Origin of the sequence: Cellulomonas sp. C5510 (assembly GCF_019797765.1) — a bacterium.
Lineage (GTDB): Bacteria > Actinomycetota > Actinomycetes > Actinomycetales > Cellulomonadaceae > Cellulomonas.
Genome location: NZ_CP081862.1, coordinates 1552448 through 1605073, shown reverse-complemented (window position 1 = coordinate 1605073; position 52626 = coordinate 1552448). Strand labels below are relative to the sequence as shown.

The 52626-nt window shown below is 71.4% G+C and carries 80 protein-coding genes (2 of these 80 only partly in view); 69 read left to right on the top strand and 11 right to left on the bottom strand.

From position 1 onward, the window contains the following. The 5 genes in view from K5O09_RS07495 to K5O09_RS07475 are tightly spaced (at most 12 nt apart) and all read right to left on the bottom strand, a layout consistent with a single transcriptional unit that may run on beyond the window. Positions 1-229, bottom strand: partial view of a hypothetical protein gene (locus K5O09_RS07495; protein ID WP_222172141.1) — the 5' portion only. The gene continues 200 nt to the left of window position 1, outside the view; only the first 229 of its 429 coding nucleotides appear in the window; its start codon is at positions 227-229; its stop codon lies beyond the left edge, outside the window. Beyond that, positions 226-642 (bottom strand): hypothetical protein, encoded by a 417-nt coding sequence (locus K5O09_RS07490; protein WP_222172140.1) that lies wholly within the window; start codon positions 640-642, stop codon positions 226-228. Before K5O09_RS07490 ends, K5O09_RS07495 begins: the two co-directional genes overlap by 4 nt. Before the next feature lie 12 nt (positions 643-654). Then, complete coding sequence (locus K5O09_RS07485; protein WP_222172139.1) at positions 655-891, bottom strand: DUF3263 domain-containing protein; 237 nt, start codon at positions 889-891, stop codon at positions 655-657. Then, positions 888-1322 carry an ImmA/IrrE family metallo-endopeptidase gene (locus tag K5O09_RS07480; protein ID WP_370635540.1) on the bottom strand — a complete coding sequence of 145 codons (435 nt, stop codon included), beginning with the start codon at positions 1320-1322 and terminating at the stop codon, positions 888-890. Before K5O09_RS07480 ends, K5O09_RS07485 begins: the two co-directional genes overlap by 4 nt. Then, entirely contained in the window at positions 1323-1703 is a 381-nt protein-coding gene (locus K5O09_RS07475; RefSeq protein WP_222172137.1) for a helix-turn-helix transcriptional regulator, read from the bottom strand. A gap of 213 nt (positions 1704-1916) precedes the next feature. On the opposite strand from K5O09_RS07475, the gene K5O09_RS07470 reads away from it, so the two are divergent. The 16 genes from K5O09_RS07470 (at position 1917) to K5O09_RS07395 (ending at position 9458) form a co-directional block, all read left to right on the top strand. Next, a complete protein-coding gene (locus K5O09_RS07470; protein ID WP_222172136.1) occupies positions 1917-2171 on the top strand; it encodes a helix-turn-helix domain-containing protein in 255 nt (84 codons plus the stop codon). Between the two features lie 124 nt (positions 2172-2295). Continuing rightward, positions 2296-3075, top strand: coding sequence for a phage antirepressor (locus K5O09_RS07465; RefSeq protein WP_255596188.1), 780 nt, complete (start codon positions 2296-2298; stop codon positions 3073-3075). Further along, positions 3072-3263 carry a helix-turn-helix domain-containing protein gene (locus K5O09_RS07460; protein WP_222172135.1) on the top strand — a complete coding sequence of 64 codons (192 nt, stop codon included), beginning with the start codon at positions 3072-3074 and terminating at the stop codon, positions 3261-3263. Before K5O09_RS07465 ends, K5O09_RS07460 begins: the two co-directional genes overlap by 4 nt. Positions 3264-3294: 31 nt before the next feature. Further along, on the top strand, positions 3295-3645 hold the full coding sequence (locus tag K5O09_RS07455) for a hypothetical protein (RefSeq protein ID WP_222172134.1): 351 nt from the start codon (positions 3295-3297) through the stop codon (positions 3643-3645). Continuing rightward, a complete protein-coding gene (locus tag K5O09_RS07450; RefSeq protein ID WP_222172133.1) occupies positions 3642-3857 on the top strand; it encodes a hypothetical protein in 216 nt (71 codons plus the stop codon). Before K5O09_RS07455 ends, K5O09_RS07450 begins: the two co-directional genes overlap by 4 nt. Further along, complete coding sequence (locus tag K5O09_RS07445; RefSeq protein ID WP_222172132.1) at positions 3854-4042, top strand: hypothetical protein; 189 nt, start codon at positions 3854-3856, stop codon at positions 4040-4042. The genes K5O09_RS07450 and K5O09_RS07445 overlap by 4 nt, the downstream gene beginning before the upstream one ends. Further along, entirely contained in the window at positions 4039-4197 is a 159-nt protein-coding gene (locus K5O09_RS07440) for a hypothetical protein (protein ID WP_222172131.1), read from the top strand. The genes K5O09_RS07445 and K5O09_RS07440 overlap by 4 nt, the downstream gene beginning before the upstream one ends. Continuing rightward, the gene (locus K5O09_RS07435) at positions 4194-4391 is read left to right on the top strand and encodes a hypothetical protein (protein WP_222172130.1); all 198 of its coding nucleotides are present in this window, start codon (positions 4194-4196) and stop codon (positions 4389-4391) included. The genes K5O09_RS07440 and K5O09_RS07435 overlap by 4 nt, the downstream gene beginning before the upstream one ends. Further along, on the top strand, positions 4388-4693 hold the full coding sequence (locus tag K5O09_RS07430; RefSeq protein WP_222172129.1) for a hypothetical protein: 306 nt from the start codon (positions 4388-4390) through the stop codon (positions 4691-4693). The genes K5O09_RS07435 and K5O09_RS07430 overlap by 4 nt, the downstream gene beginning before the upstream one ends. After that, entirely contained in the window at positions 4690-5919 is a 1230-nt protein-coding gene (locus tag K5O09_RS07425; RefSeq protein ID WP_222172128.1) for an AAA family ATPase, read from the top strand. The genes K5O09_RS07430 and K5O09_RS07425 overlap by 4 nt, the downstream gene beginning before the upstream one ends. Then, positions 5916-6857 (top strand): YqaJ viral recombinase family protein, encoded by a 942-nt coding sequence (locus tag K5O09_RS07420; protein ID WP_222172127.1) that lies wholly within the window; start codon positions 5916-5918, stop codon positions 6855-6857. Before K5O09_RS07425 ends, K5O09_RS07420 begins: the two co-directional genes overlap by 4 nt. Beyond that, on the top strand, positions 6854-7756 hold the full coding sequence (locus tag K5O09_RS07415) for a recombinase RecT (protein ID WP_222172126.1): 903 nt from the start codon (positions 6854-6856) through the stop codon (positions 7754-7756). Before K5O09_RS07420 ends, K5O09_RS07415 begins: the two co-directional genes overlap by 4 nt. Continuing rightward, a complete protein-coding gene (locus K5O09_RS07410; RefSeq protein WP_255596186.1) occupies positions 7753-8106 on the top strand; it encodes a hypothetical protein in 354 nt (117 codons plus the stop codon). The genes K5O09_RS07415 and K5O09_RS07410 overlap by 4 nt, the downstream gene beginning before the upstream one ends. Beyond that, positions 8103-8603, top strand: coding sequence for an HNH endonuclease (locus K5O09_RS07405; protein ID WP_222172125.1), 501 nt, complete (start codon positions 8103-8105; stop codon positions 8601-8603). The genes K5O09_RS07410 and K5O09_RS07405 overlap by 4 nt, the downstream gene beginning before the upstream one ends. Next, a complete protein-coding gene (locus K5O09_RS07400; protein ID WP_222172124.1) occupies positions 8600-8800 on the top strand; it encodes a hypothetical protein in 201 nt (66 codons plus the stop codon). The genes K5O09_RS07405 and K5O09_RS07400 overlap by 4 nt, the downstream gene beginning before the upstream one ends. Before the next feature lie 82 nt (positions 8801-8882). Next, positions 8883-9458 carry a hypothetical protein gene (locus K5O09_RS07395; RefSeq protein ID WP_222172123.1) on the top strand — a complete coding sequence of 192 codons (576 nt, stop codon included), beginning with the start codon at positions 8883-8885 and terminating at the stop codon, positions 9456-9458. 151 nt (positions 9459-9609) lie between these two features. Here the strand turns inward: K5O09_RS07395 and K5O09_RS07390 are convergent, their stop codons facing one another. The 3 genes from K5O09_RS07390 to K5O09_RS07380 are packed head-to-tail and all read right to left on the bottom strand — an operon-like array spanning position 9610 to position 11757. Then, positions 9610-10188: a hypothetical protein gene (locus K5O09_RS07390; RefSeq protein ID WP_222172122.1), complete on the bottom strand. Its 579-nt coding sequence runs from the start codon at positions 10186-10188 to the stop codon at positions 9610-9612. 56 nt (positions 10189-10244) lie between these two features. Further along, positions 10245-10817 (bottom strand): hypothetical protein, encoded by a 573-nt coding sequence (locus tag K5O09_RS07385; protein ID WP_222172121.1) that lies wholly within the window; start codon positions 10815-10817, stop codon positions 10245-10247. A 1-nt stretch (position 10818) separates the two neighbouring features. Continuing rightward, complete coding sequence (locus tag K5O09_RS07380; RefSeq protein ID WP_222172120.1) at positions 10819-11757, bottom strand: YDG/SRA domain-containing protein; 939 nt, start codon at positions 11755-11757, stop codon at positions 10819-10821. A 26-nt stretch (positions 11758-11783) separates the two neighbouring features. Between K5O09_RS07380 and K5O09_RS07375 the strand changes: the two genes are divergently transcribed. The 24 genes from K5O09_RS07375 to K5O09_RS07260 all read left to right on the top strand — a co-directional run bounded on the left by K5O09_RS07375 (position 11784) and on the right by K5O09_RS07260 (position 29071). Next, positions 11784-12731: a site-specific DNA-methyltransferase gene (locus K5O09_RS07375; protein ID WP_222172119.1), complete on the top strand. Its 948-nt coding sequence runs from the start codon at positions 11784-11786 to the stop codon at positions 12729-12731. Continuing rightward, on the top strand, positions 12728-13057 hold the full coding sequence (locus tag K5O09_RS19525; protein ID WP_222172118.1) for a WhiB family transcriptional regulator: 330 nt from the start codon (positions 12728-12730) through the stop codon (positions 13055-13057). Before K5O09_RS07375 ends, K5O09_RS19525 begins: the two co-directional genes overlap by 4 nt. Continuing rightward, complete coding sequence (locus tag K5O09_RS07365) at positions 13054-13530, top strand: WhiB family transcriptional regulator (protein ID WP_222172117.1); 477 nt, start codon at positions 13054-13056, stop codon at positions 13528-13530. The genes K5O09_RS19525 and K5O09_RS07365 overlap by 4 nt, the downstream gene beginning before the upstream one ends. Positions 13531-13537: 7 nt before the next feature. Beyond that, positions 13538-14557, top strand: a complete 1020-nt coding sequence (locus K5O09_RS07360; protein ID WP_222172116.1) for a ParB N-terminal domain-containing protein — start codon at positions 13538-13540, stop codon at positions 14555-14557. Continuing rightward, the gene (locus K5O09_RS07355; protein WP_222172115.1) at positions 14557-15510 is read left to right on the top strand and encodes a hypothetical protein; all 954 of its coding nucleotides are present in this window, start codon (positions 14557-14559) and stop codon (positions 15508-15510) included. Before K5O09_RS07360 ends, K5O09_RS07355 begins: the two co-directional genes overlap by 1 nt. A 1-nt stretch (position 15511) precedes the next feature. Further along, entirely contained in the window at positions 15512-15853 is a 342-nt protein-coding gene (locus K5O09_RS07350; protein WP_222172114.1) for a hypothetical protein, read from the top strand. Positions 15854-15855: 2 nt separating this feature from the next. Further along, on the top strand, positions 15856-16317 hold the full coding sequence (locus tag K5O09_RS07345; protein ID WP_222172651.1) for a single-stranded DNA-binding protein: 462 nt from the start codon (positions 15856-15858) through the stop codon (positions 16315-16317). Between the two features lie 7 nt (positions 16318-16324). Further along, on the top strand, positions 16325-16873 hold the full coding sequence (locus K5O09_RS07340) for a hypothetical protein (protein WP_222172113.1): 549 nt from the start codon (positions 16325-16327) through the stop codon (positions 16871-16873). Beyond that, complete coding sequence (locus K5O09_RS07335) at positions 16870-17265, top strand: hypothetical protein (protein ID WP_222172112.1); 396 nt, start codon at positions 16870-16872, stop codon at positions 17263-17265. The genes K5O09_RS07340 and K5O09_RS07335 overlap by 4 nt, the downstream gene beginning before the upstream one ends. Then, positions 17262-17897: a hypothetical protein gene (locus K5O09_RS07330; protein WP_222172111.1), complete on the top strand. Its 636-nt coding sequence runs from the start codon at positions 17262-17264 to the stop codon at positions 17895-17897. The genes K5O09_RS07335 and K5O09_RS07330 overlap by 4 nt, the downstream gene beginning before the upstream one ends. After that, complete coding sequence (locus K5O09_RS07325) at positions 17890-18282, top strand: hypothetical protein (RefSeq protein WP_222172110.1); 393 nt, start codon at positions 17890-17892, stop codon at positions 18280-18282. Before K5O09_RS07330 ends, K5O09_RS07325 begins: the two co-directional genes overlap by 8 nt. Continuing rightward, positions 18279-19301 carry a site-specific DNA-methyltransferase gene (locus K5O09_RS07320; protein ID WP_222172109.1) on the top strand — a complete coding sequence of 341 codons (1023 nt, stop codon included), beginning with the start codon at positions 18279-18281 and terminating at the stop codon, positions 19299-19301. The genes K5O09_RS07325 and K5O09_RS07320 overlap by 4 nt, the downstream gene beginning before the upstream one ends. Then, positions 19294-19656, top strand: coding sequence for a hypothetical protein (locus tag K5O09_RS07315; RefSeq protein ID WP_222172108.1), 363 nt, complete (start codon positions 19294-19296; stop codon positions 19654-19656). The genes K5O09_RS07320 and K5O09_RS07315 overlap by 8 nt, the downstream gene beginning before the upstream one ends. Before the next feature lie 183 nt (positions 19657-19839). Continuing rightward, positions 19840-21123, top strand: a complete 1284-nt coding sequence (locus tag K5O09_RS07310) for a DnaB-like helicase C-terminal domain-containing protein (RefSeq protein ID WP_222172107.1) — start codon at positions 19840-19842, stop codon at positions 21121-21123. Between the two features lie 33 nt (positions 21124-21156). Then, positions 21157-21333: a hypothetical protein gene (locus K5O09_RS07305; RefSeq protein WP_222172106.1), complete on the top strand. Its 177-nt coding sequence runs from the start codon at positions 21157-21159 to the stop codon at positions 21331-21333. Next, positions 21333-21797 (top strand): hypothetical protein, encoded by a 465-nt coding sequence (locus K5O09_RS07300; RefSeq protein WP_255596185.1) that lies wholly within the window; start codon positions 21333-21335, stop codon positions 21795-21797. Before K5O09_RS07305 ends, K5O09_RS07300 begins: the two co-directional genes overlap by 1 nt. Further along, positions 21794-22291, top strand: a complete 498-nt coding sequence (locus K5O09_RS07295; protein ID WP_222172104.1) for a hypothetical protein — start codon at positions 21794-21796, stop codon at positions 22289-22291. Before K5O09_RS07300 ends, K5O09_RS07295 begins: the two co-directional genes overlap by 4 nt. Beyond that, positions 22291-22902: a hypothetical protein gene (locus tag K5O09_RS07290; protein ID WP_222172103.1), complete on the top strand. Its 612-nt coding sequence runs from the start codon at positions 22291-22293 to the stop codon at positions 22900-22902. The genes K5O09_RS07295 and K5O09_RS07290 overlap by 1 nt, the downstream gene beginning before the upstream one ends. Beyond that, complete coding sequence (locus tag K5O09_RS07285) at positions 22899-23255, top strand: hypothetical protein (RefSeq protein WP_222172102.1); 357 nt, start codon at positions 22899-22901, stop codon at positions 23253-23255. The genes K5O09_RS07290 and K5O09_RS07285 overlap by 4 nt, the downstream gene beginning before the upstream one ends. Next, a complete protein-coding gene (locus K5O09_RS07280) occupies positions 23252-25012 on the top strand; it encodes a DEAD/DEAH box helicase (protein WP_222172101.1) in 1761 nt (586 codons plus the stop codon). Before K5O09_RS07285 ends, K5O09_RS07280 begins: the two co-directional genes overlap by 4 nt. A 333-nt stretch (positions 25013-25345) precedes the next feature. After that, the gene (locus K5O09_RS07275; protein ID WP_222172100.1) at positions 25346-25570 is read left to right on the top strand and encodes a hypothetical protein; all 225 of its coding nucleotides are present in this window, start codon (positions 25346-25348) and stop codon (positions 25568-25570) included. A gap of 220 nt (positions 25571-25790) precedes the next feature. Next, complete coding sequence (locus K5O09_RS07270) at positions 25791-26381, top strand: hypothetical protein (RefSeq protein WP_222172099.1); 591 nt, start codon at positions 25791-25793, stop codon at positions 26379-26381. A 76-nt stretch (positions 26382-26457) separates the two neighbouring features. Then, positions 26458-27165 (top strand): HGGxSTG domain-containing protein, encoded by a 708-nt coding sequence (locus K5O09_RS07265; protein WP_370635574.1) that lies wholly within the window; start codon positions 26458-26460, stop codon positions 27163-27165. A 466-nt stretch (positions 27166-27631) separates the two neighbouring features. Continuing rightward, positions 27632-29071, top strand: coding sequence for a terminase large subunit domain-containing protein (locus K5O09_RS07260; RefSeq protein WP_222172097.1), 1440 nt, complete (start codon positions 27632-27634; stop codon positions 29069-29071). On the opposite strand, the gene K5O09_RS07255 is transcribed toward K5O09_RS07260, so the two are convergent. Further along, positions 29068-29829 carry a hypothetical protein gene (locus K5O09_RS07255; RefSeq protein ID WP_222172096.1) on the bottom strand — a complete coding sequence of 254 codons (762 nt, stop codon included), beginning with the start codon at positions 29827-29829 and terminating at the stop codon, positions 29068-29070. The two genes, K5O09_RS07260 and K5O09_RS07255, sit on opposite strands and share 4 nt — an antisense overlap. A gap of 110 nt (positions 29830-29939) precedes the next feature. Between K5O09_RS07255 and K5O09_RS07250 the strand changes: the two genes are divergently transcribed. The 3 genes from K5O09_RS07250 to K5O09_RS07240 are packed head-to-tail and all read left to right on the top strand — an operon-like array spanning position 29940 to position 32184. Further along, on the top strand, positions 29940-31568 hold the full coding sequence (locus K5O09_RS07250; RefSeq protein ID WP_222172095.1) for a hypothetical protein: 1629 nt from the start codon (positions 29940-29942) through the stop codon (positions 31566-31568). Between the two features lie 8 nt (positions 31569-31576). Beyond that, positions 31577-31780, top strand: coding sequence for a hypothetical protein (locus tag K5O09_RS07245; RefSeq protein WP_222172094.1), 204 nt, complete (start codon positions 31577-31579; stop codon positions 31778-31780). Next, positions 31777-32184 carry a hypothetical protein gene (locus K5O09_RS07240; protein WP_222172093.1) on the top strand — a complete coding sequence of 136 codons (408 nt, stop codon included), beginning with the start codon at positions 31777-31779 and terminating at the stop codon, positions 32182-32184. Before K5O09_RS07245 ends, K5O09_RS07240 begins: the two co-directional genes overlap by 4 nt. On the opposite strand, the gene K5O09_RS07235 is transcribed toward K5O09_RS07240, so the two are convergent. After that, on the bottom strand, positions 32181-32495 hold the full coding sequence (locus tag K5O09_RS07235; RefSeq protein ID WP_222172092.1) for a hypothetical protein: 315 nt from the start codon (positions 32493-32495) through the stop codon (positions 32181-32183). The two genes, K5O09_RS07240 and K5O09_RS07235, sit on opposite strands and share 4 nt — an antisense overlap. A gap of 83 nt (positions 32496-32578) precedes the next feature. Between K5O09_RS07235 and K5O09_RS07230 the strand changes: the two genes are divergently transcribed. The 8 genes from K5O09_RS07230 (at position 32579) to K5O09_RS07195 (ending at position 37924) form a co-directional block, all read left to right on the top strand. Then, complete coding sequence (locus tag K5O09_RS07230) at positions 32579-33181, top strand: hypothetical protein (protein WP_222172091.1); 603 nt, start codon at positions 32579-32581, stop codon at positions 33179-33181. 277 nt (positions 33182-33458) lie between these two features. After that, positions 33459-33848 carry a head decoration protein gene (locus K5O09_RS07225; protein WP_222172090.1) on the top strand — a complete coding sequence of 130 codons (390 nt, stop codon included), beginning with the start codon at positions 33459-33461 and terminating at the stop codon, positions 33846-33848. Between the two features lie 13 nt (positions 33849-33861). Then, a complete protein-coding gene (locus K5O09_RS07220; RefSeq protein ID WP_222172089.1) occupies positions 33862-34884 on the top strand; it encodes a major capsid protein in 1023 nt (340 codons plus the stop codon). 77 nt (positions 34885-34961) lie between these two features. Next, a complete protein-coding gene (locus K5O09_RS07215) occupies positions 34962-35420 on the top strand; it encodes a hypothetical protein (RefSeq protein WP_222172088.1) in 459 nt (152 codons plus the stop codon). Next, entirely contained in the window at positions 35420-35818 is a 399-nt protein-coding gene (locus K5O09_RS07210; protein WP_222172087.1) for a hypothetical protein, read from the top strand. The genes K5O09_RS07215 and K5O09_RS07210 overlap by 1 nt, the downstream gene beginning before the upstream one ends. A gap of 449 nt (positions 35819-36267) precedes the next feature. Continuing rightward, positions 36268-36765 carry a hypothetical protein gene (locus K5O09_RS07205; RefSeq protein ID WP_222172086.1) on the top strand — a complete coding sequence of 166 codons (498 nt, stop codon included), beginning with the start codon at positions 36268-36270 and terminating at the stop codon, positions 36763-36765. A gap of 98 nt (positions 36766-36863) precedes the next feature. Beyond that, positions 36864-37748, top strand: a complete 885-nt coding sequence (locus tag K5O09_RS07200) for a hypothetical protein (RefSeq protein WP_222172085.1) — start codon at positions 36864-36866, stop codon at positions 37746-37748. Next, on the top strand, positions 37748-37924 hold the full coding sequence (locus K5O09_RS07195; RefSeq protein WP_222172084.1) for a hypothetical protein: 177 nt from the start codon (positions 37748-37750) through the stop codon (positions 37922-37924). The genes K5O09_RS07200 and K5O09_RS07195 overlap by 1 nt, the downstream gene beginning before the upstream one ends. On the opposite strand, the gene K5O09_RS07190 is transcribed toward K5O09_RS07195, so the two are convergent. Next, a complete protein-coding gene (locus K5O09_RS07190) occupies positions 37921-38349 on the bottom strand; it encodes a hypothetical protein (RefSeq protein WP_222172083.1) in 429 nt (142 codons plus the stop codon). The genes K5O09_RS07195 and K5O09_RS07190 overlap by 4 nt on opposite strands. A 6-nt stretch (positions 38350-38355) precedes the next feature. Here K5O09_RS07190 and K5O09_RS07185 point away from each other — a divergent pair, with 6 nt between their 5' ends. From K5O09_RS07185 to K5O09_RS07100, 18 genes are all read left to right on the top strand, one after another. Continuing rightward, positions 38356-38736: a hypothetical protein gene (locus K5O09_RS07185; protein WP_222172082.1), complete on the top strand. Its 381-nt coding sequence runs from the start codon at positions 38356-38358 to the stop codon at positions 38734-38736. Next, positions 38733-39722 (top strand): phage minor capsid protein, encoded by a 990-nt coding sequence (locus tag K5O09_RS07180; RefSeq protein WP_222172081.1) that lies wholly within the window; start codon positions 38733-38735, stop codon positions 39720-39722. Before K5O09_RS07185 ends, K5O09_RS07180 begins: the two co-directional genes overlap by 4 nt. 10 nt (positions 39723-39732) lie before the next feature. Beyond that, positions 39733-40095, top strand: a complete 363-nt coding sequence (locus K5O09_RS07175) for a hypothetical protein (RefSeq protein WP_222172080.1) — start codon at positions 39733-39735, stop codon at positions 40093-40095. Beyond that, positions 40088-40474 (top strand): hypothetical protein, encoded by a 387-nt coding sequence (locus K5O09_RS07170; protein WP_222172079.1) that lies wholly within the window; start codon positions 40088-40090, stop codon positions 40472-40474. Before K5O09_RS07175 ends, K5O09_RS07170 begins: the two co-directional genes overlap by 8 nt. Further along, a complete protein-coding gene (locus K5O09_RS07165) occupies positions 40474-40968 on the top strand; it encodes a hypothetical protein (RefSeq protein WP_222172078.1) in 495 nt (164 codons plus the stop codon). Before K5O09_RS07170 ends, K5O09_RS07165 begins: the two co-directional genes overlap by 1 nt. After that, a complete protein-coding gene (locus tag K5O09_RS07160) occupies positions 40965-41390 on the top strand; it encodes a hypothetical protein (RefSeq protein WP_222172077.1) in 426 nt (141 codons plus the stop codon). Before K5O09_RS07165 ends, K5O09_RS07160 begins: the two co-directional genes overlap by 4 nt. Positions 41391-41443: 53 nt before the next feature. Continuing rightward, positions 41444-41638 (top strand): hypothetical protein, encoded by a 195-nt coding sequence (locus K5O09_RS07155; RefSeq protein ID WP_222172076.1) that lies wholly within the window; start codon positions 41444-41446, stop codon positions 41636-41638. Between the two features lies 1 nt (position 41639). Beyond that, positions 41640-42143 (top strand): hypothetical protein, encoded by a 504-nt coding sequence (locus K5O09_RS07150; RefSeq protein WP_222172075.1) that lies wholly within the window; start codon positions 41640-41642, stop codon positions 42141-42143. Positions 42144-42213: 70 nt separating this feature from the next. Next, a complete protein-coding gene (locus tag K5O09_RS07145; protein ID WP_222172074.1) occupies positions 42214-42822 on the top strand; it encodes a hypothetical protein in 609 nt (202 codons plus the stop codon). Further along, positions 42819-43397, top strand: a complete 579-nt coding sequence (locus tag K5O09_RS07140; protein ID WP_222172073.1) for a hypothetical protein — start codon at positions 42819-42821, stop codon at positions 43395-43397. The genes K5O09_RS07145 and K5O09_RS07140 overlap by 4 nt, the downstream gene beginning before the upstream one ends. Further along, positions 43394-46726 (top strand): phage tail tape measure protein, encoded by a 3333-nt coding sequence (locus tag K5O09_RS07135; RefSeq protein ID WP_222172072.1) that lies wholly within the window; start codon positions 43394-43396, stop codon positions 46724-46726. The genes K5O09_RS07140 and K5O09_RS07135 overlap by 4 nt, the downstream gene beginning before the upstream one ends. Before the next feature lie 42 nt (positions 46727-46768). Further along, entirely contained in the window at positions 46769-47188 is a 420-nt protein-coding gene (locus tag K5O09_RS07130) for a hypothetical protein (protein WP_222172071.1), read from the top strand. After that, positions 47188-47547, top strand: a complete 360-nt coding sequence (locus tag K5O09_RS07125) for a hypothetical protein (RefSeq protein ID WP_222172070.1) — start codon at positions 47188-47190, stop codon at positions 47545-47547. The genes K5O09_RS07130 and K5O09_RS07125 overlap by 1 nt, the downstream gene beginning before the upstream one ends. After that, positions 47544-50279 (top strand): peptidoglycan-binding protein, encoded by a 2736-nt coding sequence (locus tag K5O09_RS07120; protein WP_222172069.1) that lies wholly within the window; start codon positions 47544-47546, stop codon positions 50277-50279. The genes K5O09_RS07125 and K5O09_RS07120 overlap by 4 nt, the downstream gene beginning before the upstream one ends. After that, on the top strand, positions 50279-51157 hold the full coding sequence (locus K5O09_RS07115) for a hypothetical protein (protein ID WP_222172068.1): 879 nt from the start codon (positions 50279-50281) through the stop codon (positions 51155-51157). The genes K5O09_RS07120 and K5O09_RS07115 overlap by 1 nt, the downstream gene beginning before the upstream one ends. 24 nt (positions 51158-51181) lie before the next feature. Further along, positions 51182-52264 (top strand): peptidoglycan-binding domain-containing protein, encoded by a 1083-nt coding sequence (locus K5O09_RS07110; RefSeq protein ID WP_222172067.1) that lies wholly within the window; start codon positions 51182-51184, stop codon positions 52262-52264. A 2-nt stretch (positions 52265-52266) separates the two neighbouring features. Continuing rightward, positions 52267-52407: a hypothetical protein gene (locus tag K5O09_RS07105; protein ID WP_222172066.1), complete on the top strand. Its 141-nt coding sequence runs from the start codon at positions 52267-52269 to the stop codon at positions 52405-52407. Next, positions 52404-52626 carry the start of a hypothetical protein gene (locus K5O09_RS07100; protein WP_222172065.1) on the top strand. 245 nt of this gene lie beyond the right edge of the window, so only the first 223 of its 468 coding nucleotides appear in the window; it begins with the start codon at positions 52404-52406; the stop codon falls past the right edge of the window. Before K5O09_RS07105 ends, K5O09_RS07100 begins: the two co-directional genes overlap by 4 nt.

Here is a 52626-nt window from a genome sequence, read left to right as displayed (position 1 = left end):
CCATGACGAGGACGATGAGCCCGACGAAGCCGGCGAGGGCAGCGAAGATGAAGAACCCAGATCCGGCGTCGCGGCTCCCGTAGAGGGACATCGAGCTTGAGATGGCCGCTTGGCTGCCCATGACCGCAGACGCCCCGCCCGCGACGAGCAGCAGAACTCCGGTCACGACCATCCCCGTGGACCGCGCGTACCTCGAGTGGTCGATCCGTGGACGAACAGGCGTGCTCATCTCTCCCCCTTCGCGATCCGCGCGTAGAACGTGCCGCAGGTGATGCACTGCACTCGTTGCTTGACCGCCTTCGCCGCGACCAAGCCGCCCGCGCCGCCGGTCATCACGGTTGCCGTGCCGACCTTCATCCGCTGCCCGACCGTCCGGCGCGCCTTGAACTGGACGCCCCCGCACTTCGGGCAGCGCGGCGCTCCGTCCGAGGTGTCGAGCCGCGGGGGCTCGGCCTTCGTCTTCGCGCGAGCCGGCCCCTTGGACTGTGCCCCTCGGATCTCCGCCTCGGTGTACTGACCGTTCGGCTTGCCCGAGGTCGGCGTCCGCTGCATCTCCGCCAACTCTCGCGCGAGACGCTCCCGCCCGAAGTACGCGATCACCGCGATCACCAAGACGGTGATGCCGACGACGACCCAGACCATCGCTGCCCCCCTCTACACCGCGACGCGCCGTCGGTGGCGCTGCCTGTCCCGTACCGCGCGCGCTCGGACGAGCGCCGCTGGTGCGTACTCCCATGCATCGGCACGATCGAGCAACCCGTTGAGCACCTGGTAGTGCCGCACCGGCGTCAGCCCGAGGCCGCGGATCGCGTCCTCCTTCGCGCCGGCGTACTTCCACACCCGGGACTCGAGGTCGAGCACAGCGCGCTCGGTGTCCGTCAGGCCGTTCACGCGCCCCGCTCCTCTCGGTCGATCCGCGCCTGGATGTGGTCGCGCTCGGCATCGGTGAGCGCGGAGAGGCGGCGCCGCAGCACCGGCACGGTGACGCCGAGGTGCTCGGCGACCATCTCCGGGTCGAGCGGATGGATGCACAGCGCCTCGGCGATCGCCTCGACGTCGTCGAGGAGTCGGTGCGCGGCGATCTTGTCGGCTTCGAGCTCCTGCCGTCGGCCGAACCACCCGCCCTGCGGCCGGTGGGTGCGGTCCATGTGCACGAGCTCGTGTGCCAGTGCGCAACGCCGCCCGCGGGCGTCCAGGGAGCGGTCGAGCAGTACGACGCGCTCGGAGGACACCCAGGCGCCCTGAGCGGGTGCGAGGTCGCACCGGTGGATCAGGACGTCTGGGTATCGCTCCGCGGCGTCAGCCCATGGGCTGTACGTCACTCACTCCCCCATCGTTCGACGAACCTCTCGCGCCACTTCGAGCGCCTTCAGCCTCGCCGCGGCGATCACGAGCTCACGATCGCGCTCGGGGAGGTCCGACAGGTCGATGTCCAGCAGCACGCCATCTGGAGTGTCTGACGTGGCACTGACATCGGGGAGAGTGCCCCGTCCGGCGAGCACCTCGGCGATGGTGCCCGCCGGCCACTGGAAGTAGCGCTCGATCTTGCCTTGGGTCGGGGACTTGGGCTTACGCGCTCCCAACAGGAGGTCGGTGAGCGTTCCCGGGTCGATGCCGATCTCTCGGGCCAACTGACCAGGCGTCATGCCCAGCCGAGCGAGCTCGGCGTTGATGGCGCGCTGGACGTCTTCAAGGCCGGCCATGGTGGTCCTCGCTTGGTCGTCATGGATGGAACTGTGTGACAGAACACCAGGGAACATCAACCAGGCCACAGCCGTACACAGGGCCACTTCGCGGGAACACACCGGTGTGATTCACGGACTGCAGGGGTGTTTGACCTGCACTAACGCGCAGATGGGTGACGACTTCCCCAGTGACCGTTGACGTGTTCCCTGATGTTCCGTAGTGTCCGTGGCATGAACCAGAACAACCCGGTCGGTCTAGACCCGGAGTGGGTCCGGATCGGCGAGACGCTCCGGACGATCCGGGAGAGCCGGGGACTGCTGCTCGGAGAGTGCGCCTCCGCGATGGACATCTCCTACGCGTACCTCTCCAACATCGAGGCCGGGCGCAAGCGCCTCACCCCGCGGCTCCTGACGCGGGCCGTGGAGGTGCTGGGCGTCCGCCCGATCGCGATCATCCGGCCCGGCTACTTCGAGGACGCGGCCTGATGGCCCGCCTCGTCCTGGTCCGTGCGCCGACGCCGGACCCGACCCCCGACCCGGAGCCGCCGGCGTCCGCCGCGGCCGTCCCGACCTACCTCGTCCGCCTCGCGGCCTGACCAAGGAGCACGACGTGAGCACCGACCTGATCCAGCACGCGTTCCACGGCCAGGCCGTGCGCGTCATCACCGACGAGCACGGCGAGCCCTGGTTCGTCGCAACCGACGTCGCACGCATCCTCGGCTACGCCGCGGCGAAGGACATGACCCGCTCGCTCGACAACGACGAGAAGGGTGGGCGTCTCGTGCCCACCCCTGGCGGACGGCAGGAGGTCGCCGTCATCACCGAGCCTGGCCTCTACCAGGCCATCGCTCAGCGCCAGACCGGCCGCATGGCTGACGAGCGGCAGCGAGACGCCGTCCGCGCCTTCCAGCGGTGGGTGACGCACGAGGTCCTCCCGGAGATCCGCCGCACCGGCTCCTACGCGATGCCGAAGGACTACCCGTCGGCGCTGCGCGCGCTCGCCGCCGAGGTCGAGTCCCGCACGGCGCTCGAGGCCAAGGTCGAGGCCGATGCCCCGAAGGTCCTGTTCGCCGACGCGGTCGCGACGTCGCACACCGACATCCTCGTCGGCGACCTCGCGAAGATCCTCAAGGGCAATGGCGTCGACGTCGGCGCGGTCCGGCTGTTCGCGTGGCTGCGGCGCGACGGGTACCTGATCCGCCGCGAGGGCACCGACCACAACATGCCGACCCAGAAGTCGATGAACCTCGGCCTCTTCCGCATCAAGGAGACCGCGGTCACGCACTCCGACGGCCGGGTCTCGATCTCGAAGACCCCGAAGGTCACCGGCAAGGGCCAGACCTACTTCGTCAACCGGTACGCCTCGCGCGCGCTGGCGGTGGCGTCGTGAAGGCGCTCCTGACGGTCCACGAGGTCGCCGAGGTCCTGCAGATCAACCCGGAGACCGTCCGGGTCATGGCCCGCCGCGGGGACCTCGCTTCCGTCCGCGTCGGACGCGGCCGCACCGCCGCGTACCGGTTCACCGAGGCCGCCGTCGAGGCGTACCTCGCCTCCCACCAGACCGCGCCCGCGGCCTGACACCCAGCCTTCCTGACCAAGGAGAACCCCGATGGACCCGAAGCACGTCCCGTACCCGGAGGCGGTGAGGCAGTGGGGGCGCGGACGCCCGCCGCTGTCCCCGACGTTGATCGACCGCTACCCCGCCGCCAAGGTCTGGCCGTCGCGCCGTGGCCGCCCCGCGCACCTGCGGATCAGCACCCAGACCGCGACGCAGAACCTCCGCGAGCTCACCGCTCACGCCAAGGCGCCGGGCGCCGGCGCGAGCCTCCGCACCATCACCCGGGCGCTGTACGACGCGCCGCTGGGCAGGCACGGCATCCGGACGATTCCGGCGATGGCCGCGAACGTCGTCGCGCACCGCGAGCACTTCGCGGTCGGCCCTTCGGAGGTGGCGGCGTGAGCGGGCACCTGGCCCGCGCGGCCCAGCGTGTCCGCGGCGCCCTGTCCGCCCGCGGGCGCGCCGCCCTGGACCCGAACGGCCTGGCCGAGGCGGACTACGAGGCGGCCGCGGCCCGCGCGGCGCGCGTGGAGGCGGCCCGGCAGGACGACCTCCTGCGAGGTGCGCTCGCCACCGGGACCGTGCAGGTCGACGGGAAGCCGGTGACCCCGTGAGCGCCCCGATTCAGCCGCCGTTCGCCACGCCGCCCGTCCCGACGGTGACTGCGGAGCAGCGCGCCCGCGCCATCGACGCGCTGCACCGGCTGGAGTGCACGGACCCGGAGTGCAAGGCGACCTTCGACGCGGAGCGTCGCGTGGACGCCGCGCTCGCCGCCCTCGGCATCGGGGTGACCTCATGATGCTCGACGACCTCGCCCAGGGCCCCGAGGACCGCGACCTGGACGCCGAGGAGGCGGAGCTCGTCGAGGACCTGTGGGAGCAGGAGCCGTACGACCCCTTCGACCCGTACGAGCACCAGGACTACGGGTGGGGCGACCTCGGGGGTGCGGCGTGAAGACCGTCGACCCCAGGGCCGGACGCCTGTGCTCGCACTGCAACTACCAGCGGCAGGCGAACAACCGGGCGCACTGCGTGTCCTCCACCTGCTCGTGGTGGGTCTGCCTGCGCTGCGGTGCCTCGAACGACGCCGCGGGCAACAACTCGAAGTCCGACTCGCAGGGGCGGGCCAAGGCGGGGAGCGCGCTGTGACGTTCTCCGACCTCACGCCCGAGCAGCGTCTCGCCGCGGCCCGCGAGCACGTCGCACACGCGGTTGCCCAGGCGGGCCTCGACGCGACCGTCACCACGACCCAGGTTCCCGCGATCCGCGTCGAGGTCACGGACCTCATCCGCCGCCACTCCCTCGCCGGCGTCGTCACCGACGGGCGCCCCATCACCCGCGAGGTCATCTACACCACCGGTCAGCCCACGGAGATCCTCACCGGCTGGTCCCGGATCGACCCCGCCGTCCAGGTGTCTCTGGTCGGCCCCACCCCCAGGAGCATCGCGTGAAGATCGTCGAGCTGACCGCCGAGAACGTGAAGCGTCTCGTCGCGGTCGACATCACCCCCGACCCGCACGTGCAGGTCATCTCCGGGCGCAACGGCCACGGCAAGACGTCCGTCCTCGACGCGATCTGGCTCGCGCTCGGCGGCGGGACGGCGGCGAAGGCCACGGCCCGCCCGGTGAGGGACGGCGCGGACACCGCGCAGGTCCGTCTCGACCTCGGCGACTACGTCGTGACCCGGACGTGGTCCGGGGAGAAGTCGACCCTCAAGGTCGAGTCCGCGGACGGCGCCCGGTTCTCGTCTCCGCAGTCGCTGCTGGACGGGCTCGTCGGGCGGCTGTCGTTCGACCCGCTGGCGTTCACGCAGATGCCGGCCCGCGAGCAGCGTGACGCGCTCCTGTCCCTCGTGGACCTGCCGTTCGACCCCGCGGACCTCGACCGGCGCCGCGCGTCTCTGTTCGAGGAGCGCACCGTCATCGGCCGTGACGTCCGGCAGTTCGAGGCGCAGCTCGCCAGCCTGCCCCCGGTCCCCGACGGCGTCCCCGAGGTGGAGGTGTCATCGGCCGAGGTCGTCGCGGAGCTCCAGGGGGCACGCGCGGTGCTCGCGGACATCGACCGCGTGACGCGAGAGGCCGAGCAGGCGCGGTCGCGGCGCGAGCAGGCCCAGGCGGCTCTCGACGCCGCGCAGGCCGCGCTGGACGAGGCGATCGAGGCCGAGGACCTGGTGCGGTGGCGCGTCCAGGCACTCCCTGAGCCGCCCGACACCCAGTCGATCGAGGCGCGGCTCGCGTCGCTCGACGACGTGAACGCCGCCGTCCGGGCGCGCAGGGAGCGCGAGCGCGTCGCCGAGGCCGCACGTGAGGCGCGGGACGCATACGACCAGCGGACGGCGGACATCATCGCCCTCGACCGCGAGAAGGAGCTCGGGCTCTCGTCCGCGACGTTCCCGATCGACGGCCTCGGGTTCGACGACGACGGCGTCACCTACCGCGGGGTGCCGTTCTCCCAGGCGTCGTCCGCCGAGCAGATCCGCGTCTCCCTCGCCATGGCGATGGCGCTGAACCCGAAGCTCCGCGTCATCCGGATCCTCGACGGGTCGCTCCTCGACGCCGAGAACCTCGCGCTCGTCCAGCAGATGGCCGTCGAGAAGGACTACCAGGTGTGGATCGAGCGGGTGTCCGACGGGAACGGCGTCGGCGTGGAGATCACCGACGGGCGGGTGGCGGCATGACCACCATCCGCCTCGGCACCGAGAGCGACCTGACCCGCGAGGACCTGGCCCCGGGCTCTGCCGCCTGGACGCGCCTCGTCACGGCGTCGAAGGTCGCGGCGATCTTCGGGGTCGCGAACCCGAGCTACTCCTCGGCCCGGGCGCTGTGGCACGAGATGCGCGGCGACGTCCCCCGCGTGGAGGGCGACCCCACCCCGGAGCAGGAGCGCGGGCACCTTCTCGAGCCCGCGGTCCTGGAGTGGTGGCGGCGCCGGCACCCGGAGTACACGACGTTCGACGACCAGCATGTCGCGACCCGCGACGACCTGCGGTGGGCGATCGCCACCCCGGACTGCCTCGCGTCGGGTCCCGTCGCTCCCCCGGCGGTCGTGGAGGCCAAGACGGTCGGCCGCCCGGACGACGAGTGGGGCGAGCCCGGCACCGACCAGGTCCCTCCCCGGTACCTGCTGCAGGTGTTCTTCCAGATGCTCATGACCGGCGCCCGCATCGCGTACGTGCCGCGCCTGGGCCCGTTCCTGGAGTTCGAGGAGTTCGTCGTCGAGTACGACGAGGCGGTGGCCGCCGCGGTGGTCGAGCGGTGCCGGGAGTTCTACGAGTCGCTCTCCGGTGACGTCCCGCCGCCGATGGACGGGTCCCCGGCAACGTTCGCGGTGATCCGCCGCATGTACGACGGCCTCGACCGCGACCTGACCGTTCAGCTCGACCCGCAGCTCGCGCACGACTTCGTCTCGGCGAACGCCGCGCTCAAGGCCGCCGAGACCGAGCGGCAGCGCGTGGTGTCGCTCGTGCGCGAGGAGATGGGCGCCGCCCGCATCGCGAAGTGCGGGGACGTCCCCGTCGCGCGCCGGCAGGGCGCCCGCGGCGGCATCTCCGTCGTCTGCCTGCCGAAGTCCACCGCCGCCCTTCCGCCGCTGACCGAGAGGAGCGCCGCAGCATGAGCACAGACGTCGCCACGACCGAGCGCGCGTCGACCGCCCTGACCATCGCGGACGACCAGACCCGGTTCACGTCTCAGCAGGTCACCGTGCTCCGGCACCTCGGGGTGGACGGGGCGGACGAGGACGACCTCGACGTGTTCTTCCACGTCGCGAAGCGCACGAAGCTCGACCCGTTCGCCAGGCAGATCTACATGATCGGCCGCAACACCTACGACCAGCGGCAGGACCGCTGGGTGACGAAGCAGACCATCCAGACGGGCATCGACGGGTACCGGCTCATCGGCCGGCGCGCCGCGGACGCCGCCCGGGCGCGGATCTCCGTCAGCGCCCCGGAGTGGGCGCACGAGGACGGGTCCTGGCGTCCGGTGTGGATGAAGGCGTGGGGGTCGCCGATCGCGGCTCGCATCACGATCACCCGTGACGGTGAGCCGTTCACCGGGGTGGCGCTGTTCGAGGAGTACGCGCAGACGAAGCGCAACGGTGACCTGACGTCGATGTGGGCGCAGCGCCCGGGAGGGCAGATCGCGAAGTGCGCCGAGGCCCTGGCATGGCGGCTCGCTTTCCCGCAGGACCTCGCCGGCGTGTACGTCGAGGAGGAGCTGCAGCACGCCGACCGTCAGGAGCCCGAGCATCCCGCGACGGGCGCAGGGGTCGCGGGTCTGCGGGACATCGTCCAGCCCCCCGCTCCCTCTCCGGCGGACGAGGAGCCGGTCGACGCGGAAGTCGTTGAGGAGCCCGCCGCGCCGGCACGAGACTGGGCGGGCGAGGCCGAGGCGCTCGACGACGTGACCGCGCTGCGCTCCCTCTACGCCGAGGCCGCGGCCGCGGGCGCGACCCGTGAGGAGAAGGCCGCGATCGCCCGCCGCGGCGTCGCGGTGTCAGCAGGTGGTCAGTCGTGAGCCTGCCCACGCCGACAGAGGTCGTGCTGCAGCTCTCGGACCTCGCCCGGGCGCTCGAGGCGAAGACCGTCGAGATCGCCCGCCTGGACGAGGAGGCGGTCCGCGCGAAGTCGCGGTTCGAGGTGTCGTTCGCGCGGTCGTTCCTGTCCTCCGAGGGCGCGATGGACGCCCGCAAGCAGCGGGCGGTCCTCGCGACGGCGGACGCGAAGCTCGACGCGGAGATCGCCGAGGCGAAGGTCCGCGCCGCCCGGGAGTCGATCCGCACGCTCCGGGACCGCCTCGACGTGGGCCGTTCGCTGAACGCTGCGGTGCGGGCGGAGTTCGCGGCGGGGGCGGTGGGGCAGCCGTGACGGGGTTCACGCGGGCGACCGTCGCCAGGGTCGTCGAGCGCGACCGGGGGACGTGTGTGCGCTGCGGCCGGCCGGTGGACCTCTCGGCGCGCGGCATCGCGTGGTCGGTGCACCACCGCCGACCGCGGGGCATGGGCGGCAGCCGCAACCCGGCCGTTTCGGCTGCGAGCAACGCGCTGACGCTGTGCGGCTCGGGAACCACGGGCTGCCACGGCGCCGTGGAGTCCGACCGGGACGCCGCCCGCCGCCAGGGCTACCTCGTGCCGCAGTGGAGGGACCCGGTCGATGTGCCCGTGCTCCACCGGGTGCACGGCTGGTGCTGGGTCGGTGACACCGCCTGGGTGCCGCTCTCGCAGGGCGAGTTGTGGATCCAGGCCGGTGAGTGGCTGGCCGACGAGGCGCGGCTGCGCGCGATCGACCCGTCCGAGGACGAGTTCATGACCCTGTCCCGCGCGGCTGCGGAGCTGTACGGGCTGAAGGCGAAGGAGGCTGCATGAGGACGTTCATCGCCCGCTACCCGGGCCCGTGTGCCGCCGAGTGCGGCGAGCGGATCAGCCCCGGCGACGACGTCGTGTACGTCGACGACCGGCTGGTTCACACCGACTGCGCGGACGGCCTGGGGCCGATGCCGACGCCGCGGGCCGTGACGGTCTGCGTGCACTGCCACCTCGTGCAGCCCTGCGACTGCGACTGACCCACTGACGCGCCCGGTCCGACCATCGCCGGCAAGCAGACACCGGACCGGGCGCCCTCCCAACCCACGAGAGGGGATCGCCGTGAGCGACCCACGCACGACCGTAGCGCCCGCGCCGGCGCCGACCATCACCTTCCAGATCGACGGCGAGACTGTCGCCGCCCACGACGCGTCCTGGTACCGGATCGCCCCGTGCGGCTGTGCCGCCGGGGTGACCGTCGTGGCCCTGCCCGACTCCAGCATGACGCCGCGGCTCACCGAGGACGACGCGTGGGACGCGTTCTACGAGGGCCGTTCGGAGCTGCGCCGCCGGGACCAGCAGGCGGGGTTCACGATGCGTCTCGGCCACCGATCCGACGTCCACAGGCTCATGGCGAAGTGCGAGCACTCCCCGCAGTGGGGTGTCGCTCCGACGCCGACGCTCGATGGGCACGAGTGGGCGACGACCGACCGCATCCCGTCCAGCCGTGACCGCCGACACCTCGTGCCCGTGGATGCGGTCATCTTCGACGCCGGGCGCCTCGGCCGCCGCGAGGCGAAGACGACGGCGCTGTGTGGTCGGTCGGACTGGTACTGGTTCCACGACAAGCCGTGGGTGAAGGACGCCCCGACGTGCCGCCGCTGCGAGGCCAAGGCCCGTGAGCAGGTGTCGGCGTGAGCGCCCCGACGTGGCCGGAGCAGCGCGCTGAGGGGTACGCGTCGGCCCGCGCGCTCGGCCGCACGATCCTGGCCGTCCTGTCCGTCGCCGCTATCAGCGCACTGCTGGGCCTGGTGTTGCTCGCGTGGCCTGCCGCCGCGGTCGAGCCGCGCTACTCCGGGAGCAGCTTGTATGCCTCCCTCGAGACAGCCAACTCTGCTCGAAGCGCCGCGACCAGCGACTCGCGGACGACGTCGCCCTGGTGCCACCGGCGCACCTCTCTCATCACCCCGATGACCTGCTGCCCCATGTCCTCGTCGACCACCATGCCCTTCGTCATCTCGGGCGGCAGCGTCGCGTTTCGTCGGGCCTGCTCTCGCTGGCATCGCCACGCCCGATTGAGCCAAGAGAAGGACAGCGCCTCGACCTCGTCGCCGATCGGGTCATCGCTCGAGGGCAGATACGTCCGCCACGCCTGGACTGCACCAACCAGACCCACCTGGACGACGAGCATTCGCTCGCGGTCCACGGGCGTCGGGACCAGTCGCCGCGTCCACGCGGCGACCTGGCCGAATGCTTCGAGCCGCCGCTGCTCGAGCCCAAGCTCTCGTTCGGCCTCGAGTTGCTCGAGGAACAACCGTCGCTCGTGCGCCAGCGTCCGTCGGAGCACCCAGACCGCGATGGCAACCGCGGCGACCGCCCCGATCAACGCGCCGAGCCAGCCGTCGAGCGACGTCGCCCAGAAGTCCACGGACGTGAACGTAGCGGAGGCGTCATGCCCATGTCTCTGAGGCTCCACCGCGACCTCTACTTTCGCGCGGCCCGGCCAAGGCGAGATGACCAGCGCAACCTGCGTGCCCTCAGAGCGCTGCGACTGTCGGCCAGTTCCTTCTTCCCGATGACGCTGAGTCGTTCCTCGAACCAGGAGTCCTTAATCGCTCCGGTCTCCCAGAGAGCGAGAGCGGCCGCGATCTCGCTACCCGGAGCGACGACAGCTTGGCGCCGCTTGGTGTGCCCCGGGAGCAACCACCACCGCTCTGCCCCCTTGAGGGCGTTCGTCGAGCTACTCACCTTCTCCATGGCCCATCTCGCCACGGCTTCGTGCTCGGCCCACTCCGCTGCCGCGAACGCGTGCACGGCTTCCAGCAGCTTCGCGGCACCGCGGCCGATGTACAGGCCGCTCCATGTCACAGCGGACAGCAGGAGATCGTTGTGCGCGGCGGCTTGGATCCGTCCGATCCTCGCGCGCCGCTCCCTCTGTGCGTTGTCCCGTCGCTCCGCCAAGCGGCTCAGGAAGAACACACCGACTGCGCTGGCCAGGGCGACCACGGCGGCGCCGGAGCTCGCGAAGAACGACGTCCAGAACTGCGGCCAGTCCACGTCACGCTCCCGCGGAGAAGTGCTCGCGGTGGTAGGTGGCGTGCGCCCAGTTGATGGCGTGTCCGGCCACAGTGCGCAGCTCGTGAAGCACCGCCCCGTCGCTGAGGCGGTGGACTTTGCCGTCTTCGAGGAAGAGGGCGCCCTTGTCGAACAGCACGTGGTCGTTCGGGCACAGACAGAGCACGTTCGACGTGACGTCAGGGCCGTGATGCGGTGCCCCGAGAGGACGGATGTGGGCGCCCTCCGCGTAGAAGCCAGCGGCGGTCTCGAGGCGGATCCCGCAGAACTGGCAGATGCCGTCGTGCTTGTCCTTGACCCACTGGGTCACCTTGCTGTTCCGCACGACGCGCTGGATCACGCTGCGGGCGCGGTCAGGGACGTCGGTGCCGTCCGGCGGAGCCGGCTCATCCCACAGCGCGCCTCCATCGGCGCGCTCGAGAACGAAGCGCCAGATCAGTGGGCCGTGCCGGGAAGGTTCCCGCCAGTGCTCGGTGACGACGTACAGCCCGTCGTACCTGTACCCGGTCGCCGGCGAGTACCGCTCGTCGCCGCCCGCACCGCGGATCACACGCACGGGATACCCCGCTTCCTCGGACCGCGCCAGAGCCAGGTTGCCCTTCGTCAGCTCCTGGTCCTTGACCTGGACACCCTTCTTGGGTCCGCCTTGCCCTCCCTCGCCGGTGTAGACGATCCGGTCGCCGTAGTCCCGGTCGTCGACGTACCCGCCCGAGACGACGATCGCGTCAGCGCCCTGGCTCGGGTCTCCCGAGATCCCGTTCATCTCGTGCCTGTGCAGGCCTGCGTGCCGGACCTCCGCGCGGCTCATGAACTCGGATGCGACGGGGTAGTCGGGGATCTCTCCGAACACGCTCGGTTGCGCCATGCGAAGCACGGTAGCGAGCCGCTCCAACATCGACGCGCAGGTCAGCGCGCCGTTCACCCATTTACCCGAAGGGACCTGGCCGCATGATCGCGCCCTACTTCGCCGACGACGCCGTGACCCTCTGGCACGGCGACGCGCTCGATGTGCTGCGCAATCTGCCAGCCGGTTCGATCGACTGCGTCGTGACGTCCCCTCCGTACTTCGGCCTCCGGGACTACGGCGTCGACGGGCAGCTCGGATTCGAGGAGACGCCGGCACTGTACGTCGAGGCGCTCGTCGCCGTGTTCACCGAAGCGCACCGCGTGCTCGCCGACGCTGGCACCCTCTGGCTCAACCTCGGCGACGCCTACGCCGGCAAGGCCAACGCCGGGCGCACGTTCACCAAGAACCGCGGCCACAACGTGCAGCCAGTCCGCTACCCGGTCCAGCGGAACATGACCGCGCACGCCCCCTACAAGTCGCTCCTCGGCCTGCCCTGGCGCACGGCCCTCGCGCTCGTCGACTCCGGCTGGACCCTCCGCAGCGAGGTGATCTGGCACAAGCCGAACCCAATGCCCGAGGCAGTCAAGGACCGTCCGACCTCCTCGCACGAGCACGTGTTCATGCTCACCAAGGGCCCGCGCTACTACTTCGACCCCGAGGCGATCGCTGAGGACGCGACCGGGCGCGCGAGCGGCAACGGGTTCGCTAGGCCGGAGTCGATCAACCGTGGGGGCGCCGGTAACGACGCCCCCTGGAAGGGGCGCGCGTTCCGCAACAGGCGGGACGTGTGGGAGATCGCCACCGTCGGGTTCCCCGAGGCCCACTTCGCGACGTTCCCCCTCGCGCTGCCCGAGCGGTGCATCCTCGCGAGCACTCGACCTGGTGGCGTCGTCCTGGACCCGTTCTCCGGGTCGGGCACGACCGGCCTCGCCGCCGCACGGCACGGGCGCCGGTTCGTCGGCATCGACCTGAACGCCGACTACCTCGACCTCTCGCTCCGCACCCGCCTACGCGACCGGACTCTCGACTTTGGGGAGGTGTCTGCGTGACCGCCCTGTCTGCGTTGGCGCTCACTCGACCAGCAGACACCCGCGGCCCCGACCGCGGCGCTGACTGGCGAGCGCGCGCGGAGTGCCTCGACACCGACCCGGCCGTGTTCGAGCCAGACGACACCCACACCCCCCGCGCTGACGAGTGGGTCCACCCGCGCTCGATCTGCGCCGCCTGCCCCGTGCGGGAGGAGTGCCTGGAGGACGCTCTCGCGCTCGAGTCGCGCGGGAGCGCCCGGTTCGGGATGCGTGGCGGTGCAACGCCGGACGAGCGGCAGTCGATCTACCGACGCCGCGGGCGCGCCACGTCGGGGAGGCTGTCATGAGGCGGGAGGCGTGTGCGCCGGAGAACCAGCCTCCGCTGGACATCATGGAGGTCACCGACGACGCCCCGCCCGACGTGATCGCTGCGGCCCGCGCGGTGTGCCAGGACTGCCCCGTGCTCGCTACGTGCGCGCCCTACGTGAAGCGCCGGGAGATCCACGGCGTTGCCGCTGGTCTGACCCACGGCGAGCGTGCGGCGTGGATGGCCCGCCACCGCATCCGGCCCGACGTCGCGGACATCGTCGACGTCACCCCGGCACGGGAGCTCACCGCCGAGATCCTCGACGACCTCCCCACCACGACCTCGGGTGACCTGCACCCCCGGGTCCGTTCCGTCGTCCTCCGCATGACGGAGGCCGGCATGACCGCGGACGAGATCGTCACCCGCCTGAACCGGGATGACGTGACACACCGCACGGTCAACTACGTCCGCCGCACCTACATGAAGGGACCGGCTCGTGTCGTCGTCTCGTGACCTCCGGATGATCCCGATCAGGTCGATCCGCCCGCACCCCAAGAACCCCCGCTTCGATCTCGGGGACATCAGCGACCTCACCGAGGACGTCCGCGACCACGGCCTGATCGAGCCGCTCGTCGTCGTGCCCGGGTCCTGGGGGAAGTCCTCCGGCCGGTGCGGGGACTGCGACCAGGTGATCGCCCGCTCCCCCGTCGGGGTGCTCCTGGAGCACTTCGCCGGCGACGTGCCGTGCCCCGGCGGGTCCGAGCCCGCGGCGGACGACTGGTTCGTCGTGGCCGGGCATCGGCGCCGTGAGGCGGCGATCGGCGCGGGCCTGTGGGAGGTGCAGTGCGTGGTCCGCACGGACCTGCGCACGACCGCCGACCAGGTCGCCCTGATGCTGCGGGAGAACGCGCACCGACGCGACCTCACCGCGCTGGAGGAGGCCCGCGGGTACGAGCAGCTCACCCTTGAGGGTCTGACCGCGACGCGCATCTCCCAGCAGGTGAAGATGCCGAAGAAGCGCGTGGACCGGCGCCTGGCGCTCCTGACGCTCGCCGAGGACGCGCAGGCGCGGCTGAAGACCGGTCAGATGACGCTCGAGGACGCCGAGGCCCTGCTTGACCTCACCCCGGAGGCCGCGGACCGTGCCCTCGCGTCCGTGGGGACGCGGGAGTTCCGGCAGGACGTCGCCCGGGAGAGGACCGGTGTCGACGAGCCCGCGGTGATCGCCGCGGAGCTCCGCAGCGCGTTCCTGCGGCCGTTCCTCGCGGGGTCGCAGCGACCACCCCGGGAGGCGCTACCACGCCTGCGCAAGGAGGCGTTGCAGACCCTCGCGGACCGGCTCCCGAAGCGCGTCGTGAAGTCGTGGGTCACGGCCCTCGGCACGGACGAGTCCGTCGTCATGACGACCGTCGACCCCGACCGGGCGCTCCTCGCCCTCGCGGTGGCGATCGAGACCGACCCTGCCGGGCAGTACGACCTGCTGCGGCTCCTCGGGTACGAGCTGTCCCCGATCGAGGTCGACCTGCTCGAGAGCGCCTGATGACCCGCCAGCACGGCCGCATCCTGACCGCGATCTGGGCCGACGACGACTTCCTCGCCCTCGACGTCCCGGCCCAGCGGATGTACCTGTTCCTGCTCTCCCAGCCCGACCTGTCGCACGCCGGCCTGCTGCCGATGCGCACCCGCAGGTGGGCGAAGAAGGTCGCCGGCGAGACCGTCGGCACGATCGAGTCGGCCCTCACCGCCCTGGAGGCTGCCCGGTTCGTCGTCGTTGACGAGGACACCGAGGAGGTGTTGCTGCGCACGTTCGTCCGGAACGACGGCGTGTGGAAGCAGCCGAAGGTCATGATGCGCATGCGGGAGGACGCCGCGCAGATCGAGTCCCCCCGGTTGCGGGAGGCGTTCGCGGTCGAGCTCGCGCGTCTGCCGCTGGATGACCTGTCGAAGGCTCCGGGTGGGCGTGGCGGTGACCTGCCGTCGCCGTTCGAGCAGGTCGCAGCCGTCGTGGATGCCCTTCGCGAGGACTTCCGGGATGCCTTCCCGATGGGTACAGGTACCCCTGCGGAAGGGTCCCCGGTACCCCCTTGCGTGCGCGCGGGCGCGCTCCCCCTTCCCCCTACCCCCGTCCCCCAGCCCCCTACCCCCGTTCCGCCTACGGCGGCGGCCGCCGACGCGTCCGCGCAGCCCGAATCGGCGCAGACGCTCATCGGGGAGTGGATCGACCACTGCGACGACCGGCCACCCGGTCGGGTCATCGGGCAGCTCTCCCGGGAGGTGAAGACCCTCCTGACCGAGGGCATCCCGTTCGAGGTCGTGCGGGCCGGGCTCGTGGAGTGGCACCGCAAGGGCCTGCACCCGTCCGCGCTCGCCTCGGTCGTCCACGAGACGCGCCGCGGCCCGAGGCGCCTGTCCCCGACCGACGGGGTCGTCGACGTCCTCGCGATGGGCGCCGAGATGCAGGCCGAGCACGACCGCCGCCAGATCGGAGCGTGACATGGACATCCAGCAGACCGCGCAACTCCTCGCCCTGATCAAGGTCGGCGACAACCGGAACGTCGACCGCACCGTCATCGCGGCGTGGCACGACCTCGTGCACGACCTGCCACTCGACGACGCGCTCGAGGCCGTGCGTGCGCACCGACGTGAGTCGACGGACTACCTGCTGCCGGCCCACGTGATCGCCGGAGTGAAGCGCATCCGCGGTGCCCGCCTGGCGGCCGCGGAGCCGCCGCTGCCGGACGTAGATCCGGACGACGTGGCGGCGTACCAGGCGCGCCGCCGGCGGATGCTCGCGCAGATCGCGAGCCCCAGCACCCTGCGACAGATCGGAGCATGACCATGGCCGGAGACACCACGATCACCGTGATCGGGAACCTCACCGCCGACCCGGAGCTGCGGTTCACCCCGTCCGGGGCGCCGGTTGCGAACTTCACCGTCGCGTCCACCCCGCGCACCTTCGACCGGAACCGGAACGAGTTCGTCGACGGGGACACGCTGTTCCTGCGCTGCTCGATCTGGCGGGAGGCGGCGGAGAACGTCGCTGAGTCGCTCACGAAGGGCACCCGTGTGGTCGTCGTGGGGAACCTGGTGCAGCGGTCGTACGAGACCCGCGAGGGTGAGAAGCGCACCGCCTACGAGCTGCAGGTGCAGGAGATCGGCCCGTCGTTGCGGTACGCGACCGCGAAGGTCACGCGCACCCAGCGGCAGGGCGGCGGCCACCAGCAGCGCGGCAGCCAGCAGGAGGACCCGTGGGCAACCTCGGGCGGGGCGTCCTCGTACTCCGACGAGCCCCCGTTCTGAGCCAACGATGACGACCCTGCTCGCGATCGACCCGGGCAACACCGCGTCCGGCTGGGCTCTGATCGACGTCGCCACGCGCCGGCCGATCGAGTTCGGCAAGACGCCGAACGGCGACCTGCGGCGCCGGATCGACACCTACGCGGGAATGCCTGGGGCGCTGACCGCGGACCGTGTGGTGATCGAGATGGTCGCCTGCTACGGGATGCCCGTCGGCGCGGAGGTCTTCGAGACGTGCGTGTGGATCGGCCGGTTCTACGAGGGCTACGCCAGCGGCCACGGAGTCACCCCGGAGCTCGTGAAGCGCCAGCCCGTGAAGCTCCACCACTGCCACTCCGCGAAGGCGAAGGACTCGAACGTCCGGCAGGCGCTCGTCGACCGGTTCGCTCCGGGGCAGCCGAACCACGGGAAGGGCACCAAGGCCGTCCCGGGGTGGTTCTACGGCTTCCACGCCGATGTCTGGCAGGCGTACGCCCTCGCGGTCTACGCAGCGGATGTCCAGGCCGCCGCAGCCCACCACACCGCCCGCACCACCCACACGAAGGAGCAGGACCAGTGAGCAACCTCGACACCACCACGCCGCCCGCGGAGCGGTGCAACGAGCGCGACGCGATGGGCTGGGCCTGCCGCCAGCACGGCATCGCCCACCAGCACCTCGTGACCATCGAGTGCTCCCGCCCCGGCGACGCCTACACCCTGTTCTCCTCCGGACCCACGCTCGACGTCCACCTCGCCGGCCGCGGCGAGCACGGAGGCACCGGCCCGTGCCTCTGCGGGTTCGACCGCCACGCGCGCGCAGAGGACGGGCGATCGCTGATCGGGTTCTCCGTCGGCGGGGGCGTCACTGGCCCGAGCTTCACGCACGTTCCCTGCGAGGAGTGCGCCGCCGCTGCCGGTGACGCGCACATCACGGGCACGCACGCCGCGATGTTCGCCGAGGTGTCCCGGTGACCGCCGACGGCCTGCACCCGGACGACCTCGGCCACAGCCTGCCGTCGATCACCACACCGCTCGCCGGCGGCACGTACCGTTCTGCGCGCGCGGGTGAGGTGGTGTCCACCGCGGCCGAGCTCGACGCACTGCTCAACGACCTGAACGACAACGGCCATCACCCGGTCGTCCTGCTGGTCGATCGGGTGGGCACGCCGGGTCTCGCATACCTCGCCGAGCACGGCGGCGACGAGGTCGAAGCGCGAGTGCTGATCGACGGCTGGTCGGAGGGCGACGACCACGACCAGCCGCTCGACGCGCGGCACTACCCCGTGACGGTCCTGTTCCGCCCGGACGCCCCGCAGCCGGCCGCGGCGGACGACACCATGCTGGAGGTCATCAGCGAGCGCGACGCCGCGGTGGAGATGGCCGACCGCCTGGCTGCCCGTCTCGCCGAGGTTCTGGGGCAGCCGGACGCGCTCGGCGAGCACTCGTCCGGCAACGACCCGTGGAGCAACGCCCTCGCGCTCACCCCGACTACGACCGCCGCCCTCGCTGCTGCCGGTGCCGCGGAGGCGGAGTGGTGCATGGACGCGTCCTGTACCCGGGACGCCCACGACCACTCGCGAAGGGACGGCTACTACGGTGACTGACGACATCGTCCAGCGGATCCGCGCCGAGGCGGACATTGCGTCTCGCGCCGGTCAGTCCGCCGCCCTGCACAAGATCGCCGACGACCTCGCCGCCCTCGCCGCTGCCGGTGCCGGGGAGGCGGTGGACCGGGAGGCGCTCGGGTCGCACATCCTCGCGACGCTGCCCGACGCGGTCTGGCAGGAAGGTTCCGACGTCATCGCCATGCACGCCGCCGACGCCGTGCTCGCGTTCCTCGCCGCCCGGGGTGACGCCGCCACGCCGACCGTGACCGCGGAGCAGGTTCGGCAGAGCCTGGCGCTGGCTGGGGAGCACGGGCGCTACGCCTGGTTCGTCCGGCGTCTCGCGGCGCTCGGTATCGAGGTCGAGGGAGGCGAGGGGGCGTGAGTGCGGTCGAGGTCGTCAAGGCCGACGCTCGCTCCCTGCCCCTGCCCGAAGCCAGCGTGGACCTGATTGTGACTTCCCCGCCGTACTGGGGTCAGCGGTCCTACGAGGACGGTGGCACGCCCGTCGCCGGGCAGATTGGACAAGAAGCGACCGTCGGCGGATACGTGGCAGCGCTGGTCGAGACGACGCGGGAAATGCTGCGAGTGCTCCGTCCTGCGGGGTCGCTGTGGGTCAACCTCGGCGACCGGTACGTCGACCGCTCGCTGTCCGGCGCGCCGTGGAGGTACGCCCTGGCGTGCACCGATGACCTCGGGCTCACGCTGCGGGCCGAGGTGGTGTGGTCGAAGCCGAACGGGTTCATCGACGCGAAGGCCCGGGACCGGGTTCGCCGCACGCACGAAACGTGGCTCCATCTGACCCGCCCGGGACGGCACTACGGGCAGCCCCGACGACTTGCGCCGACGGCCGAGTACCAGGACCGCCCGCAGTACCGCCGCGCCGAGGAGTTGTTCGCCCATGCCGGACTCACCCCCGCCCACCGCGAGGCCGTGCGTGCCGTCGGCATCATCGACAGCAGCGGCGGGACGGTCCGGTCCGGCGGTCGGTGGGACTCCGAGTCCGGGCGTCTCGCCCAGGAGGTGCGGGCAGCGCTCGGGTCCTACTACCGCGAGTTCTGCGGGTCGAGCGGCACTCCGTCCGGCGTGATCCCCGGATCGGTCCGAGAGGTCGCGGCACACCCGTTCAAGGTCCCGAAGCGCCTCGGCGTCACGGGGCACTTCGCGTCGTTCCCGGTCGAGTGGCCGCTGTGGATCATCGACGGCTGGTGCCCGCCCGGCGGCGTCGTGCTCGACCCGTTCGGCGGCACCGGCACGACCGCGCTCGCCGCCCTGGTGCTCGACCGTCAGGGGATCACGGTGGACTCGTCCGCCGACTACTGCCGGATCGCCGAGTGGCGCACCACCGACCCCACCCAGATCGCCCGTGCACGACGACTCGCCCCGGAGGCCCCCGATGCCTGACGCCCAGCCGAAGCCGACCGCCGCCGAGGTGCTGACCGCACACCAAGACGGACACGGCTACACCCACGACGACGACATGCAGTGCGCGTGCGGCACATGGGTCGGCGTCGTCGCCGGTCGCGGCCCGTTCCGAGACACGCCGGGGCGGCGCTCGCTGGCGGAGCACCAGGCGGACATGCTCGCCGCCGCGGGCTACCCGACGACACCCGAGGCCCTCGCCGAGCACAACGCGCAGGTGCTCCGGGACGCGGCGGACGAGTACGAGGCATCCCTCGACGCTCTGCGGTTCACGCCTGCGGCTGTGCACTGGCTCCGTGCCCGCGCCGCCCGGGTCGCCGTCGGGGAGGAGCCGTGACGTGCCCTCCGGGACCGTGACCGTCCCCGCGTGCGCGCCCGAGCGCGGGCTCGTCGACCTCCTGCTCGGCGAGCTCGCACGCGGCCGCGGGGTGACTGTCGACGTCATCCGCATCACCCACGGCCTACCCCCAACCTTGTACGCGCCGGAACAAGGCTCTGACCTTGTACGAGAGGAGGTGAAGTGAACGACTCCCCGCCACGCGACGCCGCGGCCGAGGCCGCGGTGCTCGGGTCAGTGCTCCAGTCCCCCCCTGCACTGACCGAGGTCGCGCCGATGCTCGCCGGCGAGGACTTCTACGACCCCCGCCACGAGCTCGTGTGGGACGCCGTGTGCGCCCTCGCGGACGCCGGCGAGGGCGTGGACCCCATCACCGTCGGGGACTGCATGCGGCGGGCCGGGACACTGGACCGGGCCGGTGGGCAGGTCGCCCTGTTCGACCTCGTGTCCGGGGTCCCGACGGTCGCGAACGCCGGCTACTACGCCAGGATCGTCCGCGAGAAGGCCGCCCTGCGGCGCCTCCTGGCGGCGGGGACACGCATCGTGCAGACCGCCACCGGGACCGACGGCGCGGCCGGCGACGTCGCGGCGGTCGCCATGGCCGAACTCTCCGCCGCGGTTCGACCAGCCACCGACGCGGAGCCCACGATCGCCGAGCAGGTCGAGGAAGCCCTCTCCGCGATGGAGGACACCGCGACCGCCGGATGGACCTGGCCCTGGACCGACCTGAACCGGGTGATGATCCCCCCGACCCCGGGGCAGTTCATCCTCGTGGCCGCCCGACCAGGCGTCGGCAAGACCGTGACCCTCGTCGACATCGCCCGGCACGTCGCCCTCCGCCACGGCCTCCCGGTGACGTTCCACACCGTCGAGATGCCCGCGACCGAGCTCGTGCACCGCATCATCTCGGCGGAGGAGCGGATCCCCCTGTCGCACATCAAGCGGGGCGAGCTGAGCCAGGACGAGTGGGCGCGGGTCGCCCGGGCGTCGCAGCGGATCATCGAGTCCGGGTTGAAGATCATCCCGGATCGGGAGAAGTCGTCGATCCCCGCGATCCGCGCCGCGATCGAGAAGCACAAGCCGGCCGTCGTGCTCCTCGACTACTTCCAGATCGCGAAGACCGACCCCACCACGCGGGACCGCCGGCAGGCGCTCGAGGAGATGTCCCGCGACATGAAGGCCCTGGCGAAGGAGAAGGCCGTGCCGATCGTCGCCGCGGCCCAGCTCAACCGGGAGTCCGTGAAGCGGGACGGCCCGCCGATGCTCTCGGAGATGCGGGAGACCGGTGCGTTGGAGCAGGACTGCGACGCCGCGATCCTCCTGCACCGGCCGGACGCCACGGAGCCGGAGTGCGACCGGGCGGGCGAGGTGGACCTGCTGATCGCGAAGCAGCGCAACGGACCCACGGGCCGGGCGACGCTCGTGCACCAGTTGCACTACTCGCGGTTCGTGGACATGGCGGCATGAAACGTGTGACAGATCCCCCCGCACCATCGGGCCATGGGAAGACCACCGGACGGCGCCGAGCCCCGCACCGTGATCGTCCACGTCCGCTTCACCCCGAAGGGCACCGAGCTGCTCGACGCCGCCCGCGGCCGCCAGTCCCGATCCCGCTACCTGCGGCGCCTCGTCCAGGAGGACGTCGAGCGCCGACGCATCCGACCCAAGGAGCAGTGATGGGCACCTACGCCTCGTCGACCGACGTGTCCTCGGACCGGTCGCGCTCGGAGATCGAGCGCACCCTCGTCCGGTACGGCGCGACGTCGTTCTCGTACGGCTGGGAGGCCGCCCGAGCGGCGATCCAGTTCGTGAAGGACGGCAAGCGGATCCGCTTCACCCTGCCTCTGCCCGACCGCAACGACCGGGAGTTCACGCACCACTCCCGCGGTGTGCGCACCGCGACGGCCGCGGAGGCGGCGTACGAGCAGGCCGTCCGGCAGCGGTGGCGCGCCCTCGCGCTCGTCGTGAAGGCGAAGCTCGAGGCCGTCGACGCCGGGATCACGAGCTTCGAGGAGGAGTTCCTCGCGCACCTCGTCCTTCCGTCGGGGGCGTCGGTCTTCGAGTCGGTGGCGCCGGCGATCGAGCAGGCGTACTCGACGGGCGACACCCGCCCGCTGCTGCAGATCGGTGGTGCAGCGTGAGAGTCCTGACCGTGAAGCAGCCATGGGCGTGGGCGATCATCCACGGCGGCAAGGACGTCGAGAACCGGACCAAGTCGCTCGGCCCGTACCGGGGCGAGGTCGCGATCCACGCCGGCCTCGGCTGGTCGGAGCTCGGCGCTGAGGACTGGGAGGTACGTCGCGCCGTCCGTTCGCTGCAGCTCGGCTGGCGTGCCGACGACGGCGAGGTGTGGGCGGCCGACTCGATCGAGCCCGACGACCCGATGTTCGTCCGCGGCGCCGCCATCGGAGTCGTCAACCGCTGGGCCGAGCACCAGTCCCGCCCCGGGTGCTGCCCGAACCTCGGCGTCCGCCCGTTCGGCGGCCCGTGGGCGATGGCCGACCAGTGGCACAGCAACCTGTCGAACCCGCGCCCTCTGCCCCGCCCGGTTCCGGCGCGCGGCATGCTCGGTCTCTGGCGCCCCGACGCCGAGCTGCTGGCCGCGATCACCGGCCAGCTCGCGGAGGTGGCGTGATGCCGGCGCCCCTCAACTTGGTAGGACAGCGGTTCGGGATCCTCACCGTCCTCGAACGGGGCGGACAGGACCGCTTCAAGGCGTGGATCTGGCGCTGCCGTTGCGACTGCGGCACCGTCGTCGACGTTCGCGGATCGACACTTCGGGCCGGGGCGACGTCTGCCTGCGCGTCATGCGCGACGAGCCGGGCGAACCTCACCCACGGCCAGAGCAAGACCGCTCTCTATCGGCGCTGGCAGGCGATGAAGGCTCGCTGCACCCAGCCCCGGAACAAGCACTACGCGAACTACGGGGGCCGCGGGATCCGCGTCTGCGGCCGATGGCTGAACTCGTTCGAGGCGTTCGCCGCCGACATGGGCCCGACCTTCGCCGAGCATCTGGAACTGGACCGCATAGACGTGGACGGCGACTACGAGCCCGGCAACTGCCGATGGGCGGATCGGGTCACGCAGCAGCGCAACCGTCGGAACAACGCGGTCATCACCCATGGGGGTCAGACCCTGACGGTGGCAGAGTGGGCGGAACTGACCGGACTGAAGCCCAACACGATCGTCTCGCGCATGAGGCGGGGATGGCCGACTGAGCGCCTCCTCGAGCTCGCGAACGCATGACCGCGAACGACGTCGTGGCCGCTCTCGCCGCGGCGACCCTGACTTACACCGACGAGGTGTCGCTGCACGAGGACATGTCCCGCGTGCTGGCCGCGGCGGGGATCGAGCACGAGCGGGAGGTGCGTCTCACCCCGCATGACCGGATCGACTTCCTCACCGCGGGCGGTGTCGGCATCGAGGTGAAGGTCGCCGGGTCCCTGGTCGCGGTGACCCGCCAGATGCAGCGGTACGCCCACCACGACGATGTCCACTCCCTGGTGCTCGTCACGACCCGGGCCGTGCACCACGGGATCCCTACCAGCCTCGGCGGCGTGCCCGTCGAGCTCTACTCGCTGATCGGACAGGGCCTGTGAGGACGTACGGCACGTACCAGCACCTCACCCAGGACGCGGCGTCCGAGCTCATCGGGAAGTACGAGCGCGCGTCGATCCCACCCTCCGGCGCGTGGGCGGTGAAGGCCGAGCCGGCCGTCACGATGCGCCTGAAGCGGACGTTCGGCCGCGTCCGCGCCACCCGCTCGGGTGCGGTGCTGATCGGGCACACCGCGGAGGTCGCCCGGGACCTCGACTGGTTCATGGAACGCTACCCGCTCACCCCCGTGGACGAGCACTCGCTTGGGCTCTTGACGGTCGGCGCGAACGAGCACCGCGACCGCGAGGAGGACGTCGCCGCGATCTTGTCCGGCACCTACCGTGCCGGGGAGACGCTGACCCTGCCGACGGTGGAGCCCCGCCCGTACCAGCAGGCCGCCGTCGACCTCCTGCGCCGTGTGGGTGGTCTCCTGCTGACCGACGAGCTCGGCCTCGGCAAGACCACCACCGCGTGCCTGAACCTCCTGCACGACGACGCCCTGCCCGCCGTCGTCGTGGCCCCGGCGCACCTCGCCGCTGCCCGGGGCGGCCGGTGGACCGACGAGTTGACCGAGCACTTCCCGCACCTGCGGTTCCACGTCGCCCGCACCACGAAGCCCTACGACCTCACCGACCGTGATGGCCGGCAGCCCGACGTCCTGATCCTCACGTACTCGAAGCTCGCCGGCTGGGTGGACGTCCTGTGCGAGTGGGCGAACTACGTGATCTTCGAGGAGGTCCACGAACTCCGCCGCGGCGCCGACACGGTGAAGGGCACGGCGGCCGCGCAGCTCGCCGACCGCGTCCGCTACCGCCTCGGCCTGACCGCCACCCCCGTGTACAACTACGCCGGCGAAGCCCACTCGATCATGCAGATCATCGCCCCCGGCTCCCTCGGCACGAGGGACGAGTTCATCCGCGAGTGGGGTCAGACGTCATGGTCGAACCACGTGAAGGTCGCCGACCCCGCCGCCCTCGGCTCGTACCTGCGTGAGCAGGGCGTCATGCTCGGCCGCACCCGCAAGGAAGTGGGCCGGGAGCTCCCGAAGACGATCAAGGTCACCCAGCTCGTCGAGTCCGACACCACCGCCCTCGACGCTGTCGCCGGCGACGCCGCCGCCCTCGCCCGCCTGATCCTCGACTCCACCACCACGTCGATGGACCGGTTCCGCGCCTCGGGTGAGATCGACATGCTCATGCGGCAAGCCACGGGTCTCGCGAAGGCACCGTTCGTCGCCGAGTTCGTCCGCCTCCTCCTCGAGTCCGAGGAGAAGATCGTCCTGTTCGGGTGGCACCGCGCCGTCTACGACATCTGGCTCGACCGCCTCGCCGAGTTCCACCCCGTCCTCTACACCGGGACGGAGTCCCCGAACCAGAAGGGCGCCGCCCTCGACGCGTTCAAGAACGGCGACGCCCGCATCCTGATCATGTCCCTACGCTCCGGGTCCGGCGTCGACGGCCTCCAGAAGGTCGCCCGCGTCGCCGTGTTCGGCGAGCTCGACTGGTCCCCGCAGGTCCACGAGCAGGGCATCGGCCGCCTGCGCCGCGACGGCATCGACGAGCCCCCGGTCGCGTACTTCCTCGTCTCCGAGGAGGGGTCGGACCCGGCGATCGCGGAGGTGCTGCAGGTGAAGCGTCAGCAGGGCGAGCAGATGGTCTCCCCGGACGGGCGGCTGTTCGAGAACGCGACCGCGGACCTGAACCGCACCCGGATGCTCGCCGAAGCCGCCATCGCCCGGGCGGGAGGCGCTCCGCGCTGAGCGTGTCAGACCCCCGCGGCAGACTCTCGACATGGGAACCGTGAGACGGAACGGAACGTGCTCGTACTGCGGACACCGCACGACCCGAATCGGCTACGAGCCCGGCTACCACAACGGCTGGTGGGAATGCGCCGGCTGCGGCATCCGGTGGGCCGTGGGGCGCCCGCACCCCGGCACGACCCAGCGGGCGCGCGCTCGTGCACGTGCGCAGCGCGCCGCCACGACCAACCGCCGCGGGTGGACCTGGTAGGACCGCACGCGAACCAGCCACGCCGGCCAGCAGCCGAGCAGTACGGTCTGAGCACCCGCACCGGACCGCCAGGAGGAAGAACCGTGCCCACGTACACCGTCGCGACCACGCTCCGCGCCGAGCATGTCCCCACCAAGGCCCTGTCGGAGATCCTCAGCCGGTCCGAGGCCGAGGGCTGGGACCCCGAGGTCGATTACGTCTCCGGCCCCGGGTCGGTCCTCACGTTCGAGGTCCGCGCGACCAGCTTCGACGACCTGCTCGCCACGCTGCGCGCCATCCACGAGACGATCGGCAACGCTTCGGCCTGACACGCTGCGCCGCCAGCAGCGACAGCGCCAACCCGCCGGTGGACACCGGTGATCGGGGGCAATCTTGAGCCGGTACAACGACGGGCTGAGCCGGGAGCAGGAACTGGCCTGGATCAGCTCGCAAGATGAGGCTCGCCAACTCCTCGCCGCCGGGGTCCACACCCTCCGCGGATCGAAGTTCATGGACCCCGTCCGCGAGTCCGTACTCACAAACTGGGCCATGGGAGCCGAGAAGCTCCTGAAGGTCGCTCTCGGGCTGCATAGCCTGTCGCAAGGCAGGCAGTGGCCGTCGCAGAAGGAAATGAAGGAGTACCGACACCAGATCGAGAAGCTCGACGCTCAACTCATGAGCGCGGTCGACGCGTGGATGCAAGACGCGCCCCGAAGTCCCTACCTGTCCGCCGTTGTGGCACGGGTCAAGGACGACCCGGCGTGGCCAAGACTGCGCGCGGCCCTCGGGCTCTACGGAGACCAAGGCCGATTCCGGAACCTCGACACACTCACCGGCACGCCCCAAGCGCACGCCAGCCCGTACGAGGCTTGGGAGGAGGCGGTGCAGATCGCTTGGCGCAACTCTGCCCGAACTGCCCGCTGGTGGTCGAAGGACTGGGGCGCCATGAGCCAGAGCGAGTTCGACGAGATGTCGCTCGCCGTCCATGCGGCCGTCACCGACTCCATCGTGAACTGGTGGTTCATGATCACTCGCCTCGCCCGCCATGGATTCCTCGGAGAGCGCGGTCGTGTCTTCGGAGCCGACGCAGAGCCCCAAAACGCACTCCCCCGCATCGAAGTTCCTGACCCGGACTACTGACTCTCCCGCCTGACACCCCCCACCAGACACTCGGGGCATGCCCCGCCGCGCCCCGGACATGTGGTCCGACGACCCCGTGCAGTGCGCGAAGTGCGGACAACCCCATGCAACGAAGGCTGGCGGGCCGTCCTGCTCCGCGCACCGGCGCGACGGCCAGCCCTGTGGGAACGACCCGATGCACGGGCAGTCGAAGTGCCGGATGCACGGCGGGAAGTCCCGGGGTGCGGAGGCGAACGGTGAGCGGCGTCAGCAGGAGGCCGCGGCGTTGGCGGCTGCGACGACATACGGCCTCGCGGTCGACGTCTCCCCTACCGACGCACTGCTCGAGGAGGTCCGGTGGACGGCCGGGCACGTGCAGTGGCTCCGGGCACGCGTGCAGGAGTTGGAGCAGCAGCAGCTCGTGTGGGGCACGACCAAGACGAAGACCGAGGCGGCCGGCGGCATGCGGATCACGTTCGGTGGTCGGGAGGCTGACGACGAGGACGAGCCGGGTCTGGTCGATGTCGGGTCGGTGCCGACGTCCGAGGTGATCCAGGCGGCGGCGCCGTCGATCTGGCTGGACCTGTACGAGCGGGAGCGCAAGCACCTCGTGGTGGTGTGCGCGGCGGCGATCAAGGCTGGGGTGGAGGAGCGGCGGGTGCGTCTCGCCGAGCAGCAGGGCGAGCTCGTCGCCGGAGCCATCCGCGCCATCCTCGCGGACCTGGGGCTGACGGCGGAGCAGGAGGCACTGGTGGCTGAGGTCGTTCCTCGGCACCTGCGGGTCTTGGCGGGCGGCGCGGCGTGACCCGGCGCTTGCCCTCCGGCACGTCCTTCCACGTCCCGGCCGTCCACACTGCAGCGCCGACCGCGAGCAGGACCACGCCGACCCACATCACCCACGGCGAGGGCGTGAACGGCGCCGAGAGCGCAGCGAGGGTCCCGACGAACGTCACCGGCCGGCCGATGTCGATCAGGTCATCGTTCGTCGCCCTCTCCGCTCGGTTCGCCATGCGCGCGACGCGCTCGTCGATGCTGTCCTCGAGTCGGTCCCTGGCGATGCCGGGGGCGAGCCGGTCGCGGATGTCGAGGTCCTGCAGCAGCAGGTCGCGCTTCGTGCGGCGCCGTGCGGCGTGCCAGGACGCGGCGGCGATGAGGAGGGTCGCGGCGATGCCCGCGGCGGCGAGCCACTGCTCGGAGTTCACGTCGGCACGGTATCGGCCGACCAGGGGTTTCGTGTGACGGTTCTGGCCTGGGCTGAGCACGCCGCCCGCATGTTCGAACCCACCCCCACCGCCGCCACCTGGGCCGAGACCGCACGCCCCGAGCAACTCCCACCACCCGGCGACTGGCAGACCTGGCTCATCCTCGCCGGCCGAGGGTGGGGCAAGACCCGCACCGGCGCCGAGTACATCGCCGACCTCGCCCGCACCTACCCGGGCGCCCGCATCGCCCTCGTCGCGGCCACGTTCGCCGACGGCCGCGACACCATGGTCGAAGGCGAGTCCGGGCTCCTCGCCGTCCTCGACGACACCGAGCTCAAGGGCGGCACCCAGGACGAAGCGTGGAACCGGTCGATGGGCGAGCTGTTCATGCGCAACGGGTCCCGGTTCAAGATCTACTCCTCCGAGCGCCCCCGCCAGCTCCGTGGCCCGCAGCACCACTTCGCGTGGTGCGACGAAGCCGCCGCCTGGCTGGACGCCGCGAAGGGCACCGCGAAGGACACGACCTGGTCGAACCTCCTGTTCGGGCTCCGGCTGCCCGCGCAGGGGAAGTGGCCGGCGGGGTACCGCACCCGCATCGTCGTCACCACGACCCCCCGGCCGGTGCCGCTGATCAAGGTCCCCGACTCCGTGGCGGAGCGGGAGCCGCACCGCGCAGGAATCATCCAGCGCCCCTCCACCGTCACGACCCGCGGTAAGACGTCGGACAACCTCGCGAACCTGTCCGAGGAGTTCCGCAAGGAGGTCATCGACCCCATCGCCGGGACGTCCCTCGCCCGGCAGGAGCTCGACGCGGAGATCCTCGAGGACGCCGACGGCGCCCTCCTCACCCGCGACCTCATCGACCGGAACCGGGTCCTCGTCGGGGAGATCCCCACGTTCTCCGCCTCGGTGATCGCCGTCGACCCCGCCACCACCACGAAGGAGTCGTCGGACGAGACCGGGATCGTCGTCGTCGCCCTCGGCGCGGACTCCGACGGGTACGTCCTCGACGACCAGTCCGGGAAGCACACGCCCGACGACTGGGGCATGACCGTCTGGACCACCGCCCTGCGTTGGGGCGTGTCCGCTGTGGTCGTGGAGGACAACCAGGGCGGGGACATGTGCGAGCACGTCCTCATCACCACGTGGGCCAAGGCGTCCGCCACCTACCTGCAGCAGCACCGCCGCATGCCCGTCCGCCCCCCGATCGTCCGCGTCCACCCGTCCGGGCCCGGGCAGGGCAAGTGGGTGCGAGCACAGCCGATCCGCGCCCTGTACCAGCAGGGCCGCATCCACCACGTCGTCGACCCCGACGTCATCGACCTATCGATCCTCGAGGACCAGGCGACCGCCTGGACCGGGGACCCGAAGCAGAACTCCCCGGACCGGGTCGACGCCGAGGTGCACGGGCTGACGTGGCTGATGTACCCGCAGCAGCGCGCGGTCAAGGGGAAGAAGCAGCCCGCCGGCCGGGGTGGGCAGCGGTGGGCAGGGATGCGCGGCCGTTAGCCGAGGAAGCGTGAGGTGACGTCGCCGTTCTCTTCAGCGATCCGCGCAGCACGGGCCTCTTCTGCCTCCTTGGCATCGAGTTGGGCGAAGTACTCGCGTTCCTCGCGCTTCTCGGCTTCCCCATCCCAGCCGAGCACCCTGAATCGCCTCCGCCGGCCGGTACCGTCCATAACCGACCTCAGCGATTTCTGGATGTCCATCAGGGCCGACGCCGCGTGATGGATCGAGCGCTGGCGGAGGTATCGGCGGCCCTTGTACGCCGACCAGTCGAGATCCGCGGTGGTCTCGCGGCGTCCCCCTCCACGGTTCTCGTCGAACCGGATGACGACCCGGTGGAGATTCTCTTCCTCAAGCTCAGAGTTCATTCGCGAGTACGCAAAGTCCCATGTCGTGCGCCACTCTTGCCCGGGAGCGAGGTAGGGGATTGCGGTCGGAAACCACACCGCTTCCACAGTTCCTCCGGACCCGGTCGTTCGCCGCATAGGTGGACTCGACTCCACCGTCACGTTGCGCGCCGGCGTGGGGCCGAAGTTCCGGATCGCGAACTCGATCACCTCCGGCTGGTTCGGGTTGGACTCCATGATCGCCACGACGTCAGGCTGAGCCTCCTCCCAGCGCGCTCTCGCCGCCGTGCGGAGCTGCAGGACGACGAGCAGGGCGGCGCCGACTGCGACAGCGACGGTGGCCCATGTACCGACCGCCGCGACCGCGTCCGCGTCGCCGCTAAGGAAGTCCCTCCAGAGGTTGCCCCAGTGCATGCAGCCATCGTGCCAGCGCTGGGTTCCCCGCGGATTGCGATTCTCACTCGGCGTTGGCACCCCCGTGCCCACGATGACCCCGCCAGGCCATCGACCCGGGGAGCAGCAGCGTGCGGGACTACGTGCAGGACCAGTGGGCGCCCCTCGCGCACATCCCCGAGCTCACCGAGAACCGCCGCCCCTCGTCCGCGATCGCACCCACGTGGATCGACGACGTCGACGCCCGCCGCCTCACCGCCTACCGGGTCCTGTCCGCGATGCGCGACAACACCCGCCGCTACTGGCTCCCCGAGTCGATGTGGGCGCGAGAGGTCCGTGGCCGCGGGCAGGGCCTCGACATCTCCGAGGCACCCGCCGCGTCGTACCGCGAGTACGGCGACGCCGCCCTGCTCGTCGACACCGCCCGGGCGCTGCTCCTCGGCGACGACCAGACCATCGGCTACCCCGAAGGCACCCCGGACGCGTTCCAGACGTGGCTCGACGAGTGGATGGTGAAGGAGCGGGTCGAGCAGAAGCTCCTCGAGGGCGAGGAGAACGCGATCGGCGACGGCGACGGGGTGTTCGTCCTCGGCTGGTCGGCCCCGAAGACCCGCCCGACGCTGCGCGTGTACGACCCGGGGTTCTACTTCCCCGACGAGCAGACGACCGTCCCGGGGTGGGAGGACGACGAGTTCCCGCCGATCGTGCACGTCGCGTGGGAGTGGATCGACCCGGACGGGAAGACGTGGATCCGCCGGCAGACGTGGCGCCTCACCCCGCTGGGCGCCCCGGTGTCGGCGCCGTGGGGTGGGACGCGGGCGTGGACCTGCCTGTACCGGTCCGTCGACTACGACGCCTCCGAGCGGCTCCCGAAGGCCACCGTGTACTCCCCCGAGCTCACCACGAAGCCGTACCGCCGGATCCTCACCGGTGGGGAGCCGGACGTGGACGGGTGGGTCGACATGGGCGTCGACTTCATCCCCGTCGTGCACGTCCCGAACGACGCCTCCACACAGCGGACGTTCGGGTCGTCGCTGCTGACGCGGATCGCGCAGATCCTCGACGACATCGGCAACACCGACACCGACCTCGCCGCCGCCTCCCAGCAGGCGGCACCGGCGCTCGTGACGACCGGTGTGCCCGCTGGCGGGCTGGACTCGGGGCCGGGGCAGCAGTGGGCGATGCCGGCCGAGTCCACCGCGGGATTCCTCGACACGTCGAAGAACCTCACGGCGCTGCGGGAGTTCTCCACGGACCTCCTCGACCGCCTCGCCACGAACTCGCGCCTCGCTCTGGCGCTGCTGGGGCGGGTGCAGCCGAACGACGTCCCCTCCGGGTACGCCCTGTCCCTCGGCTTCCAGCCCGCCCGGCAGCTCCTCCGCGAGATGCGCACGGTGCGGGACGAGAAGTACCCCCTGATCCTGAAGTTCGCGATGCGCCTCGCGCAGGCCGCCGGCGCCCTCCCCGCCGCGGCGACACCGGCGGCGACGATCGACCTCGGCACCGCCCTCCCGTCGGACCTGCCGGTCGCCATCGACATGGTCAAGGACCTCTTGCCCGCCCACGCGATCTCGACGCCCACGGCGGTGAAGGTGCTGCAGCAGGCCGGCCTGCCGATCGAGGACGCGAAGACGGAGATCGAGGCGATCAAGCAGGAGTGGTTCGACCAGGCCGTGAAGCTCGTCGAGGCCACAGGCAACGTCGGCGCGGCTGCTGCGCTGCTCGGGATCCAGCCCGCGACTACCGGGGCCACCGAGTGACCTGGGGCGTGTACGAGACATCGGGCGGCGTGCACGTCGTCCCCGAGGCCGACACGGTGCTGCACGACCTCGACGACGACTGCGTGTGCGGCCCCGCGACCGAGCCGGTGCCTGGCGACGACGGGTCGATGGGGTGGCTCATCACGCACGACGCGCTCGACGGCCGCGAACTGCGCGAGCGCGGCGAGCCCATGCCCCGGGAGGCCGCGTGAACGACGACGTCGTGATCGAGACAGTCCGCGACGACGCCGGGATCATCGGGTTCCCGCTCCTCCCGGACCAGGTCATCTACCACTGGTCCCCGACCGACCGCCGCGACCAGATCACCGCCCGTGGGCTGCGGATCCGCTCCGCGTCGCCTCACGCACCGATCCGGTACCCGATGATCTGCTTCTCCACCGACCCCCTCACCGCGTGGGACGCGTCCGGCGGCACGTTCGACCTCCCCGAGGTCACCTCGTGGGACCTGTGGGGCGTGTACGTCGGCGACCTCCGCCACGGGTGCGAGGTCATCCCCCGCGACGACCGCACGATCCGCGAGGTCCGCGTCTACCGGTCCATCCCAGCGACGGCGGTGCACCTCGTCGGGTCCCGGGCGGCGGACACGGCTCGCTAGGACTCCTCGAGTGCCCCGGCAATGTACGGGTGGATCAGGACCGCGCTGACGGTGAACACGGACGACAAGACGCAGAGCACGATCCAACCCGTCGCGACGACCGGGAGCGTCCACCCGAAGATCACCGCGAGGAGCAGAATCACCTCGCCGACCGTGAACATCACGAGGTACGTCACGATCATCGACAGCAGCGGCAAGCCCCTGCTCTCGGGCTTCTTGTTCCGGTACACGGCGCCCTCAACGGCGAGCGCGATGAGGAACGTCGGCAGGATCTGCGCCAGCGTGGCGCTCACGTCGGGGCTCACAGCCACCCATCGGCTATAGCCGACGCGCTCTTGAGTGGCACCCCCGTCGTGATGGTGGGCGCACCAGCCCGACCAACGAGGGAGCACCGATGCGCAAGAGCGCGCGCCTGCGCTACATGACCGACCCGAACCCCGATGGCACCCCCGGCGCCCAGCCGCCCGCCCCGCGGACGTTCACGCAGGACGAGGTCACCGCGATGATGACCCGCGAGAAGGCCGACGGCCGGACCGCCGCCACCCGGGAGATCACCGAGAAGCTCGGCGGCATCTCGATCGAGGACGCCGCCGCCCTCATAGAGGCCGCCCGCAAGGCCGACGAGGCGAACCAGACCCAGGCGCAGCGCGACGCCGCCGCCGCGGCCACCGCGAAGGCCGAGGCCGAGCAGATCAAGGCAGAGGCCGCCGCCGACCGTCACGCCGCCCGCGTCGAGCGGCTCCTCGGGTCGGCCGGCGCGACGAACGTCGCGATCGCGGCCCGTGCCCTGGACGTCGCGGTCGGCGCCGACGAGGCCACGGTCACGGCCGCGATCACGCAGCTCAAGACGGACGCCCCGGGCCTGTTCGGCACGGGCACCCCGGCGCCGCACACGGCCCCGGGTGCGCCGCCGGCCCAGCCGCCCGCCGCGAAGACCGCGCAGGAGCGCGCGGACGAGGTCGCCGCCCGTCGCGGGTACCGGGCGCCCGCGGCCTGACAGACCAGTGGTCGGGGCGTCAACACGGGCCGGGCAACCCGTCTGGTGCGAGATCCCGTGAAGGCCGCTTGGGGGTTCCTCGCGCCCGGGCCTCCTTGCCCCCGTAGCAGCGCGTCCTGCGCCCCGACCACTCCCTCCGCAGCGAGCGTGTGACACCCCCCTGCGCACACTCTGCTCGACCGCCCAGAGCGGACCAGGACCACGACTGGCTGACCCGTGGACGCCGACCCCGGTCGTGCGCGAACCCCACCCCACCCGTCCCACGTTGGGAGCGACCATGACCATCCAGGTCAAGACCACCGAGATCGCGGGCGTCGACGACCCGTCGTGGCTCGGGTCCGCCCACGGTCTGGACTCCACGGAGCCCGTGACCCTCCTCATCAGCGCGTTCACCGCGGGCACGCACTACCCGAAGGGGTTCCTGCCCGGCGGCCTGCCGCTCGGCAAGATCACCGCGTCGGGCAAGTACGGCCCGTACGACGACACGGCCGCCGACGGCCGTCAGACCCTCGTCGGGTTCCTCGTCGGCCCCCGCCAGGTCACCGCCGGCCAGGTCAACGCGGGCGGCGCGATCCTCACCCACGGCAAGGTCCGCGAGGCCCGCCTGCCCATCGCCGTCGACTCGGCCGGGAAGACCGACGTCGCCGGCCGTATCCGGTTCATCTGAGAAGGGCCACGACATGGTCAACATCCTCGAGCTCGTCACCCCCGCCGAGGCCACGCTCGTGGCCCGTCAGGTCCCCGAGCCGATCGAGAACCCGCTCACCTCGGTCCTGCCGAACGTCCAGGTCCAGGGCCGCAAGTCCAAGACCGTGCGCCGCACGATCCGCCGGACGACCGCGAAGTACCGCCAGTACGACGCGGAGGCCCCGATCGGCTCCCGGCCCGGGACGATCGCGACGCAGGAGCTCGCGCTCCCGCCGCTGTCGCAGAAGCTCCCGATCAACGAGGACCTGCTCCTCACCCTCGCCGAGGGCGGGTCGGACGCCCTGATCCAGCGGATCGTCGAGTCGATCTACGACGACATCGAGAACAACACGACCGCGATCCTGAACCGCGCCGAGGCCGCCCGCGGGCAGTTCCTCTCCACCGGGAAGGTCACGATCAACGAGAACGGCGTCATCGACGAGGCCGACTTCGGTCTGCCCGCCGACCACCTCGTCACCCCGAGCGTCCTGTGGTCCGACCCGACCGCGCTCGCCCTCGACGACGAGCAGACGTGGGTCCGCAAGGTCCGCACCGACGCCCGCCGGCCGGTCGTCCGCACGGTCATGTCCGAGCGGATCCGCAACTACCTGCTGCGCAACGACCAGTACCGGTCGTTCTTCTGGCCGGGCATCGCGACCCCGCCCACGCTGACCCCGGAGCAGCTCGGGCAGGTGCGCGCCCAGTTCGGGCTGCCGCCGATCGAGGTGTACGAGGGCGAGGTCCCCACGGACTCCGGCACGGCCCGGGTCATCGCGGACGACAAGGTCATCCTCGTGACCGACAACGTCGGCGAGTCCCAGTGGGGCATCACTGCGGAGGCGCGGGAGCTCGTCAGCTCGAACGCCGTGGACTTCACGCAGGAGATGGCCCCGGGCCTGACCGTCGTGCAGTACACGGACGCGGACCCTGTCACGACCTGGACGAAGGTCTCCTCGATCTTCCTGCCGGTCGCCGGCGACATCAACGGTCTCCTCGTCGCGGACGTCGCGGCCTGACCACCCCTCGGGCCGCCAGCAGACGCCTCCCCGGCTCTGCTGGCGGCCCGACCCACATCGAGACGAAGGGCACCACCATGGTGAAGCTCCGTGACGACCTCGTCGGGGTCGTCTACCTGAACGGCCGCGCGTACAGCGCCGGCGACGAGGTCCCCGACGACGTGCGCGTCGGCGCGCACCTGACCGAGGACGGGCAGGAGCACGGCGCCCCCGCCGCTCTGACTGTCCCGGACCCGGACGCCGTGGCGGGCGCCCCCGAGCCGCTGACGGCCGAGGAGTCCGCGCACGCCGAGAAGGTCGGCCTCCCGACGGACATCGCCCCGGAACGTGTCCGTGGCGCGCTCGTCGGGTACGAGCAGGGCATCGCGGACACCCTCGCGTTCGCCGCCCGCGGCACAGCGTTCGACCCGTCGGACGCGAACGTCGAGCAGGTGCAGCAGCACATCGCTGAGAACCCGAGCGAGACCGCCGCCGTCCTCGCGCTCGAGGCCGCCGGCAAGGCGCGTCGGACGATCCTCGACGAGTACCTGCGCTGATGGCTGAGGAGGTCGGCCAGGAGGTCCTCGCGCAGGTCGACCTCCTCATCCGTCAGGGCTCGGACTGCGCGTTCACCCTCCTGTACTCGGAGGAGGACGAGGCCGGGACGATCGTGCAGGACTTCACGGGCTGGTCGGCCAGGTCGCAGGTCCGCAAGAAGGTCGGCGGCGACGTCTGGCGCACCCTCACGGTCGGCGACGGCCTGACGCTCACGCACGACGCCGGGGTGCTCTCCGTGGCGGGGTTGATCCCGCACGAGGTCACCGAGGACGAGGTGTGGAACACCCGCCGGCTCGGGGTGTGGGACGTCGAGCTGGTGCGGGCCGACGGGTTGGTCATCCCGCTGGCCGCCGGAGCGGTGAAGGTCGACCCCGACGTCACCCGGGAGGTGCTGTGAGCACGCAGGTCGTGCGGATCGTTCAGGGCCCGACGAAGGTCGTGGCCGTCCCACGCGCCGTCGGACCGCAGGGACCTGCCGGCGAGCCGGGGCCAGAAGGCCCGCAGGGCGTCCCGGGTCCGCAAGGGCCCCAGGGTGACGCCGGGCCGCGCGGCGAGCAGGGCCTCCCGGGTGCGCCGGGTGAGCAGGGTCCGCCCGGAGAGCGCGGACCGGCTGGTGCCGACGGCGCCCCGGGCGCCCCGGGAGCGGACGGCGCTCAGGGCCCCAAGGGTGACCCCGGGGCTCAGGGCGAGCCCGGCCCGGTGGGCGCCGACGGTGCTCGCGGTCCGGCCGGTGAACCCGGACCCAAGGGCGACAAGGGCGATCCCGGGGTCCAGGGGCCGAAGGGAGACCCGGGAGACCAGGGCCCCGCCGGCGCCGACGGCGTGGACGGAGCGCCTGGTGTCGGCGTGCCCACCGGCGGCACGGTCGGACAGGTCCTGTCCAAGACAGGGACCGAGGACTACGCCACGGGCTGGACTGACCCTGCCGGGGGCGGGGGTGGCTCGGATGCCGACACCGCGGGGTACGTCACCGACGAGGGCTCCCTCACCCGTGCCGCCCTCGACGCGCTCACCGCCCGCAGGGACACCACCATCACCGCCGTCCAGGGCAGTGGCAGCGTCGACCTGTCCCCCGGGTACGTGATCGTCGCTGTGAGCTACTCGGCGGCCTGCCGGCTGCGGCTGTACCGCACCGCGGCCGGGCGGGACGCGGACACGGGGCGACCGGTGACGACCCCGTACCCGGGTGGGCGTGGTCGCGTCTACGAGTACGTCGCCGTGGGCGCGGAGACGGACGTTGAGGGCGCCGTCCTCGGTGCAGCAGACGGCACGGCCGTGTACTACCGGGTCGACGGCGGGCCCGCGGACATCACGATCACCTGGTACCCCACGGAGCGAGCATGACTCACACGTCATTCACCGAGGCCCCCACGAACGCCACAGACGCGCAGTTCCGGGCATGGGGTTCCGCTCTGTCCGCGGCCCTCGCGACGGTCGGGATGGTGAAGGTCGCCACGGCCGGGCAGATCGACTGGAGCACCGTAGCCGCGCCCACCACCAACAAGACGATCCAGGGCTTCGAGATCTGGCGGTTCAACGACGACCTCCAGGCGACCCATCCGATCTACGTGAAGCTCGAGTATGGGTCGTCATTCTGGTCTACCGCGGCCCCAGGACTGGCGGTCACGATCGGAAAGGGCGCATCCGGCGCGGATATCACAGATGTCCTGGTCGCTCAGACGTATGTCTCTGATGGCACAACGACGGCGACACAAGCGTCGTCGTCGACGCCGATGGAGCACATCGTCGCCACTTGCAGTGGTGGAGCCTGTCTCGTCATCGTGATGTGCGCTGCGGATGCCTCTGTGTATGGATCCCCGGTGGTCATCATTGAGCGGTCTAGGGACAACGCGGGGGCGGCGACCGGTGACGGACTGGTCTTTGCGTGCTCGATGGGTAATGCGACGTCTGCGACACAGTCGTTGCCGCCCAATCCGTTTGTTGCAGTCGCGTACAACTCGATGATTCAAAATCGCGGCCCAGTTCCTGCTGTACTGCCTTACACGATCGCGGGTTCCGCGCTCGCGGTGAACAGCTCGCTCGCGACGGGCGTCATCGCTCCTGTCCTGCCGTGGGTGGCGTTCGCGCCAGGGCTCGCACCGTGGCAGCCGATCGCCGCTCTCACCTATGCACCTGGGGATGCCGTCGGCGGGTCGGTGATCACCGCACGCCTCCTCGGACAGGATCTGCCGTACCGGGTGATCCCCGTCGGTGTCGGTCACAACGGGTGGGGCATCTCGCTGCGGGAGCACCGTGGGACAGCCAGTGGTGGTGCGACGCTCGCCGCGAACCGTGCGGTCGGTCTGATGGTCCTCTGGGAGGACTGATGGCCGAGCAGTGGAAGGTCTACGCAGACGTCACGAACCCCGACACCGGGCAGGTCGGTTCGACAGTCGGCACATCCATCGCCGCCGGGGTGTCCGGGGGCCTGTTCTGGTACCTCGACAAGGCCGGCATCACCGTCGCTGACGTGAAGACCACCGGCCGGATCTACCCGGACTAGTAGTAACCCGCCGTCTTCTGCCGCCAAGTCGCGAACACCAGCAGGCCGACGCCGACGACCCCGTAGCCACCGGCGAGCCACCACACGCCCTGATAGACGCCGGTCTCGCCCTGGAGAAGCCACACACCGATCAGCGCGGTCGCCACCCCGCCGGCGAGCGTGCTCGCGCCGAGGAAGACCCAGCTGCTGCGCCACCAGACCTGCCCAATCTGCGCCGCCGTGAATCGGATGAAGCGGTCGAGGTCTGTCGTCGTCGCTGCGGGGGCGGTCTTGCGCACCTCCATGGCCGTCCGCATGGCTTCCAGGCGCTTCTGCGGGCGGTTGAGGCTCATCGCGGTCACGAAGATCCCGACGAGGCTCACGAACGGCACGGCCAACGCGATCCAGTCCTCTGCTTCCACGATCCACTGATCGGCGGACTTCACCCGCTCATGAGTGACAGGTCGCTCGGCATGCTCTCGGCGGAGGCCCACATGGCGATGACAGACCGCGATCTCGCGCTGATCCGCGACGAGGTCGGAGACGACCCGAGCGACTCTGTGCTGGACGACTACTTCGACGAGCTCGGGCACTGGCTGCCGGTCGCGATCCGCGTCCTGAAGCGCCGCCGTGCGAACGCCGCGGCCGGCGGGCAGGAGACGAAGTCCTTCTCCCTCGACGGCGTGCTCAGCGTCGGGCTGTCGACGGCGAACTTCAGCAACCTCGACAAGCAGATCGCCCGCCTCGAGGACGCTTGGGCGGCCGAGCAGGGCGGCGTGTCGGAGGATGCCGTGACCACCGCCAGGATCCGCCGCCCGGACCGGTACCGGTGACCCAGCCTGACGCGATCGAGGAACTCACCCGGGCGCTGCGCGCCGACATCGACGCGATCTGGCAGCAGATCCTCGACGAGCAAGACCGCCTCATCGCCCAGTGGGGCACCCTGCATCGCCCGCAGCGCCTCCACCGCCTCACCCTGCTGCAGGCGCACATCCGCGCCCTCGCGGACTCCGCCGACGCCCTCGCCGCCCGCGCCGTCGCCGCCGCCACCCGCGGGGCGTACGAGACCGGGGCGTGGGGCACCGCGATCGCCGCCGGCACCAGCGCCGCGTTCGGCGCCCCCGACCTCGACGCGATCACCCACCTCGCCCGGGACGCGATGGACAACCTCCTCGCCGCAACCCAGGGAGTGCGGGAGTCCACGAAGCAGCTCGTGCGGACCCTGACCCGCGACCACGTCCGCTCGAAGCTCTACACCGGGAAGACCGCCGAGCAGGCCGCCCGCGAACTCGCCCGGGCGATCGACGGGCAGGGGGTCGCCGCCGTCGTCTACCGCAACGGCGCCCGCGTCGGGCTCGGGGACTACGCCGACATGGTGCTGCGCACCAAGACCGCCGAGGCGTACCAGGAGGGCGGCTTCCAGCAGGGTCGGGCCCTGGACATCCAGTGGTGGGAGATCTTCGACGGAGTCGGGTGCGGCCTCGACGGGCACGAGGACCCGAACAAGGCGAACGGGCTGATCGTGCCGTCCGACACCGCGGAGCGGTACCCGATCTCGCACCCGCGGTGCACGCGCGTCACGTCCCCCCGCCCGGACATCCGCACCGCCTCGGCCGCAGGGCGGGCGGAGCCGACGAGGCCGGCGGAGATGCGCGCCATCCAGGAGGCGGCAGAAAAGGCCCGCACTGCGGCGACGGCACCGATGGTCGCGCGCGCCCGCCGGGCCACCGCGCGCGTGTCCCGCGCCGCGAACCTCCGCGCCGGGACGGTCGCGTCGGCAGCACAGCAGCGGCACATGCGCCTGGCACCCCCGGCCTGACCCTGGGCGCATGCTGACCTCGTTCGAGCTCGACGCGAAGCCCGGCCACACCCGCCTGATCGTCGGTGGCGCCGACGTGTCCAACACCGTCGCGTCCGCCGTCGTGGAGGTCGGTGGGCCCGGGACGGTTCCGCAGGTCACGGTGACCCAGCACGCCGGGGCTGCCGCGATCACGGGCGAGGGTGTCGTGACCGTGGTGCGCGCCCCGGACGACGAGGCCGTGGGGACCGCGGTCGTCGAGTTCCTCGAGTCGATCGACCCCTCCGCGCTCGTGCCGATGGTCGAGGCACGGTTCACGTCCCTGTCGTCGTCCCCGGTCGCCCTGACCCTGGATGTCCTGATCGGCATCGCCCGCGAGGTGGCCGGTGGTTGACCTACAGCCCCTATTCGCGCAGGCCCAGCAGCTCGCCGCTGACGCCGTCCGCACCTCCGGGTGCACGGTGCGGGTGTTCACCGAGACGTCCGCGGTGGACCCCGACACGCTCAAGACCACCACCAGCAGCACGACCCTTGTCGAGGGCGGGGCGCTCGTGAAGAACGCCGACCGGGTGAACGCCTCGCTCCCGGGGCTCGACGTGCGCGCGGGGGACTTCATCGTCTCGATGCTGCCGGACACCCCAACCCCGCCGATCGACGCCGTCGTGACCGTGGTGACGTCTCTCGCCGGCGCCCCGTCGGGGCGGCTCGGGACGGTTCGGGGCAGCACGCGGGACGCCGCGGGGGCGCTGCTGCGTGTGCTCGTGAGGCCCTGATGGAGGCCGGGATCCTCATCGACACCGGCGGCATCCCGCTCGCCCTGCGGGCGGCAGCCGTCGCGGTCGACGCGAACCTCACCCCCGCCGTGTACCGGACCGGCGCCGCCGTACGCACCAAGGTCCGCGCGAACGCCTCCTCCGCCCGGCACCCGAACAAGCTGTCCCGTCGCATGGGGCACATCCCTGGCACCGGCCCGGGCCCGAACGTCGGCACCGGCGACTACCGGCGGTCGATCGCCCAGGACAACTCCAAGGCGTCCGGCGTCGCGGTCTCGACGGTCTACACCAACGCCCCGCAGGGCCCGCGCCTCGAGTACGGGTTCGTCGGCGCCGACTCCCTCGGTCGCGTGTACCACCAGCCGCCGTACCCGCACTGGCGGCCGGCGATCGCCGAGGTCCCCGCGATCCTCACCGCCGAGGCGGAGGCCGCGGTCTCTGCCGGGCTGCGCGCGTACCTGTCCCCCACGACCGTCCTGCGGAGGCTGACGTGAGCATCCTGGAACGCCCCGAACCGATCACCGCGGCTCTGCGCGACACCATCGCGGCGCGCGCCCTGACCGTGGACGACCAGCCCGTCGTCGTGCACCTGGACGACGCGGACTGGGCGGCCGGGCAGGTCATCCTCGAAGCCCTCACCCCGCAGCCCGAGCACCTGACGATGACCGGCGCGTCCCGGGCCACCCTCCCCGTGCAGGTGTGGTCGGTGGCGGCGTCGCGGTCGATGGCGCGAGCACTCGGGTCACACGTCCGCGAGACCCTCACCGGCACCAACCGCGGCCGCCGGCTCTACCCCGTGACCGTCGAGGGCGCCATGGTCGACCTCATCCGGTCCCAAGAGGACGGGCACCTGCAGGACGGGCCCGGGCTGTACGCGTGGGTCGAGACGTACGACGTGCGGTTCCAGGGCGTGTGACACCCCCCGGCTGACACTCCGGACTGACGGACCACGACCACACGGGAGCGCAGATGACCGTCCTGATCAACCACCCGGGGCTGCCCGAGGCGCCCCCGGCGCGGACGACCGAGGAGGCGTTCAACGCGATCTGGAAGCCCAAGGGCTGGCAGATCGCCGACACGCCCCAGACCGAGCAGACCGAGGCCCCGGCCCAGGTCGCCACCGAGCCCGCGGGCAAGGCGGCCACGAAGAAGACGGGGGCCTGACATGGGTCTGTACATGCTGCGAGGCAAGGGCGGCGCCTGGTGGCTGCCGACCATCGCCGACGGCGTCCAGGGCGGCGGTCCGACGCTCGCCGAGGTCACCGCCGGGCAGGCGTTCTCCGGGGCGTTCAACGCGATCTCCGGTCTCGCGCGGCAGCGCAACCCGATCAACGTCCCGGTCATGAAGCACCGGGTGGAGCAGCAGATCGCCGGCCCGGAGACCTTCCAGTCCGTGTCGATCACGATCCCCGAGGACGACGGCAACGGGACCGACGCCGACGCGCTCGAGCGGATCGCGATCCTCACCGCCGCCGCGGAGGACTCCACGGGGTGGCTGCTGCTGTGCCGCACGGCGCAGGTCCTCACCGCGTCGACCCCGGTGTTCTTCATCGGGCTGAAGGTCGACGACCAGGAGCCCAACTGGGACCTCGGTGCGACCGCGGCGATGACGAACCTCAACCTCACCCCGAGCACCCCGCTGTTCAAGGGCACCGTCCAGGCGTCCTGACCACCCGTCGGTGATGCCCCCGCTCCCCGCCCGAGGGGGTGGGGGCATCACCCCATCTGGAAGGAGAACCGTGCCCAGGAAGCCGCAGGACCACCTGGTGAAGACCGCCCGGACGACCAGCACGTGGGTCGTACTGAACTCCGAGCTCGCCGACGCCTACGAGGACGCCGTCGCGGATCTCACCGCAGCGCGGAAGCGCCTGTCGGACTCGTTCCCGCGCCGCGCCGCCGCCGTGCGGGCGTCGATGTCGCCGGCGGCGACGGAGGACGAGTTGCGCGCCGCTCTCGCCGCGCTGATGGAGTCCGACCAGGACGAGGTCGCTGACCTCGTGCAGGCCAAGGACACCGCGGAGAAGGCGTACCGGGCGGCCCGGGAGAAGTGGACGTTCCGGTCCCTGGGGCGCAAGGCGTGGAAGACGCTCGTCGCTGCGCACCCGCCGACCGAGGAGGACAACGAGGCGTGGCGGGCCGAGGGCGCCACCGGGGACTCCCCGTACTCCTTCGCGTCCCTCGCCCCGGACCTCGTCGCGAAGGCCCTCGTCTCCCCCGCCCGGACCGAGGCGGAGGTCGAGGAGATGTTCGACTCCGCCGAGTGGTCGGACGCCGAGCTGAACCAGCTGTTCCAGACCGCGCTGCTCGCGCAGATGCAGGCCCGCCCCGACCCCCTGGCTCGCCGGTGAGGTACTGGGCTCCGGACGGCGCCCCGCACGACGTGACCGTGCGGGGTCTCGGCCGCGCCCGGTGGGCGGCACTGCTGGACAAGCACCCGCCCCGCGACGGGGAGGACCAGTGGAACGAGGACACGTTCCCGCCCGCCCTGATCGCGGAGTGCACCGGCCGACCGCTGGTCGAGGTGACGTCCTGGTGGGACGAGTCCACCGCAGACGCCGCGGAGGAGCTCCTCGGGGAGTGCCTGCGGGTCGCGTATCCGGGGTCGATCGAGTGGGCGGTGCGGCTGCTGCGCCGCAACCCCCGCCGGCTGATGGAGGTGCGGTGCGCGTCCCGGATCGGGGTGTCGCATTCTGCGTTCCTGGCCTTCCCGCCGGACGACCAGGACCTCGCGATGGCGGAAATGCAGATCGTCGGCGACGTGTGCCCCGGGTGCGGTGTGCCGTCCGACGCGATGCAGAACCCTGCCGCCGCGGAGGTGAAGTACCGGCGGTGCATGCACTGCCAGGCGAAGGCCGAAGCGACCGCCGCGATCCCTGAACCGGAGCGGCCGTTCGTGCACGTCTACCTCGAGGAGACCCGGTGAGCTTCACACAGGTCGCAGCAGGCGGGGTTCGCACGATCGGTGTCGCGATCCGCGGTGACGCGTCGTCCCTGACCCGATCGCTCGCCCGGTCGGCGTCGGAGATCCAGGCGTGGGAGCGCACGACCAGCACCAGTGCGTCGCGCTGGTCGACGGCATGGAAAGCCGCGACCGCGATCGCGGTCGCCGGTGTGCTCGCGATGGTCGCCGGCCTTACTGCGGCAGGCATCGCGGCGGCCGGGTTCGACCAGCGGATGCGGAACGTAAACTCCCTGCTGCACGAGTCGGCGGCCGGGCTGAGCGCGATGTCCGGGGAGGTCCTTGAGCTCGCAACCGAACTTCCGACAGGTGCGAACGACCTCGCCGAGGGCCTGTACGACATTGCGTCGTCCGGGTTCGATGGCGCTGAGGGCCTCACCGTCCTCGACGCGTCCGCCCGCGCGGCGTCGGCTGGACTCGCGACCACGTCGGACTCGGTCACCGCCATCACCGCCGTCCTGAATGCCTACGGCCTGTCGGCGTCGTCGGCGTCGGACGTCTCCGATGTCCTCTTCCAGACCGTCAACCTCGGTGTCCTGCAGTTCTCTGACCTCACCGGGGTCATCGGTGACGTCGTCGGCATGGCGTCCGCCGCGCGGGTCCCGATCGACGACGTTGGTTCTGCGATCGCGACCATGACGCTGACGGGCCTTTCCGCGGCCGAGTCGGGTACCTCCCTGAACCGGGTCATCCAGGCGCTCATCGACCCCTCGGACTCCCTCGCCGGCGTCTACAAGACCCTGGGGTACGAGTCGGGGCTCACGGCCCTGCAGACCGAGGGTCTGTACGGAGTCATGGAGGACCTGCGGAAGGCCACTGGCGGGTCAGCTGAGGAGTACCTCAAGCTCTTCCCCGAGGTCCGGGCCGCCCGCGCTGCGTTCGCGCTCGCTACAGACGAGGGTCGCACCTACGCGCGAGTGCAGGCGGAGATCGGCGACGAGACCGCCCGCCTCGGGGCGACGCAGGCCACTCTCGACGAGCAGATGAAGTCCACCTCCGCGCAGTGGACGGTCCTGACCAACACCCTGCAGGCCGGGACGATCGCCATAGGCATGAAGGTCCTGCCCGCCGTGAACGACGTCCTCGGCGCGGTGCAGGACCTCGCCGAGGGCGCGGTGCCGGCGCTCGAGCACGGCCTGCAGGTCGTGCAGCCGCTGCTCGACTCGCTCTACCAGGGCGGGGTCAACGTCGCCGAGATCCTCGGCGCGATCTACGACGCCGCGAGCCCAGTCGCGGGGGCGCTGGCGCAGATGGTCGGCGGTGCCACGCTCGCGGGGCTGAGCGTGCTGTCGGACAGCCTCGGAGCGATCACCGGGTTCCTCGCAGACCACCCGGCGCTCGTGGTAGCCGTCGCGGCTCTATGGGCGTCGCGGTTCCTGCCCTCGATCACCTCGGTCGTGGGTGGGCTGCAGCAGTTCGGCAAGTCGCTCCAGTACAACGTGGTCTGGCGGCTGTCCGAGGCCCGTGCGGCATGGGCGGCCCAAGCGCTCACCATGCAGAACGCGGCGCGGTTCACGGGGGGCGCGCACGTCGCAACCACGCGTCTCGGCACCGCTCTCAGCGTGACCGCGGGAGCCGTGCGGGGTGCGGCGTCCGCGTTCATGGCGTCGGGGATCGCCACCGCCGCGCTCACTGCGGGGATCATGGCGATCGTCTACGCCGCGACCGACGGCGCGAACCGCCTGCGCGAGACGATCTCCAACGTCACGAGCGGCGTCGACACCCTGAACGAGGCGTCGGTCTCTCAGGGCATCGACGAGCTCGAGCGCCTGCGCGACACCCTCGGCGCCGTCCAGGGCTTCGACACGGACTGGAACTGGCCGTGGGAGGAGTACGACAGCAACAAGCAGATCGAGGCGACCAACAACGCGCTCACGGAGCTTCAGATCAAGACGGGGAACACCACCCTGAACCTGATCAAGCTGCGCGACGCGACCGGGCTCTCGGTCGATGAGCTCCGCCGGCTACAGGAGGCCCAGGGCATCGACCTGACGATGCCGATCGACGACGCGAAGGCACAGGCGAACCGCGACAAGCTCATCTCCTACATCCAGGACATCGAGAAGCAGACCGGAGTCTCAGCTGCGGGCATGTCGGAGGACTGGGGCATGTCGATCGAGGACCAGGAAGCCCTCGCCGACGCGATCCAGGCCACCGCCGACAAGGTCCGCTCCGCGTTCTCCGGCGCAACCGACGTCCTCGGCACCTGGGAGCCGGACATCGGCGTCCAGGAGGAGAAGGACGCCCTCGAGAAGCTCGCCGACGCACGGGAGCGGCTGAGCGACGTCGAGAAGGACGCGAAGTCCGAGAGCCGCGAGCTGAAGAACGCCCGCGAGGGCGTCGCGGACGCGGAGGCCGATCTGGCCGAGGCGCAGCGGAAGAAGGCCGAGGGCACGCTCGAGGCGTTCTATCGCAATGCGATCGAGATGGGCACGACGTTCTCGACGAACCTCGACACCGCGATGCGGATGGGCCTCGACCCGCAGGTCATGGCGCGTCTCCTCGAGGAGGGACCGGAGCAGGCCGGCCCGATCGTGCAGCAGATGGTCGACGACAACACCGGCGCGCTCATCCAGATGGTCAACGATGCAGAGGCGCAGCTCGCCGAGATTCAGGCGAAGGTCGTGGAGCAGTCGCGCCTGACGACGATGGCGATCAACTCCGACTCCGACACGATGACGAGGGACCTGTCCTCCGCCCTGGACATCTCGTCGCTGTCCTGGGGTGGAGCGACCGCAGAGGACATCGCCGCCCAGCTCGGCCTCGACGTGGACGAGATCCGACGGATCGCCGAGGCGTTCGGCATCACCCTCGCACAGGGCATCCAGACCGGATTCGACTCCGCCGCTCCGAAGCTAACGGTCTTCTCCGACGGATCGTTCTCGACCGGGCCCGGGGCTCAGAGGGGCATGGCCGACGGCGGGATCTACCCGGGCTACACGCCCGGCCGCGACATCGGGTACATCGGCATCTCCGGCGGCGAGGCGGTGATGCGCCCGGAGTGGACACGCGCTGTCGGACCGTCGTGGGTGCACCGGATGAACGCCCTGGCGCGCTCCGGCGGCGTCGAAGCCGTCCGCGCAGCCATGGGCACCTACCTCGGGGGGTTCGCCGGCGGTGGCATCCCCGGATACTCGCAGCCGAACGTCATCACGGTCCCGATCGAGGTGACGAACGAGCGGCACACTCCGTGGACGATTCAGCGCGCGTACTTCACCGACCGGCGTGAAGCGGAGGGCTGGGGCAACCGAGCGAAGGCCCGCGCCGCCCTCGCTGGGCGCCGAGTGCCGTGACACCCGCCCGGTGATGATGCGCCGGACAACCCGGGAGGTGTGATGGCTGACCTGGACGCGCGGGTCACGATCGCCCGACCCGGCGACGACCTCGTCCTCAACGAGGCCCCGTTCGAGCTCATCGGTGTCGGCTTCGGTGGTCGAACCTGGCGGCGAACGACGGTCGAGGGGAAGTACCAGCACGGGCGCGCGCTCGTCGGCGCAGTCCTCGACACCACCGTGCTGACGGTGCAGGTCCGCTGCCTGGGCTCGTCTTGGATCGCGGCGCAGAACCGCGTGACCGAGCTGATGGCAGCGGTCTCCCCGTTCGACTACCAGGTCACCGTCGAGATCGAGGGGCACGTGAGCACCGTCCACTGCGAACCCGCCGACGTCACCCCCGCCTCCGGGGACGTGATCGACAAGTTCCGGGCGATGCAGTCCATGCAGGAGTACACGCTGACGATGCCGGTGAGGGTGTGATGATCGGACCGACCTGGCGTTCCCGCACCGTGCAGGCCCTCCTGGGCCCGAACCGGTCGCAGCTCGTCCCCACGGTGCTGTGGACCGGGTGGCTCGACGCTTCCGGTGACGTGATCGCGATGACCGGCCTGTCCGTGCGGCACGAGGCGTTCGGTCCCGCGGGCGACGGGGTCGCGAACACCCAGTCCGTGGACTGCGGTGTCGCCGGGGACGGGTGGACCATCGCCGCGCTCGGGCTGTTCGACGCTGCCGCCGGCGCCCTGATCGTCTCCGCCGACCTCCCCGCCCCCGTGACCCCGGATGAGGGCGATCCGCTGGTGTTCGAGCCCGGCGCACTGACGTTCCAGGTGCCCGCGTGAGCATCCTCGACCTCGACCCCTCGGGCTTCCCCCTCGGCCCGTGGGCCGGCGACGGGACGTGGACAGACTCCGGCTTCGGCGGCACGATCGAGGCCGTCACCGAGGGCGACCTGACCGTGCTGCGGTTGACGAACGTCGGACCCCCAGCCGAGCTCACCACGACCGTGCCGGAGACGGAGCACTGGACGGTGCACCTCGTGGCGTCGATCCTCGTCGCCCCGCAGTGGGACGCGAACACCGTGCAGGTCGGCGCGAACCTAATCGCCACTCCCGGCGGGGCGTGGCTGATCGAGTCGGTGACCACCGGGACCCTGCCTGGGCGCCACCTCATCACCATGACCTCCGCCGGGGGGTTCTACCTCGACGGCGAGCTGCTCGGGACGTTCTCCGGCGGCTGGATGTCACCCGCCGTGTCGATCGCCGCGTTCGGCGGTGAGGGGCACTCCTGGACCCTCGCGCGCCTGATAGCGGAGGACGGGGTCTCTCCGACGCTCGCCGCGGACATGGCCGCTCTCGTCGACCAGTACCTCGGCGGCGGTCTCACCGCCTCCGGAACGTGGTCGGTCACAGGAGCCGGTGTGCTGACGGTCGGCGAGGACCCGATCCCTGACCCGCCCGCGGCGACCCCGGGCGGTTCGATCACGCCTCCCCCTCCGCCGGAGCCGCAGCTCCCGCCCGCTGGTGTCCCAAACGCGGTGATCCGCCGGTACTCCGAGACGATGCCCACACCCGTCCTGGACGCGAGGTCGTGGCCCACCGACTGGGCGCCGACGTCGGTCGTGGACGCCGAGTACGGGCGGGTGCAGGTCGTCGTGGAGGGCGTGGACGTCACCTACTACCTGGACGTGCCGATGGAGTTCCCGTCGTGGTCCAGGACGGAGCCGTTCGGGTCCTCGGAGGCGACGTTGCGGTTCCCGCAGATCACCGCGTTCCACGCACTGCCGGCCTGGTGCGTCCCGGGGGCATCGGTGGACATCCGCATCGCGAAGGTCGCCGGCGGCGTGCAGTCCCGGTTCGCCGGCGTAGTCGTGTCGTTCGGGCACTCCGAGGACGACGGGGTCTTCACCATCAACGCCACCGGTGCAGTCATGGCGGACGACCTCCAGCTTCGGCAGCCGTCGTTCCTCACGGCCCCCAGGGACATCGGCGACGTCATCGCGGAGGTCCTGAACACCGCGGTCTCCCGCCGCCACTCCCCCGTCGCCCCCGTCGTCACCGGCTGCCAGACCTCCGTCCTCGGCGGGTGGGAGCCGCGGGTCACCGGATACGTGCAGCAGCTCCTTGCCACCGCCATCACCGGCGGCCAGCAGTGGACGGTGCGGTGCGACGAGCGCGCCCCCATCATCGCACTGAAGGACACGACCACGGTCCAGTGGACCGTCCACAACGGGCAGCGGGGTGTGCAGATCGACCTCGCGCAGGACTGGTCGCAGGCACCGAATGTCCTGTACGGGGAGGGCATCGGGTCCGACGGCGGCCGGTGGCGGAACGCCCGGTACCCGAACTGGCGTCCCGACGACACCCCGCCCTACCCGAACGCGAACCCGTCGAAGACGATCCGCGTCGGCACCACCGACTCGATGACGGACACCGGGGCTGGGGTGTCGGACTGGCAGCGGCGCGTCGGCCTGCCCGCGACGGGCCGGTTCACGCAGGCCGACCGCGCCAAGGCGATCGAGGTGCAGACCGCAGCCGGTATCCAGCGCGACGGGATCGTGGGCCCGCAGACGTGGGCGGCAACGTTCGGGACCGGGTCGAACACCGGCACGCTCGAGTGCTTCTACATGCCGCTCGCCTACTCCCCCGCGGTGATGCCGCGCCTGTACGGGCCCGACGGGGACGACCTCGGAGCGAACCCCGCCTACGACGCGAACACGCTGCGGGTGGAGGAAAAGATCGACTTCGGGCAGGGCGTGTCGAAGGACGAAGGCGCCCGAGCGGCCGGGGAGATCCTCGCCCGCGACATCCACCCCGGGTGGGCAGGGACGGTGACGTTCACGGACGTCGACCCGCAAGAGCGGTCCAGGTTCGAGATCCAGGAGGGCCTCAACGGCCGCATCCGGGGGTACCGGGGCACGGACCTGGTCGTGCACGCCGCCGCCGTGGACTACTCCGAGGACACGGTCACGGTCACCGTCGACACGAACGCCCGCGACTACCCGCGCCTGGACGCGATCCGCGACCGAGAGCGGAACGCGACCGACCCGGCGAAGGCCGCGGTGAAGCGCCTGTCGAAGGGGTCGGTCACCGACGCCCGGGCGACGTTCGACGCGGAGTCCCCCGCCGGGCACATCCCGAGGTTCGCGCTGTTCTCGAACCTTTGGTCGGTGATCCGGGTGCCGTTCGGGTCCTACGGGTCCGTGGTGCGCACCGAGATCACCACCACCGCGGCGCGGGAGTTCTCGGTGGCCGTGTTCGACCGGCCGATCACCGCCGCGCAGCTCCTCGGGCTGGTCGGCAACCCCCTGACCGCGGAGGAGAACCCGTGGTCGAACGAGGACCTCGACGACGCCGGGATGCTCATGTCCTGGGGCTGGTACCAGCAGCCGGCGGGGTACTGGCCCGGGGAGTACTCCGACCCCGACGGTGAGACGTCCGCCCCGTTGACCGGGAAGCTCGTGGACGACGCGTCGTGGGACTACGCGTCGACGCAGGCGCCGTGGCTGTGGGTTGCGCTCATCGCATCCGGGTCGTGCTACGTGCAGGGTCGCTTCTGGCCCGGGGCGGACTGATGGGCGTCACCGACTGGATCCAGCCCCCTGACGAGTACCGCACGCGCCCCCTCAGCGACGCATCCCTGGCGACGCTCCTGGGGTCGAACACCGGGCAGTCCGCCGACCCCCCGCCGTGGTGGGTCTGGCCGATGCCTGCGCCGCCGATCGCACCTGCGAGCACGTGGCTGGTGTCGCACGCGTTCGCGGAGTCGACCCTGTCGTACATCGTCGACAGCGTCCCGGACCCTCCGGACTGGCGCGTCACGCAGGGGTGGGGCGTGTACGCCTGGGGCGCCGGGGCCCGCGACCTGGCACCCGTGGACCCGCCGCTCGACCCGGGTGCCCGCATCGAGTGGGAGTCCGACGAGGGCATGTGGGCGGACGACGAGCTGCTCGTGGTCGTGGACGGTGCACTGACCCCTGGCACGCCGGCGACGACGGTGAGGGTCGCGGAGCTCCCTGCGACGTGGGCGCCGACGTGGCCGATCGAGAACTTCATCCCCTTGTCGGACTGGATCACCCCCAGCGACCTGGTGGCGTGGCCGTCCGCGACAGGCACCCGGCCCGCTCGCCCCGGCTCCGCCGCCGGCGGGACGCTCAGTCTCGCCGTGCCGTACTCCGGCACCCCCCGGGTCGTCATCGCGACGGAGGCCGGATGGGTGGAGCCCGCCGACCTCGCAGACGTGTTTGGTGACCACGCCCGCCTCATCCCGAACCTGACGACCGCCCGGTTCCGGTACACGCCACCGCGGTACCGCATCCACACCACCGGCGGTGTGTGGCGGCTACGCCAACGCCAGTCCCTCACCGGGACCGACTCGTGGCCGCTGCGGCAGCGGCAGAACGGCGGGGCGACTGGGTCGTGGCCGCTGCGCCAACGCCAACGCGGGGTGTGACACCCCCACCCGCACCGTGAGGGCATGCAGACCATCGCGAGCCCGAACAAGTACGCCGGCCGCGCGTCGGCGGTCGAGGTCATCGTGATCCACACGATGGAGGCACCGGAGGGTACCGCGACGGCCGAGCAGATCGCGGCGTACTTCGCGAAGCCGTCCACCAGAGCGTCGGCGCACGTGTGCGCGGACAGCGACTCGCTCGTGCGGTGCGTCGCTGACCAGGACACCGCGTGGGCGGCCCCGGGTGCGAACGCCAACGGGCTGCAGCTCGAACTCGCCGGGTACGCGAAGCAGACCGCGGCCGAGTGGGCGGACGCGTACTCCACGGCGATGCTCGAGCTCGCCGCGCAGCAGTGCGCCGAGTGGGTCCGCAAGTACGGCATCCCGATCCGGCACCTGACGGTCGCGGAGCTGAAGGCCGGTCGCATGGGCTTCGTCGCGCACGACGACGTGTCGAAGGCGTTCAGGAAGTCCACGCACTGGGACCCCGGTCCGGACTTCCCGTGGGGGCCGTTCCTTGCCCGGGTGTCCGCCCTGGTGTCGGGTGCGGTCCCGGTCGTGAACCCGATCCCCGCGCCGGCGCCCCCGACGGTCATCCGGCAGGGGGCGCGTGGGTCGCTCGTCACGCGGGTGCAGTCGTTCCTCGGGATCACGGCGGATGGGATCTTCGGGCCGGCGACGCACGCCGCGGTCGCCGCCTACCAGCGGGCGCTCGGGCTGACCGTAGACGGGATCGTCGGCGCGCAGACGTGGGAGGCGATCAACGCCGGCCGCCGCGCCTCGGCCGGCCCGAGCACCCGCGACGCCGCGCAGACCAGGGCGACGCAGGCCGCGGTCCACGCCACCGTCGACGGGTACTGGGGCGACGACACCGACAACGGCGTGAACATCGTCCGCGCCGCCCTCAACGGACAGAAGGACCGGCAGGCGCAAGTCACCGTCGGCGCCGCCCCGGACGGGATCTGGGGTGCGAAGTCCCAGGCCGCGCTCGTCGCGACGGTGAAGAAGCTCCAGGCCGCGTGGGGCGTCAAGGACGATGGGGTGTGGGGTTCGAAGACCGAGGCCGCGTACCAGGCGGCCCGCGCCCGGAACTACAAGGCGTGGTGACGATGTCCCGCTCCCAAATGCTCCTCGTCGCCACCGCGTCCATCGTGGCGTTCCTCGCCGGCTGCGCCGGGATGGCGGTCCTGCTGATGTGGGCGCTGCTGTGGCCCCTGCGGCTCCTGGCGGCCGCGATGGGGGCGTCGTGACTCTCATCCCCCAGCCCGCACCGCCCGGGCAGCGCATGACGCCGCGGGCCCGCGCGTACATGGCGATCTGCGCGTCCCGGCACCTGTTCCTCGGCGTGATGTGCCTGTGGCGACCCCAGGACTTCACGTCCGGGTCGTTCGACGGCGTCAAGGACTTCCTGTGGCTCCTGCACCCGGACACCGCGCTCATGGTCTGGGGCGCGGTGTTCGTGGTCGTCG

Excerpts from the sequence above, each read along its gene's own strand:
- K5O09_RS07290 (WP_222172103.1), top strand. The coding sequence starts at position 22,291 with ATGCCGGCGCCCCTCAACTTGGTAGGACAGCGGTTCGGGATCCTCACC.
- K5O09_RS07400 (WP_222172124.1), top strand. The coding sequence starts at position 8,600 with ATGAGGACGTTCATCGCCCGCTACCCGGGCCCGTGTGCCGCCGAGTGC.
- K5O09_RS07215 (WP_222172088.1), top strand. The coding sequence starts at position 34,962 with ATGGTGAAGCTCCGTGACGACCTCGTCGGGGTCGTCTACCTGAACGGC.
- K5O09_RS07165 (WP_222172078.1), top strand. The coding sequence starts at position 40,474 with ATGGAGGCCGGGATCCTCATCGACACCGGCGGCATCCCGCTCGCCCTG.
- K5O09_RS07315 (WP_222172108.1), top strand. The coding sequence starts at position 19,294 with ATGCCTGACGCCCAGCCGAAGCCGACCGCCGCCGAGGTGCTGACCGCA.
- K5O09_RS07115 (WP_222172068.1), top strand. The coding sequence starts at position 50,279 with ATGGGCGTCACCGACTGGATCCAGCCCCCTGACGAGTACCGCACGCGC.
- K5O09_RS07350 (WP_222172114.1), top strand. The coding sequence starts at position 15,512 with ATGGACATCCAGCAGACCGCGCAACTCCTCGCCCTGATCAAGGTCGGC.
- K5O09_RS07270 (WP_222172099.1), top strand. The coding sequence starts at position 25,791 with ATGGGAGCCGAGAAGCTCCTGAAGGTCGCTCTCGGGCTGCATAGCCTG.
- K5O09_RS07375 (WP_222172119.1), top strand. The coding sequence starts at position 11,784 with ATGATCGCGCCCTACTTCGCCGACGACGCCGTGACCCTCTGGCACGGC.
- K5O09_RS07195 (WP_222172084.1), top strand. The coding sequence starts at position 37,748 with ATGGCCGAGCAGTGGAAGGTCTACGCAGACGTCACGAACCCCGACACC.
- K5O09_RS07355 (WP_222172115.1), top strand. The coding sequence starts at position 14,557 with ATGACCCGCCAGCACGGCCGCATCCTGACCGCGATCTGGGCCGACGAC.
- K5O09_RS07305 (WP_222172106.1), top strand. The coding sequence starts at position 21,157 with ATGGGAAGACCACCGGACGGCGCCGAGCCCCGCACCGTGATCGTCCAC.
- K5O09_RS07225 (WP_222172090.1), top strand. The coding sequence starts at position 33,459 with ATGACCATCCAGGTCAAGACCACCGAGATCGCGGGCGTCGACGACCCG.
- K5O09_RS07440 (WP_222172131.1), top strand. The coding sequence starts at position 4,039 with ATGATGCTCGACGACCTCGCCCAGGGCCCCGAGGACCGCGACCTGGAC.
- K5O09_RS07415 (WP_222172126.1), top strand. The coding sequence starts at position 6,854 with ATGAGCACAGACGTCGCCACGACCGAGCGCGCGTCGACCGCCCTGACC.
- K5O09_RS07360 (WP_222172116.1), top strand. The coding sequence starts at position 13,538 with ATGATCCCGATCAGGTCGATCCGCCCGCACCCCAAGAACCCCCGCTTC.
- K5O09_RS07185 (WP_222172082.1), top strand. The coding sequence starts at position 38,356 with ATGAGTGACAGGTCGCTCGGCATGCTCTCGGCGGAGGCCCACATGGCG.
- K5O09_RS07285 (WP_222172102.1), top strand. The coding sequence starts at position 22,899 with ATGACCGCGAACGACGTCGTGGCCGCTCTCGCCGCGGCGACCCTGACT.
- K5O09_RS07300 (WP_255596185.1), top strand. The coding sequence starts at position 21,333 with ATGGGCACCTACGCCTCGTCGACCGACGTGTCCTCGGACCGGTCGCGC.
- K5O09_RS07475 (WP_222172137.1), bottom strand. The coding sequence starts at position 1,703 with ATGGCCGGCCTTGAAGACGTCCAGCGCGCCATCAACGCCGAGCTCGCT.
- K5O09_RS07420 (WP_222172127.1), top strand. The coding sequence starts at position 5,916 with ATGACCACCATCCGCCTCGGCACCGAGAGCGACCTGACCCGCGAGGAC.
- K5O09_RS07175 (WP_222172080.1), top strand. The coding sequence starts at position 39,733 with ATGCTGACCTCGTTCGAGCTCGACGCGAAGCCCGGCCACACCCGCCTG.
- K5O09_RS07365 (WP_222172117.1), top strand. The coding sequence starts at position 13,054 with ATGAGGCGGGAGGCGTGTGCGCCGGAGAACCAGCCTCCGCTGGACATC.
- K5O09_RS07110 (WP_222172067.1), top strand. The coding sequence starts at position 51,182 with ATGCAGACCATCGCGAGCCCGAACAAGTACGCCGGCCGCGCGTCGGCG.
- K5O09_RS07220 (WP_222172089.1), top strand. The coding sequence starts at position 33,862 with ATGGTCAACATCCTCGAGCTCGTCACCCCCGCCGAGGCCACGCTCGTG.
- K5O09_RS07340 (WP_222172113.1), top strand. The coding sequence starts at position 16,325 with ATGACGACCCTGCTCGCGATCGACCCGGGCAACACCGCGTCCGGCTGG.
- K5O09_RS07210 (WP_222172087.1), top strand. The coding sequence starts at position 35,420 with ATGGCTGAGGAGGTCGGCCAGGAGGTCCTCGCGCAGGTCGACCTCCTC.
- K5O09_RS07130 (WP_222172071.1), top strand. The coding sequence starts at position 46,769 with ATGGCTGACCTGGACGCGCGGGTCACGATCGCCCGACCCGGCGACGAC.
- K5O09_RS07490 (WP_222172140.1), bottom strand. The coding sequence starts at position 642 with ATGGTCTGGGTCGTCGTCGGCATCACCGTCTTGGTGATCGCGGTGATC.
- K5O09_RS07125 (WP_222172070.1), top strand. The coding sequence starts at position 47,188 with ATGATCGGACCGACCTGGCGTTCCCGCACCGTGCAGGCCCTCCTGGGC.
- K5O09_RS07260 (WP_222172097.1), top strand. The coding sequence starts at position 27,632 with ATGTTCGAACCCACCCCCACCGCCGCCACCTGGGCCGAGACCGCACGC.
- K5O09_RS07230 (WP_222172091.1), top strand. The coding sequence starts at position 32,579 with ATGCGCAAGAGCGCGCGCCTGCGCTACATGACCGACCCGAACCCCGAT.
- K5O09_RS07150 (WP_222172075.1), top strand. The coding sequence starts at position 41,640 with ATGGGTCTGTACATGCTGCGAGGCAAGGGCGGCGCCTGGTGGCTGCCG.
- K5O09_RS07105 (WP_222172066.1), top strand. The coding sequence starts at position 52,267 with ATGTCCCGCTCCCAAATGCTCCTCGTCGCCACCGCGTCCATCGTGGCG.
- K5O09_RS07155 (WP_222172076.1), top strand. The coding sequence starts at position 41,444 with ATGACCGTCCTGATCAACCACCCGGGGCTGCCCGAGGCGCCCCCGGCG.
- K5O09_RS07345 (WP_222172651.1), top strand. The coding sequence starts at position 15,856 with ATGGCCGGAGACACCACGATCACCGTGATCGGGAACCTCACCGCCGAC.
- K5O09_RS07470 (WP_222172136.1), top strand. The coding sequence starts at position 1,917 with ATGAACCAGAACAACCCGGTCGGTCTAGACCCGGAGTGGGTCCGGATC.
- K5O09_RS07255 (WP_222172096.1), bottom strand. The coding sequence starts at position 29,829 with ATGCACTGGGGCAACCTCTGGAGGGACTTCCTTAGCGGCGACGCGGAC.
- K5O09_RS07455 (WP_222172134.1), top strand. The coding sequence starts at position 3,295 with ATGGACCCGAAGCACGTCCCGTACCCGGAGGCGGTGAGGCAGTGGGGG.